Annotated in this window: 40 protein-coding genes (2 of these 40 cut by a window edge); 13 read left to right on the top strand and 27 right to left on the bottom strand. The window is 73.2% G+C overall.

Features of this window, described 5'->3' with window-relative positions; translation table 11 throughout:
- Both Sri02f_RS09305 and Sri02f_RS09300 read right to left on the bottom strand, forming a co-directional pair.
- Positions 1–1612 carry the 5' portion of an ABC transporter ATP-binding protein gene (locus Sri02f_RS09305; protein WP_109000620.1) on the bottom strand. The gene continues 206 nt to the left of window position 1, outside the view, so the window shows 1612 of its 1818 coding nt (coding positions 1–1612); it begins with the start codon at positions 1610–1612; its stop codon lies off the left edge, out of view.
- Positions 1609–3546: an ABC transporter transmembrane domain-containing protein gene (locus Sri02f_RS09300; protein WP_109000619.1), complete on the bottom strand. Its 1938-nt coding sequence runs from the start codon at positions 3544–3546 to the stop codon at positions 1609–1611. The genes Sri02f_RS09305 and Sri02f_RS09300 overlap by 4 nt, the downstream gene beginning before the upstream one ends.
- Before the next feature lie 301 nt (positions 3547–3847).
- Here Sri02f_RS09300 and Sri02f_RS09295 point away from each other — a divergent pair, with 301 nt between their 5' ends.
- The 3 genes from Sri02f_RS09295 (at position 3848) to Sri02f_RS09285 (ending at position 7988) form a co-directional block, all read left to right on the top strand.
- Positions 3848–4591, top strand: a complete 744-nt coding sequence (locus tag Sri02f_RS09295) for a L,D-transpeptidase family protein (protein ID WP_167467515.1) — start codon at positions 3848–3850, stop codon at positions 4589–4591.
- Positions 4592–4667: 76 nt separating this feature from the next.
- Complete coding sequence (locus Sri02f_RS09290) at positions 4668–6293, top strand: peptide-N4-asparagine amidase (RefSeq protein WP_305793847.1); 1626 nt, start codon at positions 4668–4670, stop codon at positions 6291–6293.
- A gap of 189 nt (positions 6294–6482) precedes the next feature.
- Positions 6483–7988, top strand: a complete 1506-nt coding sequence (locus Sri02f_RS09285; RefSeq protein WP_245970569.1) for a cation:dicarboxylate symporter family transporter — start codon at positions 6483–6485, stop codon at positions 7986–7988.
- Positions 7989–8056: 68 nt separating this feature from the next.
- Here Sri02f_RS09285 and Sri02f_RS09280 read toward each other — a convergent pair whose 3' ends face one another.
- A complete protein-coding gene (locus Sri02f_RS09280) occupies positions 8057–8575 on the bottom strand; it encodes a MarR family winged helix-turn-helix transcriptional regulator (protein ID WP_109000617.1) in 519 nt (172 codons plus the stop codon).
- A 93-nt stretch (positions 8576–8668) separates the two neighbouring features.
- On the opposite strand from Sri02f_RS09280, the gene Sri02f_RS09275 reads away from it, so the two are divergent.
- Together Sri02f_RS09275 and mltG are read left to right on the top strand one after the other, a co-directional pair.
- Entirely contained in the window at positions 8669–10540 is a 1872-nt protein-coding gene (locus tag Sri02f_RS09275; RefSeq protein ID WP_109000616.1) for an ABC transporter ATP-binding protein, read from the top strand.
- A gap of 53 nt (positions 10541–10593) precedes the next feature.
- On the top strand, positions 10594–11448 hold the full coding sequence (mltG, locus tag Sri02f_RS09270) for an endolytic transglycosylase MltG (protein ID WP_109000615.1): 855 nt from the start codon (positions 10594–10596) through the stop codon (positions 11446–11448).
- Positions 11449–11460: 12 nt separating this feature from the next.
- Here the strand turns inward: mltG and Sri02f_RS09265 are convergent, their stop codons facing one another.
- Complete coding sequence (locus tag Sri02f_RS09265; protein ID WP_109000614.1) at positions 11461–12537, bottom strand: NAD(P)-binding domain-containing protein; 1077 nt, start codon at positions 12535–12537, stop codon at positions 11461–11463.
- 205 nt (positions 12538–12742) lie between these two features.
- Here Sri02f_RS09265 and Sri02f_RS09260 point away from each other — a divergent pair, with 205 nt between their 5' ends.
- Complete coding sequence (locus Sri02f_RS09260) at positions 12743–13165, top strand: secondary thiamine-phosphate synthase enzyme YjbQ (protein WP_109000613.1); 423 nt, start codon at positions 12743–12745, stop codon at positions 13163–13165.
- Positions 13166–13229: 64 nt separating this feature from the next.
- Here the strand turns inward: Sri02f_RS09260 and Sri02f_RS09255 are convergent, their stop codons facing one another.
- A complete protein-coding gene (locus tag Sri02f_RS09255) occupies positions 13230–13445 on the bottom strand; it encodes a DUF4177 domain-containing protein (protein WP_109000612.1) in 216 nt (71 codons plus the stop codon).
- 189 nt (positions 13446–13634) lie between these two features.
- On the opposite strand from Sri02f_RS09255, the gene Sri02f_RS09250 reads away from it, so the two are divergent.
- A complete protein-coding gene (locus tag Sri02f_RS09250; protein WP_109000611.1) occupies positions 13635–15044 on the top strand; it encodes a cytochrome P450 family protein in 1410 nt (469 codons plus the stop codon).
- Positions 15045–15077: 33 nt separating this feature from the next.
- On the opposite strand, the gene Sri02f_RS09245 is transcribed toward Sri02f_RS09250, so the two are convergent.
- The 10 genes from Sri02f_RS09245 to Sri02f_RS09200 form a co-directional block, all read right to left on the bottom strand.
- Entirely contained in the window at positions 15078–17552 is a 2475-nt protein-coding gene (locus tag Sri02f_RS09245; protein WP_109000610.1) for a carbohydrate-binding protein, read from the bottom strand.
- Positions 17553–17697: 145 nt separating this feature from the next.
- Positions 17698–18735, bottom strand: a complete 1038-nt coding sequence (locus Sri02f_RS09240) for a LacI family DNA-binding transcriptional regulator (protein ID WP_109000609.1) — start codon at positions 18733–18735, stop codon at positions 17698–17700.
- A gap of 156 nt (positions 18736–18891) precedes the next feature.
- Complete coding sequence (locus Sri02f_RS09235; protein WP_109000608.1) at positions 18892–19431, bottom strand: DinB family protein; 540 nt, start codon at positions 19429–19431, stop codon at positions 18892–18894.
- Positions 19432–19503: 72 nt separating this feature from the next.
- Positions 19504–21312, bottom strand: coding sequence for an SWIM zinc finger family protein (locus tag Sri02f_RS09230; RefSeq protein WP_109000607.1), 1809 nt, complete (start codon positions 21310–21312; stop codon positions 19504–19506).
- Complete coding sequence (locus Sri02f_RS09225; protein WP_109000606.1) at positions 21309–25205, bottom strand: vWA domain-containing protein; 3897 nt, start codon at positions 25203–25205, stop codon at positions 21309–21311. Before Sri02f_RS09225 ends, Sri02f_RS09230 begins: the two co-directional genes overlap by 4 nt.
- A 5-nt stretch (positions 25206–25210) precedes the next feature.
- Entirely contained in the window at positions 25211–26383 is a 1173-nt protein-coding gene (locus Sri02f_RS09220; protein WP_109000605.1) for an ATP-binding protein, read from the bottom strand.
- Positions 26384–26418: 35 nt separating this feature from the next.
- The gene (locus tag Sri02f_RS09215; RefSeq protein ID WP_109000604.1) at positions 26419–31428 is read right to left on the bottom strand and encodes a hypothetical protein; all 5010 of its coding nucleotides are present in this window, start codon (positions 31426–31428) and stop codon (positions 26419–26421) included.
- Positions 31425–32279 (bottom strand): DUF4132 domain-containing protein, encoded by an 855-nt coding sequence (locus tag Sri02f_RS09210; protein ID WP_109000603.1) that lies wholly within the window; start codon positions 32277–32279, stop codon positions 31425–31427. Before Sri02f_RS09210 ends, Sri02f_RS09215 begins: the two co-directional genes overlap by 4 nt.
- A 214-nt stretch (positions 32280–32493) precedes the next feature.
- The gene (locus Sri02f_RS09205) at positions 32494–32883 is read right to left on the bottom strand and encodes a cold-shock protein (RefSeq protein WP_069772334.1); all 390 of its coding nucleotides are present in this window, start codon (positions 32881–32883) and stop codon (positions 32494–32496) included.
- Positions 32884–33044: 161 nt separating this feature from the next.
- Positions 33045–33431 carry a DUF5997 family protein gene (locus Sri02f_RS09200; protein ID WP_109000993.1) on the bottom strand — a complete coding sequence of 129 codons (387 nt, stop codon included), beginning with the start codon at positions 33429–33431 and terminating at the stop codon, positions 33045–33047.
- A gap of 58 nt (positions 33432–33489) precedes the next feature.
- On the opposite strand from Sri02f_RS09200, the gene Sri02f_RS09195 reads away from it, so the two are divergent.
- Positions 33490–34287 (top strand): LysR family substrate-binding domain-containing protein, encoded by a 798-nt coding sequence (locus Sri02f_RS09195; RefSeq protein ID WP_109000602.1) that lies wholly within the window; start codon positions 33490–33492, stop codon positions 34285–34287.
- 38 nt (positions 34288–34325) lie between these two features.
- On the opposite strand, the gene Sri02f_RS09190 is transcribed toward Sri02f_RS09195, so the two are convergent.
- Both Sri02f_RS09190 and Sri02f_RS09185 read right to left on the bottom strand, forming a co-directional pair.
- On the bottom strand, positions 34326–37112 hold the full coding sequence (locus Sri02f_RS09190; RefSeq protein ID WP_109000601.1) for a beta-L-arabinofuranosidase domain-containing protein: 2787 nt from the start codon (positions 37110–37112) through the stop codon (positions 34326–34328).
- Between the two features lie 209 nt (positions 37113–37321).
- Positions 37322–37798 (bottom strand): Lrp/AsnC family transcriptional regulator, encoded by a 477-nt coding sequence (locus Sri02f_RS09185; RefSeq protein ID WP_109000600.1) that lies wholly within the window; start codon positions 37796–37798, stop codon positions 37322–37324.
- Between the two features lie 433 nt (positions 37799–38231).
- On the opposite strand from Sri02f_RS09185, the gene Sri02f_RS09180 reads away from it, so the two are divergent.
- The gene (locus Sri02f_RS09180) at positions 38232–39743 is read left to right on the top strand and encodes an FUSC family protein (RefSeq protein ID WP_109000599.1); all 1512 of its coding nucleotides are present in this window, start codon (positions 38232–38234) and stop codon (positions 39741–39743) included.
- A 117-nt stretch (positions 39744–39860) separates the two neighbouring features.
- A complete protein-coding gene (locus tag Sri02f_RS09175; protein ID WP_109000598.1) occupies positions 39861–40901 on the top strand; it encodes a lactonase family protein in 1041 nt (346 codons plus the stop codon).
- Positions 40902–41053: 152 nt separating this feature from the next.
- On the opposite strand, the gene Sri02f_RS09170 is transcribed toward Sri02f_RS09175, so the two are convergent.
- A complete protein-coding gene (locus tag Sri02f_RS09170) occupies positions 41054–41977 on the bottom strand; it encodes a sirohydrochlorin chelatase (RefSeq protein WP_109000597.1) in 924 nt (307 codons plus the stop codon).
- A gap of 188 nt (positions 41978–42165) precedes the next feature.
- Positions 42166–43167, bottom strand: coding sequence for an N-acetylglucosamine kinase (locus tag Sri02f_RS09165; RefSeq protein ID WP_109000596.1), 1002 nt, complete (start codon positions 43165–43167; stop codon positions 42166–42168).
- Positions 43168–43265: 98 nt separating this feature from the next.
- Here Sri02f_RS09165 and Sri02f_RS41115 point away from each other — a divergent pair, with 98 nt between their 5' ends.
- Positions 43266–43421: a hypothetical protein gene (locus Sri02f_RS41115; RefSeq protein WP_159106685.1), complete on the top strand. Its 156-nt coding sequence runs from the start codon at positions 43266–43268 to the stop codon at positions 43419–43421.
- A gap of 76 nt (positions 43422–43497) precedes the next feature.
- On the top strand, positions 43498–44175 hold the full coding sequence (locus tag Sri02f_RS09160) for a uracil-DNA glycosylase (protein ID WP_109000595.1): 678 nt from the start codon (positions 43498–43500) through the stop codon (positions 44173–44175).
- Positions 44176–44347: 172 nt separating this feature from the next.
- Here Sri02f_RS09160 and Sri02f_RS09155 read toward each other — a convergent pair whose 3' ends face one another.
- The 7 genes from Sri02f_RS09155 to Sri02f_RS09125 form a co-directional block, all read right to left on the bottom strand.
- Positions 44348–47542, bottom strand: a complete 3195-nt coding sequence (locus Sri02f_RS09155; protein ID WP_109000594.1) for an RICIN domain-containing protein — start codon at positions 47540–47542, stop codon at positions 44348–44350.
- An 84-nt stretch (positions 47543–47626) separates the two neighbouring features.
- Positions 47627–49387, bottom strand: coding sequence for an amylo-alpha-1,6-glucosidase (locus tag Sri02f_RS09150; protein ID WP_109000593.1), 1761 nt, complete (start codon positions 49385–49387; stop codon positions 47627–47629).
- Between the two features lie 149 nt (positions 49388–49536).
- Entirely contained in the window at positions 49537–50379 is an 843-nt protein-coding gene (locus tag Sri02f_RS09145; RefSeq protein WP_109000592.1) for a carbohydrate ABC transporter permease, read from the bottom strand.
- Positions 50376–51461: a carbohydrate ABC transporter permease gene (locus Sri02f_RS09140; RefSeq protein WP_245970568.1), complete on the bottom strand. Its 1086-nt coding sequence runs from the start codon at positions 51459–51461 to the stop codon at positions 50376–50378. Before Sri02f_RS09140 ends, Sri02f_RS09145 begins: the two co-directional genes overlap by 4 nt.
- The gene (locus Sri02f_RS09135; protein WP_109000591.1) at positions 51380–52624 is read right to left on the bottom strand and encodes a sugar ABC transporter substrate-binding protein; all 1245 of its coding nucleotides are present in this window, start codon (positions 52622–52624) and stop codon (positions 51380–51382) included. Before Sri02f_RS09135 ends, Sri02f_RS09140 begins: the two co-directional genes overlap by 82 nt.
- Before the next feature lie 230 nt (positions 52625–52854).
- Positions 52855–53874, bottom strand: coding sequence for a LacI family DNA-binding transcriptional regulator (locus Sri02f_RS09130; RefSeq protein ID WP_109000590.1), 1020 nt, complete (start codon positions 53872–53874; stop codon positions 52855–52857).
- Between the two features lie 686 nt (positions 53875–54560).
- Positions 54561–55712 (bottom strand): WD40/YVTN/BNR-like repeat-containing protein, encoded by a 1152-nt coding sequence (locus Sri02f_RS09125; RefSeq protein WP_109000589.1) that lies wholly within the window; start codon positions 55710–55712, stop codon positions 54561–54563.
- 213 nt (positions 55713–55925) lie between these two features.
- Between Sri02f_RS09125 and Sri02f_RS09120 the strand changes: the two genes are divergently transcribed.
- Positions 55926–56507, top strand: a complete 582-nt coding sequence (locus tag Sri02f_RS09120) for an Rv1733c family protein (protein ID WP_109000588.1) — start codon at positions 55926–55928, stop codon at positions 56505–56507.
- A gap of 276 nt (positions 56508–56783) precedes the next feature.
- Here Sri02f_RS09120 and Sri02f_RS09115 read toward each other — a convergent pair whose 3' ends face one another.
- Positions 56784–57671, bottom strand: partial view of an acyl-CoA dehydrogenase family protein gene (locus Sri02f_RS09115; protein ID WP_174855614.1) — the 3' end only. Its footprint extends 906 nt past the window's final position; 888 of the gene's 1794 nt are visible here — the last part of the coding sequence; its start codon lies beyond the right edge, outside the window; it ends in the stop codon at positions 56784–56786.

Below are 57671 nucleotides of genomic sequence, written 5' to 3'. Positions count from 1 at the left end.
GGGGGTCGAGCAGCGAGGTCGCCTCGTCCAGGACCAGCGTGTGCGGGTCGGCCAGCACCAGACGGGCCAGCGCGATCTGCTGGGCCTGGGCCGGGGTGAGCGGGACGCCGCCGGAGCCGACCTCGGTGTCGAGGCCGTCGTCCAGGGCCCGTGTCCATCCGTCGGCGTCGACCGCGCCCAGGGCGGCCCACAGCTCGGCGTCCTCCGCAGCCCTCGAGGTCTCCTCGCTCGGGTGGAGCCGGGAGTGGGGGAGGGCGAGCCGGAGGTTGTCGCGCAGGGAGCCCACGAAGACGTGATGCTCCTGGTTGACGAGGGCCACATGGGAGCGGACGCGTTCGGCGGTCATCCGCGAGAGCTCCGCGCCGCCGAGGGTGATCCGGCCGTCGCGGGGCGCGTAGATCCCGGCGAGCAGCCGACCCAGGGTGGACTTGCCCGCGCCCGAAGGGCCGACCAGGGCCAGCCGGGTGCCCGGGGAGACCTCCAGGGAGACCTTGCGCAGCACGTCGACGCCCTCGCGGTAGCCGAAGTGGACCTGGTCGGCGAGCACGTCGCGTCCGTCCGGAGCCAGCCCGGAGTCCCCTGCGTCCGGCTCGATGTCCCGTACACCGACCAGCCGGGCCAGCGACACCTGGGCGACCTGCAACTCGTCGTACCAGCGCAGCACGAGGTTCACGGGGTCGACGAGCATCTGCGCGAGCAGCGCCGCCGTCGTCAGCTGGCCGACGCCGATCCAGCCGTGCAGCACGAACGCACCGCCGAGCATGAGGACCGAGCCGAGCACCGTCACATGCACGAGGTTGATCACCGGGAAGAGGACGGACCGCAGCCACAGGGTGTAGCGCTCCCAGGCCGTCCACTGCTGGATGCGCTCCTCCGAGAGCGCGATGCGGCGGCCGCCCAGGCGGTGCGCCTCCACGGTACGGCCGGCGTCGACGGTCTCGGCGAGGGCGGCCGCCACGGCCGCGTAGCCGGCTGCCTCGGAGCGGTAGCCGGCCGGCGCCCGCTTGAAGTACCAGCGGCATCCGACGACCAGCAACGGCGCCGCGATCAGCACGGCCGGCGCGAGCGGCGGCGCCGTGACGACCAGTCCGCCGAGCAGCAGCAGGGCCCACATCACGCCGATGGTCAGCTGGGGCACGGCCTCGCGCATGGCGTTGGCCAGCCGGTCGACGTCCGTGGTGATCCGGGAGAGCAGGTCGCCCGTGCCGGCCCGCTCCAGCACGCCGGGCGGCAGGCGAACCGACCGGACGAGGAAGTCCTCCCGCAGGTCGGCGAGCATCCGTTCGCCGAGCATCGCACCGCGCAGCCTCACCTGGCGCACGAAGGCGGCCTGGACGACCAGGGCGAGCACGAACAGCGCGCCGGTGAGCCCCAGATGGAGTTCGCGAGCTCCGTCCGACAACCGCTCCACGAGGTCGCCCAGCAACCAGGGCCCGACCATCGACGCGATCGTGGCGACCGTGTTGACGAGGAGGAGCAGGAGGAAGGCGCGGCGGTGCCGGCGCAGAAGTTCGGCCACGTAGGCGCGCACGGTCGCGGGGGCTCCGACGGGCAGAGTGTTCGCCGTCCTCGGTGCCGCCGGGTCGTACGCGGGTGGCGCCACGCCGATCATGCCCTCTCCTCGATCTCTTCGCGGATCTCTTCGCGGATCTCTTGGTGCTCGGTGCGTGCGACGCCGGATTCGGGCCCTGCGAAGCCGGGCTCGGTGGCTGCCATGTCGTCCTCGATGTGTTCGAGTTCGTTGTTCTCCAGGTCCTTCAGCACACCGCTCAGCGAGGTCCCCTCGACCTGGAGGGCAGCGCCCAAGGCGCTCTCGTCCTCGGTCTCCCGGGTCACCACGGCCCGGTACCGGGGTTCGCTGTGCAGCAGTTCGCGGTGCACGCCGGCCGCGACGGCCGCGCCCTCGTACACGAGCACGACCCGGTCGGCCCGGTCGAGCAGCAGGGGGGACGAGGTGAACACGACCGTCGTGCGCCCCGCCCTCAGCTCGCGCAGTCCCTCGGCGATCCGGGCCTCGGTGTGGGAGTCGACGGCCGAGGTGGGCTCGTCCAGGACGAGGACCTCGGGGTCGGTGTACAGGGAGCGGGCCAGTGCGAGCCGCTGCCGCTGGCCCCCGGAGAGGGACCGGCCGCGTTCGGTGATGCGGGCGTCCATCGGGTCGACGGCGTCCAACGACCCCTGCACGAGCGCTTCCAGGACGTCCTCGCACTGGGCGGCGGTCAGCGCCGCAGCCGCGTCGACCTTCCCCGAGGCGGGCACGTCGAGCAGGTCGCGCAGGGCGCCGGACAGCAGCACGGGGTCCTTGTCCTGGACGAGGACGGCCGTGCGCGCGCAGTCCAGCGGCAGTTCGTCCAGGGGGACGCCGCCGAGCAGGACCGAGGGGCCGTCCTCCGTGGGGTGGCCGCCGAGCCGTTCGGCCAGTCGCCCGGCCGCGTCGGGGTCGCCGCACACCACCGCGGTGAACCGGGCGGCCGGGGCGAGCAGACCGGTGGCGGGATCGTACAGGTCGCCCGACGGTGCTTCGGCCGCGCGCGACCCGCCGACGTCGGTCACCCGTTCCAGGGACAGCACGGCTGCGGCACGTTTTGCCGACGGGCGGGAGAAGGAGTAGGCCATCGCGATCTCCTCGAAGTGCCTGAGGGGATAGGTCAGAACCATCACGGAGCTGTAGACCGTGACCAGTTCGCCCACCGTGATGCGCCCTTCGCGGGCCAGACGGACGCCGTACCAGACCACGGCGATCAGCAGCAGGCCCGGCAGGAGCACCTGGATGGCGCTGATCAGGGACCACATGCGGGCGCTGCGCACCGCCGCGTGCCGCACTTCCTGCGAGGCGCTGCGGTAACGGTCGAGGAAGAGTTCCTCGCCGCCGATCCCGCGCAGCACCCGCAGGCCCGCCACGGTGTCCGAGGCGAGTTCGGTGGCGCGTCCGGCCTTTTCGCGCTGGAAGTCGGCCCGGCGGGTGGCCCGCGGCAGCAGAGGCAGCACCGCGAGCGCGAGGACGGGCAGACCCACCGCGACCACGACGCCGAGCGCGGGCTGGTACACGACCAGGCCCGCGCAGACCAGGAGGATGGTGACCGCCGCGGCGGTGAAGCGGGAAACCGCCTCGACGAACCAGCCGATCTTCTCGACGTCGCCCGTGGAGACGGCCACGACCTCGCCCGCCGCGACCCGGCGATTCAGCGCGGAGCCGAGCTGCGAGGCCTGACGGGCGAGCAGTTGCTGGACCCGGGCGGCGGCGGTGATCCAGTTGGTGACCGCGGCCCGGTGCAGGAAGGTGTCCCCGAGAGCGGTGGCGGCGCCGCACAGGGCCATCGCCACACCGGTGAGGGCGAGTCGGACGCCGGAGCGGTCCACGACGGCCTCGATCGCGAAGCCCACGCAGAACGGCAGCGCCGAGACGGCGACGAAGTGCAGCAGTCCCCAGGCCAGGGCCTTGAGTTGACCGCCCAGCTGGTTGCGGCCCAGCCACCACAGGAAGCGGGGGCCCGAGCGTGCGTCCGGCACACCCGGGTCGGGGTACGGAAGGTCTTGGATCTGCATGACGTCCCAGGGGCTCGAGTCAGGGGAGGCGGAGGGGCTGGAGAGGAAGCGGGAGAGGAACGGGCGGGGGAGCGAGGGGGAGTGGCAGAGAAGGAGGCGCATTGGGGGAGGGGGAGGGGAGGGGGAATGCGCGGACGGGAAGGTCCGCGGAGTGCGGTAGCAAACCGTGCAAGGTTCGCGTCGCGCAGTGGTCGGAATCAACCGGTTTTCCATGGCGACGGCGGGATCCGGCTACCGTCCGACGCGGCCGGACGTCCGCAACCTGCCGCAAAAGTCCGGAAAGTGATGCGAGCATGGCCGCATGGGACTCGGCGATGGGCGGCGCGCAGGAGCCGCGACAGTGACCTCCGTTCTTCTGTTCGCGGCCCTGGCCGCGTGCGGCGGAGCAAGCGCGGAGCGCGGAGGCGCAGGCATGGCCGGGGCAGGCGCGCAGACCGGCGGTCACGCGCCGAGAGCGGCCGCGGCGACCCGTGTCCCAGGTGTCGGCGACCGGATGCGGCGACGGATTCCCCTGGCCTCGCGCCAGATCGTGGCGGTGTACGGCGACGGAAAGGACTCCGCGCAGGCCACCGTCGCGCTCTACGCCAAACGTGGTCCGAACTGGGAGCGCGTCCGCAGCTGGCCGGGGCACAACGGCAAGAGGGGCTGGACGGCCGAGCACCGGGCCGGCGACAACCGCAGCCCCGTCGGCGTGTTCTCGCTCACCGATGCGGGAGGGGTGCTCGCCGACCCCGGGACCAGGCTGCCGTACACGAGGTCTGCCTCCTTCGCGGCGCCGCGCTGGTGGGCGAAGTCCCATTGGCACGACTTCGACTACGTCATCGCCATCGACTACAACCGCGTCAAGGGCGTCCCGCCCGACGATCCGACGCGGCCCGAGGGCGAGGAGAGGGGCGGCGGGATCTGGCTGCACATGGACCACGGCAGCGGCACGTCGGCCTGCGTCAGTGTGTCCAGGGCGGCGATGGAAGACCTGCTGCGCATGCTCGACCCGGACGGGCATCCCGTGGTCGTCATGGGGGACAGGGCCGCGCTGAAGGCCTGAAGGCCCCCTCACGGCCTCACGGCAGCGACGCGGGCGTCATTGCGGGGACTTGCCGGCACCCCGTAGAACACGGGCCATGAGATGTCGGATTATCATGTCCATGCTCACCGGAGCGACTCTCCTGGCGAGCGCCCTGATCGGGGCCGGAGCGGCCCAAGCGGCCGTGGTCGCGCCCCCGCCGACCGAGGCTCCCGCGGAGTTCGGCGCCGACTGGCACGATCCCCTCACCGCCGCGCCGGCCGTGACCGCACCGCACACCACGTCGTGCCGGGTCACCCTCGCCGAGGCGCAGTTCCGCGACTTCACGCCGTATCGCGGCTCCTACCTCCCGCCGGACGGCTGCGGCGACCGCTGGAGCAAGGTGGTGCTGCGACTCGACGGCAAGGTCAAGGGGCGGCAGTTCGACCGGCTCGGCTATCTGCACGTCGGAGGGGTGGAGGTCCTGCGCACCTCGACGCCCGAGCCGTCGCCCGAGGGCGTCGAGTGGTCTGTCGAGAAGGACGTCACCCGTTACAGCGACACTTTCCGTACCGCCCAGGACGTGGAGATGCTCATCGGCAACGTCGTCGACGACACCTACACGGGCGTGATCGATGTGAAGGCGACCCTCACGTTCTACGAGGGCGGGCCGGCGGCCGCCGCCCCCGACCGCGTCCTCACCCTGGCCGACGGCCCTGACGGGCCGACGCTCACCACGCCGCGCAACAGCGAACGCCTCGTGGCCGAGGTGTACGCCACGGGCTCGGGCGGCGGATGCGAGGAGTACTGGTATCTGGCCGTGCCCGCTACGGCCCCCTACTCCTGCCGGGCCGAAGGCGGTCCCTACCGCGAGGTGCAGGTCGAGGTCGACGGGAGACTGGCCGGAATCGCCACCCCCTTCCCGACGGTCTGGACCGGCGGCTGGTCCAATCCCTTCCTCTGGTACGTGATCCCGGGGCCCCGCGCCTTCGACGTCAAGCCGATCGAATACGACCTGACCCCCTTCGCCGGGATCCTCAACGACGGCCGCCCGCACCGGGTCGAGGTGTCGGTCGTCGGCGTGCCCCAGGGGCAGAGCGGCTGGAGCACCCCCGTCAACGTCCTCGTCTGGCAGGACCCGGGCAAGGCCGTCGTCGGCGGGAGACTCGTCACGCACGAAGCGGGTGGGCTCACCGACTCCAGCGTCCACACACCCGGCACGGAGCACCGGGTCGACACCAGGGCCGCACACCGACTGACGGTCTCCGGCTACCTCGACACCTCGCACGGCAGAGTGCGGACGACCGTCACCCGCGCCGTCGCGAACACCTCCGCGCACCGCTGGAGCGACGGCGAGACCGTGGACGGCCTGGACGCCGGATGGACGGACGACGAGTCGGTCACCGTCGACGGCCGCGGGCCGGCCCGGACCACCCGGACGCACCGGACGTACACGATGAACGGCGTCACCACCCTCGGCGCCGACGCCCGGCTGCGCACCCGGCTGACCCTGGGCGACCTGGCCGAGGTCGTGACGACCCGCGCGGGGCGACGCGTCGCGTGGTCGCGGCTCGACGACACCTACCGCGGTGACGCCGCGTACACCGTCGACGTGCCGCGCGACCAGCGCCACGCCGTCGGCACGACGAGCGAGCGCTACCGGCTGTACGGCTCCGACGGCTGCCACGACCGACGACTGACCACCGTTCAGGGGGTGTTGACCGAGGACCGCCGCGGCTGCTGAGCCCCCCCCCCCCAGGCGTGCGACGCGTCACTCGGGGCGGGATTTACGCGACGGAAACACCGCGGTTTCGCGCGCGATCAACGGCGCCTTCACAGTGATCGTCACGGAAACCGCTTTCCGTATCGCAGAAGTCTCCCCCGGCTTCTCCACGCCGCCGTGCCCCGTGCCGCCGTCCCCCTAGGAGTGCCCGTGCCGCCGTCCGTCCCGTCCCCGTCGCGACGCGTCGCACGCATACTGCGTACCTCGCTCTTCGCCCAGGTCGCCATCGCGCTGGTCCTCGGCGTGGTCGTCGGGAAACTGTGGCCCGGCGTCGCCACCGATCTCCAGCCGCTCGGCGACGGCTTCACCCGGCTCATCAAGACGATCATCTCGCCGCTGGTGTTCTGCGTGGTCGTCGTCGGCATCGCCAAGGCCGGCGACCTGAAGGCCTTCGGCCGGATCGGGCTCAAGGCCCTGGTCTGGTTCGAGGTCGCGAGCACCTTCGCGCTGGTCATCGGGCTGCTGGCCGCCAACATCGTCCAGCCGGGCTCGGGCATGAACGTCGATCCCGCCACGCTCGACGCCTCGGCGGTCGACACGAAGACGGGCGGCGGTTCGCTGCCGTCGACGACCGAGTTCGTCGTGAACGCGCTGCCCACCAGTTTCGTCGGCGCCTTCGCGGAGAACTCGCTCCTCCAGGTGCTCGTCCTGGCCTGCCTGGTGGGCGCCGCGCTGCTGCATCTGGGCCACACCAAGGTGCCGAAGGTGCTGCCGGCCGTCGAGCAGGCCCAGGAGATCATCTTCGCCGTCGTCGGGTTCGTCATGCGGCTGGCGCCGATCGCGGTGTTCGGCGCGATGGCCGTCCTGATCGGCAACTACGGCCTCGGCGTGATCGAGACCTACGGCAAACTGATCGCCCTGTGCTACGCGGCGGCGGCCCTGTTCGTCACGCTGCTCGCCGTCGCGCTGCGCATGGTCACCGGGCTGAGCCTGTGGAAGTTCCTGCGCTACATCCGCGAGGAGATGCTGCTCGCGCTCGGCACCGCGTCCACCGAGTCCGTCATGCCCCGCGTGATGCAGAAACTGCGCAGGGCCGGCGCACGCGAGGACGCGGTGGGCCTGGTGCTGCCGACGGGCTATTCCTTCAACCTGGACGGCGCCTCGCTCTACCTGTCCATCGGCACCCTGTTCATCGCCCAGGCGGTGGGCGTGGATCTCAGCCTGAGTCAGCAGATCACGGTGATCCTGGTGCTGATGCTCACCAGCAAGGGCATGGCCGGCATCCCCGGCTCGGCCTTCCTCGCGCTGTCCGCGACCGCCTCCTCCCTAGGAGCCGTCCCCGCAGGCGCCGTGGCCCTGCTGCTGGGCGTGGACCGCATCATGGACTCGATGCGCGTCGTCACCAACCTGCTCGGCAACTGCGTGGCGGTCTTCGCCGTCTCCCGCTGGGAGGGCGCGCTCGATCTGGAGCAGGCCAGGAGGGTTCTGGACGGCGCTGCCCCGCAGGAGAACGGGGACGAGCCTCAGGGTTCCCGGGAGCCGTCGACCGCCGGTCCGGCCGAGGGCTCCGAGGGTCTGCATCGTTCCGGGGGATCCGAGGGATCCGAGGGGTCCGAGGGGTCCGGTGGATCCGAGGCATCCGAGGGTGCTGAGGGTTCCCAAGGGGCCGTCGCAGCGATCGGAACCGCAGGCGGGGACCCGGCTCGACCGCTGTGAGGTGGCGGGCCGCGCTCGCCCCTCCGGCAAGGATGCGGAGGGGCGAGCGCGGCCCGTTCGCGCGCCCTTCAGCAGGTTCGTCCCCGCTCCCGGCCCGGCTCTCCCTGCCGTTCCGGGTCCCCCTGCCGCCCGCGCCCCGGCTCGTGGTCCGCCGTCTCGCCGCCCACCAGCGCGTCCAGCAAGCCGCTCAGCACCTCGCGCTCCAGGGTCGTCAGAGGGTCGAGAATCTCCTCGGCGGCCGACACGCGAGCGCCGCGCAGTTCGCGCAACGCCTTGCGGCCGTCCTCGGTGAGCTCGATCCGGATGACCCGCCGGTTGACGGGGTCGGGCACCCGCCGCGCCATGCCGCTCGCCTCCAGCCCGTCGACCAGGGTCGTCACGGCCCTGGGCACCACCTCGAGCCGCGCCGCCAGATCGGCCATGCGGGGCGGTGCGTCGCAATGCGCCAGCGTGCGCAGCAGCCGGGCCTGTGCCGGTGTGACACCGAGCCCGCTCTGCTGCAGATGGCGCCTCTGGATCCGGTGCACCCTGCGCGTGAGGCGCAGTAGTTGCTCGGCGAGCAGGCTGTCGGAATCGGGGGTGGTCATGAGGGAACAATATCAGGACGTCGTTCATTGTGAGTATAGGTAACAATGAGCTATGCTCCGTCAGTCCTCATCGTCACACCCTCCGTAGGAGCCATGCCCCGAGATCACATCGAGTGGACCCCCGCCCCCGGCGCGTCGACCGACGAACCCCGTCAGGTGCGCCGCATCCTTGCCCTCTTCAAGCCCTACCGTGCCCGGCTCGCGGTCGTCGGCCTGCTGGTCGCCGCCTCGTCGCTGGTCGCGGTGGCCACCCCGTTCCTGCTCAAGGAGACGCTGGACGTCGCGATCCCGCAGGGGCGCACCGGCCTGCTGAGCCTGCTCGCCCTGGGCATGATCCTCAGCGCCGTGCTCAGCGGCGTCTTCGGCGTCCTGCAGACGCTCATCTCCACGACGGTCGGCCAGCGCGTCATGCACGACCTGCGGACGGCCGTCTACGGACGCCTGCAGCGCATGTCCCTCGCCTTCTTCACGCGCACGCGCACCGGTGAGGTGCAGTCCCGTATCGCCAACGACATCGGCGGCATGCAGGCCACCGTCACCTCCACCGCCACCTCCCTGGTCTCCAACTTCACCAGCGTGGTCGCCACGATCATCGCGATGGTCGCCCTGGACTGGCGGCTGACGGTCGTCTCGCTCCTGCTGTTGCCGGTGTTCGTGTGGATCAGCCGCCGCGTCGGCAACGAACGCAAGAAGATCACCACCCAGCGTCAGAAGCAGATGGCCGCGATGGCGGCCACGGTCACCGAGTCGCTGTCGGTCAGCGGCATCCTGCTCGGCCGCACCATGGGCCGGGCCGACTCCCTCACGCAGGCCTTCTCGGAGGAGTCCGAGCAACTGGTCGACCTCGAGGTGCGGTCGAGCATGGCCGGACGCTGGCGCATGGCCGTGATCGGGATCGTCATGGCGGCCATGCCCGCCGTCATCTACTGGACGGCCGGCATGGCCCTCCAGTTCGGCGGCCCCGACGTCTCCCTCGGCACGATCGTCGCCTTCGTCTCGCTGCAACAGGGGCTCTTCCGCCCTGCCGTCAGCCTGCTGTCGACCGGCGTGCAGATCCAGACCTCGCTCGCGCTCTTCCAGCGCATCTTCGAGTACCTCGACCTCCCCATCGACATCACCGAGCGCGAGAACCCGGTCCACCTCGACCAGATCAAGGGCGAGGTGCGCTTCGAGGACGTCGTCTTCCGTTACGACAACGGCGGCGAGGCCGACGGCATCCACGGCGACGGCAAGGGCGACCGCAAGGGCGACGGCAAGGACGGAGAGGCGGTCAGGGCCGTCCTCGACGGCATCGACGTGACGGTCCCCGCCGGCGGCAGTCTCGCGGTCGTCGGCCCGACCGGCGCCGGCAAGTCCACGCTGGGCTACCTGGTGCCGCGGCTGTACGACGTGACGGGCGGCCGGGTCACCCTCGACGGCGTCGATGTGCGCGACCTCGACTTCGACACCCTCGCCCGCGCGGTCGGCGTCGTCTCGCAGGAGACGTACCTCTTCCACGCCACGGTCGCCGACAACCTGCGCTTCGCCAAGCCGGACGCCACCGACGAGGAGCTGTACGCGGCGGCGCGGGCGGCGCAGATCCACGACCACATCGCCGGGCTGCCCGACGGGTACGACACGGTGGTCGGCGAACGAGGCCACCGCTTCTCGGGCGGCGAGAAGCAGCGCCTGGCCATCGCCCGCACCATCCTGCGCGACCCGCCCGTGCTCATCCTCGACGAGGCGACCAGCGCCCTGGACACCCGCACGGAACAGGCCGTCCAGGACGCGATCGACGCACTCTCGGCGAACCGCACGACCCTCACGATCGCCCACCGGCTGTCCACCGTTCGGGACTCCGACCAGATCGTGGTCCTCGACTCCGGCGCCGTGGCCGAACGGGGCACGCACGAGGAGCTGTTGCGGCAGGACGGCCGGTACGCGGCCCTGGTGCGGCGGGACGCCCGACTGGAGCCGACAAGATGACAGTATGGCAAGTTATGCCGGGTTTGTGACGATATGAGGGTTACCGTGCCCGCATGCAGATGAACACTCCGCCTCGGAGCACGATTCGACTGACGCGTCGGGGCCGTCTCGTCCTCGTCGCGACCGGAGCCGTCGTGGCCGGCGCCGCCGTGGCGGTGCCGCTGCTGATCCTGGAGAACGCCAAGGAGGAGCCGAAGCCGAAGACCCTGGTCGTCCCCGAGGGCTGGCGCGCGAGCCAGGTCTACGAGGCGATCGACAAGGCGCTCGCCCTGCCGTCGGGCACCACCAGGAAGGCGATGCCGACGGCCGGCCTGAAGCTGCCGAACGACGCCAAGGGCAACCCGGAGGGATACCTCTTCCCGGCGACCTATCCGCTGGACAAGAAGGCCACGCCGCAGTCTTTGCTGGCGTACATGGTCGACACGGCCGACAAGCGGTTCAACGGCGCGCCGATCGCGGCCGGCGCCCAGCGCAACGCCATGAACGTGTATCAGGCGGTCACCGTCGCCAGTCTCGTCCAGGCCGAGGCCGCCACCAAGGCGGACATGGGCAAGGTGGCCCGGGTCGTGTTCAACCGCCTGGAGCGCGGGATGCCCCTGCAGATGGACTCCACCATCAACTACGCGTTGAACCGCTCCACGCTGAAGACGACGGAGAGCGACACCCGCGTGCAGAGCCCCTACAACTCCTACGAGCGCATGGGGCTGCCCCCGACGCCCATCGACAACCCCGGCGAGGAGGCGATGCGCGCCGTCATCAGCCCCACCCCGGGCGACTGGCTGTACTTCGTCACCGTCAAGCCGGGCGACACGCGCTTCACGGCGAGCCTCGCGGAGCATCAGCGCAACGTCGCGGAGTTCAACCGCAACCAGAAGGCCCCCAGGAGCACGTCCGCGGCGGCCGGGTGAGGCGGCGGGACGTCAGGCGGCGACCGTCTCCTGCGCGAGCAGCCGCCCGATGTCCCGAACGGCCGCGCGTCCGGCCCGGTTGGCGCCGACGGTGCTGGCCGACGGCCCGTAGCCGACCAGGTGGATGCGCGGATCGGCGACCACGCGCGTGCCCTCGACCCGGATCCCGCCGCCCGGCTCACGCAGCCGCAGCGGCGCGAGATGGTCGACGGCGGCACGGAAACCGGTCGCCCACAGGATGACGTCGGCGGGGACCCGCCGACCGTCGCTCCACTCCACGCCCTCCGGGGTGATGCGGTCGAACATGGGCAGCCGGTCCAGCACCCCGTCGGCCAGTCCCTGGCGGATCGCGTCGTCGAGCGGCAGACCGGTCACGGAGACCACGCTCCTGGGCGGCAGTCCCTGGCGCACGCGTTCCTCCACGAGCGCGACCGCGGCGCGCCCCGCCTCCTCGTCGAAGGGACCCTCGCGGAAGACGGGAGGCCGGCGGGTGACCCAGGTGGTGCCGGCCGCGTAGGGCGCGATCTCCAGCAGATGCTGGGTGCCGGACGCACCGCCGCCCACCACGATCACCCGCAGTCCGGCGAACGCCTCGGGCCCCGGGTACTGGGCGGTGTGCAGCTGTCGTCCGCGGAAGGTCTCCTGGCCGGGATAGCGCGGCCAGAACGGCCGGCCCCAGGTGCCGGTCGCGTTGATCAGGGCCCTCGCGGACCACGTGCCGTCGGAGGTCTCCACCAGCAGGCGGCCGCCGGGGCCTTCCCGGACGGCCCGCACCTCGACCGGCCGCCGCACGCGCAGATCGAACCTGCGCTCGTAGGCGGCGAAGTACTCGCCGATGACCTCGGACGACGGCCGGGCGGGATCCGCGTCCGTCAGCTCCATCCCGGGCAGCGCGTGCATCCCGTGGACCTTGCCGTACGTCAACGAGGGCCAGCGGAACTGCCAGGCGCCGCCCGGGGCGGCCGCACGGTCGAGCACCACGAAGTCGCGCTCCGGCTCGAAACCGGTGCGCCGCAGGTGATAGGCGCCCGCCAGACCCGCCTGACCGGCGCCTATGACGACCACCTCGACCTCACGCACGCTGTTCACGCTCCCACCAACGCCGCGAGGGGCGTGGATCTTCCCGAGCCCGACCCCACGAGGTGGTGAACTCGTCCGACGAGGAGGGCGACGGCTCCGGCCGCCTCTACGGCCGCCGGCTCCGGCCGCCTCTACAGCCGTCGGCTCCGCGCCGATCGGCTCGTCCGACGGGCCGAGCGGGTGTGGAACCCGGCATATGGGTCAGGATGGTGGCATGTCAGATGCGTTCACCACTCGAGTTCTGTCCGTCGCCTCCGGGTCCCGGGAGCGGGTCGTCGACCTCACCGGCGAATGCGAGACGTTCCTGCGCGACGTGGCCGGCGGCCGCGACGGCCTCCTGAACGTCTTCGTCCCGCACGCCACGGCCGGCATCGCGATCATCGAGACGGGCGCGGGCAGCGACGACGACCTGCTCGCCGCGCTGCACACGCTCCTGCCCGCGGACGACCGCTGGCAGCACCGGCACGGCAGCCCCGGTCACGGCCGTGACCACGTCCTCCCGGCGTTCGTCCCGCCCCACGCGACCCTGCCCGTCGTGGACGGGAGGCTGGAACTGGGAACGTGGCAGTCGGTCTGTCTGGTGGACACCAACAAGGACAACCCCGACCGCCAGGTCCGGCTGAGCTTCCTGGGATGAGCCAGGAGCCCATCCTGCGCCTGACGGCAGCGCCTGACGGTCGCGGCCGGGGGAGCCGGGGCCGTCAGCGGCGCGGACGCTCCAGGGTGATGAGCAGGCCCTCGACCGCGCCGGGCCCGATACGGCCCTTGACGTCGGCGGAGGTGATGGCTTTGAGGGCCCAGCCGTCCTCGGCGTGCTTGTTCAGAACCTTCTCCAGCTTGTCGCTGTCGAGCGCGTCTCCGACCAGTGATTCGCGGAACGTGACGACCTTGTATTCGAGTGCCTGGGGGTTGCTCATGTCTGGGGCCTTCCCGTGCATGGACTGGCTGACGAACCGGTACCAGCCAATCACCGATCGCCGTCGTCGCGCGCGGCGGGGTCGAACCCCCGCAGTTCACCGTGGGCCGGGCCTGGGATAGGGTCCCCCCGGTTCCGGCTACCGATCGAAGACGCGCCGGTACGGGGAGTGTCGGAGGGGCGGCGAGCGATGGAATCCCAGGCGGACGACGGTGGATCCGTGGACCTGGACGGTGCGACGGCTGAGCGGTTGGAGACGTTGACGCTCGAACCGCTGCTGACCCGGGACTACGAGACCCGCCCGGCGCTCGTGTACGAGCGGTTGCGCCGGCGTCACGGCCCGGTCGCGCCGGTCGACCTGCTCGGCGTGCCCGCCTGGCTCGTGCTGGGCTACCGCGAGGCGCTCGACGTGCTCCAGGACGACGCCGGATGGCCGAAGGGCCTGGAGAACTGGCGGGCCCGCACGGACGGCGAAGTGCCGGCCGACTGGCCGCTCGGACCGTCCCTGGAGGTCAACCATGTGCTGATCCAGGGCGGTCCCGGCTACCGTCCGTTGCGGCAGGCGTGGGACGCGGCTCTCAAGCCGTTCCAGGATCCGCGTCACGCGCAGGCCAAGCGGCTGAAGGCCGCCGTCACCGCCTACGCCGACGAACTCATCAGCCTCGTGGGGCAGGCGGGCGGCACGGGTCTGGCCGACCTGTCCGCGCAGTTCTCCCGCCCGCTGCCGCTGATGGTGGCCAGTCATCTGCTCGGCTTCCCCGGTTCGCAGGGCGACGACGCGCTGATGGACATGTGGCGGGTGCTGGACGCCGGTCCCGACGCCGAGCCCGCACTGGAGAGGCTGCTCGCGACACTCGCGGAGCTGGCGGCGGTGAAGCTCGAGAAGCCGGGGGACGACTTCCCCTCCTACCTGCTGGCGGCGCACCCCGAGCTCTCCCTGGACGAGCTGGCCCGTGAGCTGTTCATGCTGCTGGGCATGACCTCCGACCACGTGGGGATCCTCATCTCCAACACGGTCGTCGAGGTCCTCTCCGGCGAGGGCGGGGTGCGGGCCAGTCTGTCCGCCGGGATGGTCAGGGAGAGCATGAACCGGGTGGTCATGCGCAAGCCGCCGCTGGTGAACTTCGTGCCGCGCTTCGCGGCGAAGGACACTCCGCTCGGCAACTACACGATCCGGGCGGGCGATCCCGTCTGGGTCTCCGCCGCCGCAGCGCACGCCGACCCGCTCTTCGCAGGCAACGTGTGCCCGAGCACCACGGTCAGCACCCGGGCCCACCTGTCATGGGGCGCAGGCCTTCGTCAGTGTCCCGCGCGCGAACTCGCCTCGACGGTCGCGGCGGTCGGCGTGGGTCGGCTCTTCGAGCGGTTCTCCCATCTGGAGCTCGCCCTGCCGGCCGACCAACTGCCCTGGCGTTCCTCGCCGTTCATGCGGGGCCTGCGCTCACTTCCGGTGCGCTACGAACTCGCGGCGACGCCGGCCCAGCCGTCGGCGCCCGCCCGGACCGCGGAGTCGGACGCGACGGTGCTGCCGGACCCGGCCGTCCGGCAGCGCTCCTCGTTGTGGCGCTATCTGACGGGTCTGATCGGCGTAGGCCGCTGACCCGGTCCACGTCTGCCGTAGCGCTGCCGCCTGCTACGGCTGCCGGACGACCCGGCCCACCTCGACGCGGGCGATGTTCGGGGCCCAGGAGTTCGCGTTGGCGAAGGTCACGCTGTTGGCGCCCTGCGCCAGGTCGACGGGAACGCCCAGCGTCCAGAAGTCGTGCGCGCTCCACGTGTTCTTGAAGACGACCCTGCGCGGGGCCGCGGCTCCGACGGTGATGTCCGCCGTACGGGACATGATGTCCGTGTTGTAGGCGTGGCCGTTGTCGCGGCGTTCGTCGTGCGCGTAGTGCACGACCAGCACATAGCGTCCTGCGCTGGGGGCCTGCACCGTGAACCCGGCCGTGCTGGAAGGGCTCCCGCCGAGTTCGCCGACGCAGAACCCTCCGGGGGCGTGGGCGGAGGCGACGAGCTTCGCGCCGCCGGTCAGCGCGGCGGAGGCGGCCCCGTAGGACAGGACGCCGGTGGTGGAGCCCGTGCCCGACACGTCGAGCGAGCGCACCGCCGCGTGCGTGGCGGTCACGGCGACGCGGTTGTTGCCGGCCACCAGGTAGAGCCGCAGCGGCCGGCCCGGGGCCGCCGTCGCCGTCGCGCCGTGCAGGGTGAGCTGCACGGCCGCGGAGGTCTGCGCGGTCACCGTGTAGTAGCCGTCGCGCGGGGCGTACACGTCGAAGACCGCCTTGTCGCCCGTGCGCAGGACGAGCGCGCCGGTGCCCACGCCCTCCGACGAGGAGTAGTCGTACGACGGCTGCCCGGTGATGTCCGCGAGCGTGGCCTCGTATGACGTGGACGGGACGCCGGTGTGCGCGGTCAGGTCGACGCGGTCCAGGGTGACCTCGGCGTCGCCCTTGGCGAGCGTCAGCACATGGGCGCCGGCGGCCAGCTCCAGACCGAGATCCTTCCTGGCGCGGTAGGCCCAGTTCTGCGTGGACGGATACGTCACCGTGACGGGGGCGGCGCCGTCGACGAGCAGCCGCTGCGTGGCGGGGGCGCCGGACTGGTTGCCGTACAGGATCGCCAGGTCGTACGGGCCGTCCGCCGGGACCGTCACCGTGAAGTCGACCTTGCTGGAGGGGGTGTTGAGGGAGCCGACGTCCTTGGCGCCGGAGGCCGCGTAGCCGTTGGCGTCGCTCACCGTGCCCAGGGTGCGGACCTCGCCGCCGGTCACGGCCGCCTCCTCGGCCTCGTACGACGCCGACCAGGGCACGCGGGCCGCGGCCGGGGCGCCCGTGCCGCCCGGGGTGAGGACGATCCGGTACGCGGACATCCTGCGCAGGCCCCGCAGCGGCACGGTCACCGAGCCGTCGTCCGCCACCTCGAGCTTCGTGCGGGCGACGACCCGCGGAGCGGCGTGCTGACCCTCGTAGCCGGACCAGGCCGCCTCGGCGACGGCAGCGGTGACCGTGTGCCCGAAGACGGACCGGGAGACGTCGCGCAGCACGACCTCCGAGTCGCCGTCCGAGCCGCCGAGCAGGACCTGGGCCTGGCGGCGCGAGACGTCGAGGGAGGCGAGTCCCTGGAGGGTGTCGACGGCGTCGGCCCGCGGCGGGGTGACCTGCACGGTGTCCCCGGTCAGCCCGGCGTACCAACGGAAGAACCACCAGCCGCCGTTGGGGATGTTGGTGCGCACCACGTTGCCGTCCAGGTTGCCCGCCGCGTCCCAGTAGGCCTGGTTGGCGTAGACCTTGTTCCTCTCGAACATCGCGACCCACTGCACCAGTTGGCCCGGCACGGACAGGTCCCGCCGGTTGGCGTACTCGTCGATGCTGATCCTCAGCGGTGCGATGCCCAACCGGCGCTCGAGGGAACGGCAGTCGTCGTAGTGGCCCTGGAAGTCCCGCAGCGAGCCGGAGCCCAACTCGTGCCAGGTCAGGATCTGCGGCAGGACGTTCTCCCGCTGGGCGAAGGCGAGGAAGTCGGCCATCAGCCGGTGGTGGTAGCCCGTCTCGTTGGGGCCGGCGATCCTCGCGGCGGGATCGATGGCACGGATGCGCCGGTAGACCGTCTTCCAGTCCCTGAAGAACCGGTCGCGGTTCACCTCGTACTGCGCCTGGTCGGCGACGCCGATGTCGTACCAGATCTGGTCCGGCTCGTTGAACGGGATGTAGACGAAGCGGTCGCCGTTCGGGTCCGCCGACACCTTCGTGACGATGTCCTCGACCCTGGGGAGGTAGTCGTCGAGGCCGAGGTCCTCGTACGGCCATTGCGCGTAGACGTCCTGCATCAGCACGTTGATCTCGCCGCCGCCGTTGCGGAAGAACGCCCGGGAGACCGAGAGCGCGTCCCCGTTGGGATGCTGGGCGCCGCCCTCCGGCTTCTGCGAGATGCTGGTGATCTTCAGGGGCTCCAGCGCGGCGTCGCTGGGCACGCCGTCGTCGCTGAGGCCGTACAGGGCCCCGTTCGCGCCCAGCGTCACCGGGCCTTCGGAGACGGCGAGGTCGACGATGAGGCGTTGCGGGACGGCCGGGGCCGCCACGGTTCCTGCTGCGGGGAGGGTGCCTGCCATGGCGTTGACTCCAAGTGCGGCGGTGACATGGGGGCGGTGACATGAGCGGTTCTCGTGCGGGTGCGGGTGCGGGTGCGGGTGCGGGTGTGGGTCCGGTCCCTCGTCGCGTGTGCGTGTGCGTGTGCCTGGGCACCGTGGCGGGCGCTCAGTCCCGGGCCGGCGCGACCCCCGAGCTCTCCCGCACCACCAGTTCCGGCGCGGCGACGGGGTACGGGGCGGACTGCGCCGATTCCTCCAGCATCCCGTGCAACAAGGCGAAGGCGGACCGGCCGAGGCCGGTGAAGTCCAGACGCACGGTCGTCAGGGACGGCGTGAGATGGGCGGCGTGCGGGGCGTCGTCGAAACCGGTGACGCTGACCTCGCCCGGCACGGACCGGCCGGCCTCGTGCAGGGCGCGCAGCACGCCGAGAGCGAGGTCGTCGTTGCCGCACAGGATCGCGGTGACGACCGGGTCCGCGGCGAGCCTGCGGCCCGCCGCATGACCGTCCGCCGGGCTCCAGCCGCCCCGCAGCGCTCGCGGTTGCGGTGCTCCCGCCTCACGGAGGGCCTCGCGCCAGCCGGCGCTGCGGGCCCCGGTGCGCCGGGCGCCGGACGGGATCGCCACGTAATGCACGGTCTCGTGGCCCAGGGAGAGCAGATACCGGGTCGCCTCGTAGGCGGCCTCGCGGTCGTCGGTCCACACCCAGGGGCGGTCACCGGTCGGCGGGCCCGCGGGGGTCTCGACCACGCCGACGACGGGCAGTCCGGCGGGGACCGCGTTCAGCGCCCGGACTCCGGCCGGGTCGTAGGCGATCACGATCACCCCGCCGCCCGTGTCCGCCGCGCGCTGGACCACGGCGGCGACCGCGGTCTCCGCCGCCGACTCCAGGACGCCGATCCCCACCGTGTGGGATGCGGCGCGGGCGGCCTCCTCGATGCCCTGGAGGATGGAGGCGTATCCGTAGTGGGTGGTGTCGGCGGTGAGCACGGTCACGGCCCGGCTGCGCCCCCGGGCCAGGGCGAGCGCGGTGGCGCTGCGCCGGAAGCCGAGCTCGTCGATGGCGGCGAGCACGCGCTCACGAGTCGCCGCCTTGACGCTGGGATGGTCGTTGATCACCCGGGAGACGGTCTGGTAGGAGACCCCGGCCGCTGTCGCCACGTCCCGGATGCTGGCGGGACGCCGCTGGTGACCGGTCACGTTCATGAGCAGAAGTGTGACCGGTCACACTAGGGGCGTCAAGGGGACGGAAACGGGGCGGAAAAAGGGGGCCGTGCGGGGCCCGGGCGCATCGCGCCCGGACACACACGGTGAGCCGGTGCTCGGCCCGCGTGTGCCCGGACGCGCACGGTCAGCCGGTGCTCAGCCCATGCTCTTCGCGCCGTCCAGGGCCTCGCGGATGATGTCGGCGTGTCCGGCGTGCTGGGCCGTCTCGGCGATGATGCCCAGCAGGACCCGGCGGGCGGACCGCCGCGCGCCCGGCTCGAACCAGGGCGCCGACGGCAGCGGATGGTCGACGTCCAGGTCGGGGAGGGTGGCGACCAGTTCGTCCGTACGGCGCGCCACCTCGGCGTAGTCCTTGAGCAGGCCGTCCAGCGTCTCGCCGGGCAGCATCCGGAACTCGTCGGCCCGCGCGGCGAAGTCGGCCTCGGTCATGGCGCTGAAGTCGCCCAGGGCCGAGGGGCCTTCGAGGATGAAGTCCACCCAGCCTCGTTCGGTCGCGCTCACGTGCTTGATCAGGCCGCCGAGACACAGTTCGCTGACCGTGGTCCGCTGCCCGGCCTGCTCGTCGCTCAGGTCGCGGGTGGTGAGACGCAGGAAGTGGCGGTGCTGGGCCAGCGTCGCCAGCAGGTCGGCACGCTCACCGGTGACGGTCGGGCCGGGGGTGGCGAAGTCGCTCATGGGGGTTCCTCTCCCGTGTTCGTGTTCCGCGGTCGAGGACCAGGTTAGGAGCGATAGAGGTCAGATCCTGGCCTAAAGGCCCGACAGAACGGTCGCTGCTTTCGCCCGCGCTCCCCACGCCGCCGCACACAGCTGCCGTTCCACCTCGCCGGTATAGAGGGCGGCCGCCAGCCAGGCCCGGGCGAAGCGGTCCGTGTCGGCCGGGAGCAGACGTCCGAAGGCGTCGCGGGAACGGTCCGCCGCGGCCGCGAGCAACTCGTCGAGAAGGTCGGCCGCGGTGCCCAGGCCGACGCGCCGCAGACGCGCCCCGTCGCCGGTCGCGCCGCCCGGGAAGGCCAGCACACGACGGCCCCCGGAGACCGCCTGGTGCACCCGGCGGCGCAGAAGGTGCAGCGGCGCCTCGTCCACCGTGTGGGCCGTGACGGGCGCGCCCGCCGTCGGGGGGAGGTCCGCGTGCCGGAGACGGTCCAGGCCCAGGTCGACCCGGGCGGCGGGGTCGGCCGGGTGTTCGGCGGCGAGCAGCAGCGCGCGCGGCAGCGGCCCCGGAGCGAGCCGGGCCACGATCCGCAGCCGGCTGCCCCGGGCGGCGGCCAGCAGACGGAGGTTGTCGCGATACGGGAGCGCCGGGTCCTGGTGAGCCGTCGCGAGTCGCAGCGCGAGACCGGCGCAGTCGGCCAGCAGACAGTCGCCCGTCGCCTCACGGACCGTGCCCGTCAGGGTGACGTCCAGGAACAGCAGGTCATGGCCGCCTTGGCCGCCTTGGAGAGCGCGGGCGACCTGCTCGGCGACGGGTGCCGCCCACAGCCGGTCGAGCGGCTCGGCGCTCCAGGCGGCGCCGGCGGCGCGCACCGCCCGCACCCCGGCCCCCGCACCGAGCCGACCGGTCGGGGAGACGGTCGCACCGGAGACCGCGAGCCCGGCACGCGACAGCTCACGGTGGGTCAGAGCGGTGTCGCCGATGCGGACGGCGCGGTCGGCCGCCCCCGTCGCCCGGCCGGGGCCGCCCGGCGCCACGTCGGAGACCGTGTAGAGGCGGCCCTCGGCGTCCGCGGTCCAGGTGACCGCTCCCGCGTACCCGGTCGCCGTGAGGACGGGCTCCGAGAAGAGCCCGTACAGGCGCAGGGAGCCGTCCGGCGTGTAGGGCTGCCGTACCGTGCCGCGCAGTTCGGCCAGCTCCGGGCCGCGCGCCGCCGGCAGCCGGTGGGCCACGCCGAGGACGGCGCGCAGGGCTTCGACCAGGTCGGGCAGCCGGTGCGCGGGGTCGGCGGAGCGGGCCGCGCGCACCCCGTTGACCACGGAGACCGCCGACGCAGCGGCCCGGGGGAGTCCCGCGAGCCGGGCGGTGTGCGCGGCGCGCAGGAGTTCCGCCTGGAGCACGGCGCCCGACCCGTCCGCGCCGGCGTCGAGCACGGCGGCGGTCGCGTCGAACACGGTCCGAGCGGCAACGAGTTGGCCGGGAAGGGCGGTCTCGTCCTCCGCCGGCTCCCGCACGCCTTCGCCCGCGGAACCCCCCTCCTGCGCAGATCCAGATCCAGATCCAGAGGCAGATCCAGAGGTGGGGACGGGGGCGGGGACGGCAGGAGAGGCGGACGCCGCGACCGGCGCGGCCGAGGCCGCCGCCGCTCGGTGCAGACAGTCCGGGGCGAGCAGGCACCCGCAGCGGATCGCGTCCGCACGGGTCACCGTGCCGCCCACGACATGCAGTTGGAGCTCGGTGTCGTCATCGACGGCGATCCGTACCGTGTCACCCTCGCGCACCACCGGACGAGCCGCCAGCTTGGCGACGCCCGCGTCCAGCCGCTTGCGCAGCCGGGGCGAGAGCGCCTCGACGAGTTCTGCGGTGACGGACGGCGCGACCGGCGGCAACAGGTCCTGGCTCATGAGATCTTCTCCCCTACCCAGCGGGCGAGTTCGAGCGGACTGAGAGCGGCGACGGGCATGCCGGCGGCGACGAGCCGACCTGCGACGCCCGTGGAATAGCGCGGCCGGCCGGAGTCGTCGAGACTCGCGCAGCCCAGCACGTGGCAGCCCGCCCCTACCAGCGCACGCACCTCGGCGAGAAGCCCGCCGAGCGGGTAGCCCTCCTCGAAGTCGCTGACGACCACCACCAGGGTGCGCGACGGCACGGTGACCAGCTCGCGGGCGTGCCGCAGGCCCGCGGCGATGTGCGTGCCTCCGCCCACGCTGACCTCCAGCAGCAACGACAACGGGTCCTCGACGTGGCCGGTGAGGTCGATGACCTCGGTGGAGAAGGCCAGGAAATGGGTGGACAGGGTCGGCACCCCGGCGAGCACCGAGGCCGTGAGCGCCGCCCACACGGTGGACGCCTCCATGGACCCCGACACGTCCGTCACCAGGATCAGCCGCCAGTCGGCCGACCGCCGGGCCCGCGCACGGAACACCGGGTGCTCGGGGACGACCCGGACCGTGCCGTCCGGACCGCGCCGCGCGGTCGCCAGGTTGGCGCGCAGGGTACGGGGCAGATCCAGTCCGCCGCCCGGACGGCGGCTGGGCCGTGGCAGCGCCGTGCCGTGCAGGGCGGGACGCAGCCGGGTGGCCAGCTGCCGGGTCAGCGCCTCCACCAGCCGGCGCACGAGCGGGCGCAGCGCGGCCAGCCGTGCCTCGGGCAGCCCGCCCGCGTGCCGCAGCACCGTGCGCAGCAGATCGACCGAGGGACGCACGCTCTCGGCGTCCAGCTCGGCGAGCACGTCGTCGCGGCCCGCCGCCGCGGCCGCCGCCAGCACCTCCTCCCGGATGCCCGGCCCGAAGAGCGCGGCCAGCTCCTGCGACCATTCGCGCACCCCCGGATAGGGCACGTCCCGGCCGCCGACGCCGCCCCGGCCCGTGAGGTCTCCCCTGCTGCCCTCGCCGCGCCCGCTGCCGTACAGCTCGTCCAAGGCCGTGGCCAACGGGCGCGCGTCGGGCGGGAGCCGGTCCCCGCGCCGCCCGAGGAGCAGCCGCCAGCGGTCGACGGGCGCGAGACGGCGGTCCTCACCCGCGGTCTCTGCGGGGACCGCTCCCGGGATCCGTCCCGTGCTCGCCGCCGCGCTCCCTCCCGGCCTCGGCCGCTGCCCGACGCCGAAGCCCTCCGCAGGTGCGCCGACCGCATGCGGCGCGGCGGGTGCTGGGGGTGCGGGGGCGGCGGGCATGGGGGCGACCGGGGGACCGGCGGACGAGGGTCCCGCGGACGCGGGTCGGGTGGCCGCGGATTCCGTGCGCCCGGGTCCGGTGGGCGCGGGTTCCGTGCGCCCGGGTCCGGTGGGCGCGGGTTCCGTGCGCCCGGGTCCGGTGGGCGCGGGCGCGTCCGCGCTCCGCGGGGGCAGCAGTCCCAGCGACCGCAGGGCGGCGCGGGCCGCCAGGTCCGCCCCCGCCCAGACGGCGAGGGCGGCCGGGTCGAGGCCGTCGGTGTCGGCCACGCGCCCGGCGCCCAGACGCTCCTCCACGGACGCCAGCAGGCGGTCGCGTGCCGCAGGGCTGAGGGTGTCGAACCCGCCCCGCAGCGCCGGCAGCCGGTCCAGGAACTGCCGGTCGGGCAGCTCCGACACACGGTCGAGCAGCGGGTCCAGGGCGGGCGCCGCCGCCTCCAGCAGCGGGCCGGCGGCGGTCAGCAGGCCGCTCAGCCGGGCCGTCAGACCCGACCGGGACTCGGCGTCGACCGCGCCGTCGACCCAGGACGCCACCCGGTCGCCGAAGAGCCGGGCGTCCTCCTGACCCAGCAGCACCCGGACGGCTCCGGCGGCGCCGCGCATCAGCGGGGAGCCGTCGGCCGCCAGCCGGGCGAGGGCGTCGGCGAGCCGGATGCCGCCGGCGAGGTCGGCGCGGTGGGCGAGTTCGAGCAGGGCGTGCGCGTCGGCCGGATCCTCGGAACCGGTCAGGCCGTCCACCTGGCGCACCGCCGCCGCGGTGAGCAGTTCGGCGACGGCCGTCGCCCGGGCCGTACGGCCGGCGTCGTGGCCCAGTCCTGCCACGTGACCGGCGCTCAGCCGGTCCGACAGGGAGAGCGCGGCGAGCAGTTCGGGCAGCGTGCCGGCTTGCGGCACCACCTCGGCGACGTCGTCCAGCCGCTCGTCGGTGAGCACGTCGAGCCCGCACTCCGCGGCCTGGGCGAGTCCCAGCAGAATCTGCGCGGCCGTGGAACCGCCCTCCTCCAGCTCCGCGCGTCGCCGCTCCCGCAGCACGCCCTCGGCCGCCTGGGCGGGGGTGACGCCACGTACCCCGGCGGCGGTCAGCACGGCCGACGTGGCGGGCGTCCAGCGCGCCTCCCAGCGGGAGGTGAGGGCCTGGGCGCCGCCCGCGCCGACGACCTCCTTGGCCTCCCCGTACGGCACCCCGCACACCGTCAGCCTGCGCAGCAACAGCTCACGGCGCCGGTCGAGGTCGGAGCGCAGAGGGTCGAGCCGGAGCTCCCGGGCGGCGCCCGAGGAACTCTCCGGTCCCGGCAGACCCAGCGCGGCGACCTCGGCCTCGACCGCCGGGGCGAGCCCGCTGCGCGGCGTGTCCGGCGCCGGCCGTCCGGTGCGCGTGCCGATCAGCACCCGTTCCATCGCCCGCGCGACGGCCCTGCCCCGCCCGTACGGCTCGCCCTGCGCGAGGACCGTCTGCACCGCCTCGACCAACTCGCCCCGGCCCGCCGCGGGGAGCCCGCGCAGCCGGGCCAGGTCCGAGGCGAGCCGGCAGATCTCGCGCGCGTCGGCGGGCCCGGAGGGATGCCCCAGACCGCGCAGTTCGGCGCACACCCCCACGGCCGCCCGCGTCAGCGCCTCCTCCAGGGCAGTGGGGTCACCGGCGGCCCGGAGCACCATGTCCTGCCACTCCGGGTCCCGGATGCCGGCCGGGTACCCGGAACGTTCGTCCAACAAGTTGTAGGCGTACGGGATCAGCGAGGTGACCCAGGAGACCCCTCGTGTCCCGGCGTCGTCGTGCCGCGCGCCGGCCGGGGCGTGGATCTCGGCGTCGACCTCGGCACAGGCGTCGACCTCGGCACGGGCGTCCGCATGGACGCCGGCGCGGGCGCGGGCGCCGGGATTGCCGGCCGGGGCGGGCGTCGCGAGCCGGTCCGCGCCCGCACCCGTCAACGCCGGCGCGTGGAAGGCGCCGACCAGCACGGCGGCCCGCTCGCCGCCTGCGGTGGCCTCGGCGATCCGGGACCGCATCCACCGCTCCCGCCGCAGGTCCAGTTCCGCCACCCCGCCCGAGGCCGCCGCGTCCTCGCGCAGCGCCCACCCCGTCAGCAGCGCGGCCCGGCGCAGCGCCTCGGGGGGCGAGCCAGGCGCGGCCGCCTCCACGAGCCGGTCCCACAGGTCGTCCCCCGGGCGGCCCGTGAGGCGCGCCCGCAACGCCCCGGCGAGCCCGGGGGACGCTCCCGACGCCGCGCCCTCGCGCCCCTCGCCCCACGCCCGGTCGGCGAGGGGCAGGTCGCAGGCGATCACCGGCACGCCGTGCCGGGCGGCCCAGCGCACGGCGGCCAGCTCGGGCGAGAAGTCGGCGAACGGATAGAACGCCGGGCTCCCGCCGTTTCCGGCCTCACCGGGAGCGGCGGCGAGTGCGACCGGGGCCCGGGTCCGCGCATGCCCGAGCCACGGCAGCCATTCCTGCATCTCGGCCGGCAGTTCGACGAGCAGCACGCCGGGTTCGGCCGCGTCCAGCAGCGCGGGCACGGCGGCGGCCAGCGAGGGCGCGTGGTGCCGTACGCCGATGAGGTAGGGCGCGGCCGGGTCGGTGAGCGCGGCGAGCGCCTCGCCCGGAGCGCCCGTCGGGGTGGGGTGCGGGGACACGGCCGTCAGCCCTCCAGCACCGTGCGCAGCTCCCACAGGGTGCGCCAGGTGGCGGAGCCCTGCTCGGCGCGGCGGCGGACGGGACCGTCCCAGTAGCCGCGCAGCCGGGCCGCGTCCGCGGGGTCGTCCTTGCGGACCACGCCGAGCAGATGGCCGGGCAGCAGCCCCAGGACGTCTCGGTCCCCGGGGAAGTAGGCCGCCGCGAGAGCCAGCGCGCCCGCCACGGACACGGCTTCGGCGGTGCTCATCACCGTGGACGGCCGCTCCACCTCCCAGCCCTCCGCCGAGCGTCCCTCCCGCAGATCGCGGAAGGCGGTGACCAGGGCCTCCAGCACGGCGTCGTCGACCTGGAAGGGCGCTCCGGCCCGTTCCACCGAGGCGCGGGCCTGACCGCGCACCAGCGCGGTCTCCGCGTCCAGGTCCGGAATCGGGCCGACGGTCTCGAAGTTGAAGCGGCGCTTGAGGGCCGCGGACATCTCCGAGACGCCCCTGTCGCGCAGGTTGGCCGTGGCGATCAGGTTGAACCCGGGCGCCGCGTGCGCCAACGCATCGGGAGTGCCGGTGAGTTCGGGCACGGCGATGCGCCGCTCCGACAGCAGCGACACCAGGGAGTCCTGCACCTCGGGCAGACAGCGGGTGACCTCCTCGACCCGGGCGACGGCGCCCCGGGACATGGCGGCCAGCACCGGCGAGGGCACCAACGCCTGCCGGCTCGGTCCCTGGGACAGCAACAGGGCGTAGTTCCAGCCGTACTTGAGCTGGTCCTCGGTGGTGCCCGCCGTGCCCTGCACGACCAGGCCGCTGGTGCCGCACACGGCGGCGGACAGCAGCTCGGACAGCATCGACTTGGCGGTGCCGGGTTCGCCGACCAGCAGCAGTCCGCGCTCCCCGGCGAGGGTGACCACACACCGCTCCACCAGCGCCCGGTCGCCGACGAACTTGCCCTCGACCACCAGCCGGCGCGGCGCCCCGTCCGGCGTCCCGACGCCCTCGGGCAGCTTCAGCGCCCGGCCGCCGCTGCCCATCACGAACGTGACGACCGCGCGCGGGGTGAGCCGCCAGGCCGGCGGTCGCGGCCCGTCGTCGTACGCGGCGAGGAAGGCCAGTTCGGCGGCGTACCGGTCCTCGGGCGGTTCGATTTGGCGCTCGGGGGAGGGGGACAGGGCGGTGGCGGTCATCGGCGCGGGTTCTTCCAGGTGAGAGGGGACGGTGGTCATCGGCGCCGGCCCTTGCGGGTGGCCCGGGTGGTGAGCTCCTCGTAGGCGGGGACGTCACCGGAGCGGACGCGGCCCCACGCGCGGGCGAACAGCTCGGGCACCGGGGCCAGGGGCACGGCGCGGGCGTGGGCGCGCACCGGGTAGAGGCCCTCCTTCCAGATCTCCACCGGCAGCGCCGGAGACTTCAGGTCCAGCCAGCCGCAGGGCAGGAACAGGGTGCGGCCCGCGCGCGCCCGCTTCGCCTCCACCACCAGGTCGCTCGCCGCGAGTTCGGCGCGGGCCTTCTTCATCCGGGCGGGCCGCCAGCCGGTCCAGCGCACACAGTTGCGGTCCGTGGGGTCCGGGAGGGCGAGCAGCTGGAGATAGAGCGCTGCCGCGTCCGCTCCCAGACCGAGCTGCGCGGCGGCCTCCGCGACCAGCTCCGGCACGCTGAGGGCCGGGTCCTGCGCATGGCCGGACGGTCCCTGCGGATCGGTCCCCGCCGCCACCGCGGCGGCGAGGTCCTCGCCCAGGAGCGTCCTCAGGGCCTGCATGCCCTGACCCCGTCCGGGCCCCACGAGCCCCTCGACCAGCCCGAACACGGGGTCGTCGGGGCCGTCGAGCGCGCCGGGCCGCACCAGGACGGTCTCCTGCTCGCCGTACCACGGCCGCAGCACCAGCGCCTCGCCCACGGCAGTCAGCCCGTGCGCGTCGGCACCGCCGGTCGCGGGCAACCCGTACGCCTTGCGCAGCTCGACGGCGGTCGAGGTGCCCTTCTCCGTCCAGGCGACGTCCAGATCGACCAGCAGCCCCGGATCGGCCACACGGCGGCGCACCGCGGCCAGGCCCTGCGGCAAGGCGGCCCGCAGCGGGTGGGCGTACGGCAGGGAGTAGGCGAGCCCGGCCAGGGCGGCCACGGCTCGCGTCAGGTCGTACCGGCCGGGCAGCGCCGCGGGGTCCTCCGCGACGAGGTTGCCGTCCTTGTCCGGCCGCTGAACGGTGGTGCGGTGGATCCAGGGGGTGAGCCCGGGGTTGAGGACCTCCTCCGCGGCGCCGGTCGGCAGTCCGTCGAGGGCGAGTTCCCCGGCGAGCTCCTCGGGCAGCCGGACGACTCCGGGGAGCCGCTCGGCCCACACCCTTCCCGCCGCCTGCGTGTCCGGCCCGGCCGTCCACAGAGCACCGGGGGCCTGCGGCAGCAGCGCGCCCACGAGCGCCGCCCGGTCGCCGGGGCGCACCGACGTCAGCAGGGCGTCCCCGAGCTGCTTCTGACGGGGCTTCAGCCCGGTGGCGGCGATCACCTCGGCGGTGAGCTGCGGCGGGTTGCCGGCGAGCAGCAGCGCGGCCTGGACGGGTCCCAGCCGCCCGTGCGTCGCGGCGGCCAGGGCGTCGGGCGCCTCCGGCTGCCAGGGCGCGGGGCCCTTGTCCCGGACGAGTCCGGTGACGGCCGCCAGGGCGTCGGCCGGGTACACCGCAGGGTGCGCGCTCTCCCGCACCAGGGTGAAGTGGGCTATCGCGCCGAACCGGCCGGCCGGATCGTGTTCGAGGGCCAGCCAGTTCACCCGCCCGGTCTGCCGGTCGACGCTCTGGCAGCCGAGGACGACGACGGTACGGCCGTCCCGGCGCAGCACCTGACCGACACGTTCCTGCTTCTCGTGCGGCTCGCTCAGCACGACCTCCCGCAGCAGGCCCGCGGGCACGGCCAGCGGCCCGTCGGCGATCGCCTCCAGCAGCAGGAGCAGCGCCTCACGGTGCTGCACGGTCGTCGTCGGGCAGGCGGCCCGGTACGCGAGCGGGCGCAGCACGTCCAGCACGGGCGTCCACACCGGGCCGATGCCGGGGACGGTGAACTCGTCGCTGCGCCAGCCGTCGGGGACGCCGGCGGTCCGGGAGGCCCCGGGCAGGGGCTTGCCGTCGGCCGGCTTCCCGGACAGCACATGGTTCACGGAGCGGATCTGCCGCAGTGTGGCCCAGCGCGTCTCGCCGCCCCACCACCCCTGCATCGGGGTGATGCCGGTGACGGCCTCGCGCAGCGTCTGGTCGTCGCCGTGCTCGGGCTTCAGGTCCGCGAACATGCCGTCGACCCGGTTGCTCTGTGCAGTGGGCCGTGCGACCGGAGGCGCCACGAACGCGGCGGTCGACTCCGCGAGCCGCAGCACCGCGCGCACGAGCGCGCCGACCCCGGTGACCAGCCTGCGGTCGCCCAGCGCCGGCAGGAGACGGGACACGATCTCCTGCACGACCTCGTCCGCCGTGGGGACGACCGACCGGCCCTCCGAGGCGGCGTCGACCGGCCCGGCCGCGGCCAGCACGGCCTGCCGCTCGGCCAGCGCCCGCGCCGCGGCCCGCACGATCTCGGCCGCCTGCTCGTCGGTCAGCGCGCGCAGCGCGGCCGACGCCCGCTCGTCGCGCGGACGCAGCGCGTGCCAGTACTCGACCGGCGGGACGAAACGGGTGCCCGCGGCGAACTCGCCGCCGCGCTCCATCGGCGTCAGCCGGCCGAGTTCACCGGCGGCGGAGGTGTCGTCGCCCGCGTACAGGGCGATCTGCCGGTGGAGGCGGACGGCGACGGGCTCGGCCCCGCCGGGCAGCCGCAGCGCGCCGAGCGGCACGCCCGGCGCCCGGCCGCCCGCCCAGGGCAGGGTGACGGTCCGGCCGTCCGGCGTGCCGGCGACCGTACGCGCCTCGGCGCCCTCGCCCTGGGTGCGCACCCAGCGGCCGAGAACCGTGCCGTCGGTTCCGAACGGGGTCTGCTCCAGGCCCGGTTGGAGCGGCAGCAGCTCGCAGTTCTCCTGCAGCAGCGTCGCGTCCTCCCGGATGCCGGACCGCAGGAACGCGGGCAGTGAGGCACGCCCGTGCGTGCCGGTGGCCGGGTCGTACTCGAGCCAGACCTGCTGCCGGCCCTGTCGGCCCTGCCGCCAGTACGAGGCGCCGTCGCCGAGGACGCGGCGGCCGGCGGGCAGGACGGTGTCGCCGGCGTGCAGCGTGCGCCCGCCGCCCGCGCGCCCGCCACCGGGCAAGGGGAGGGACGGGGTCCCTGCCTCGCTGCCGCCGTACCAGTAGGCGGGGATCTGCTCGCCGCCGAGCGGGAACACCTCGGCCGGGCGGGCGGACCAGTAGCCGAACTGCTTGCCGTCCTGCCGCCACATCACCAGCAGTTCGCCGTCCGTGTAGCGGAACGACGGACGCTGCCAGCGGTTCGGGGGCACGGGCAGCCGCAGGTCGTGCTCCAGCCAGATCTCCTGCGGGCCGACGACGAACACTTTGTGCTCACGGGAGACGATCAGCGCGGGCCACGCCTCCTGGACGGTCATCGGGTTCTCGTGATCACGGCCGGGCTTGGTCTCGGCGTCGATCCGGCGCAGCGCCTCGTCGAGCGCGGGCCAGCCCAGTTCGTCCAGGACGCCCGCCCGCAGCGTGTGCCCGAGCAGCGGCGCGACCTCGCGCGCGGCGACCCGGACCACGGCCGCCGGGCTGACCCGGGCGGCCACCGTGCGGAAGGGACGCAGCCGTTCCAGCGCCGCGCGCGCGGCGGGCAGGCCGACCGCCGAGGACAGGTCCCCGGCCGCGTCGTCCAGCCACTCCCGCAGGACGTCGCCGAGCACGGGGTGCGCGGCCAGGCCCTCCAGCACCTCGGAATCGGGACGGATGCCGCTGACGGCGCCGACGCCGGCGTACAGCAGGCGACGCAGACGCGGAACGGCCGCGACGGCGGTCAGGTCGCGTCGTCCGCCGCGGGGATCGCGCAGCCAGCGGTCCAGGGACAGATGCACGACCTTGTCGGCGTTCGGCAGGGCCAGCGGCACGCCCTGCGCCACGCACAGGTCCAGCAGGTCCAGGTCGGCGCCGGGGTGCCAGCGCCCCGAGCACAGGTCGACGGGCCGGCCCAGCTCGCGCAGCCGGGGGGCCATGCGTTCCGCGAGGGCGAGAGTGGCCGGGGAGCGGCCGCTGACGGTGCCGCCGTGCTTGCGGTGCAGCGCCCAGCGGCCGAGCCATTCGGCCGCGTCGACGTCGGATGCCGTCCCACCGGTGAGGAGCCGGTCCGCGCCGCACTCGGCGAGCAGCGCGAGCCAGAACTCGTCGTCCTCGACGGAACGCCCCAGACCTGCGGGCATGATCTCCAGCAGCCGGACCCGCACCTGCGGCCGCTGCCCGGCGAGGACGGCGAGGGTGGACCGGTAGGCGTTCCAGAAGGACGCGGGGGCCCGGACCGCGGCGGGCGAGGCGAGCAGGTCGGCGAGCAGGGCGCACTCCTCGGCGACCCGGTCGAGACCCGCCGCTTTGATCAACCCGCGCGCGTCCTGCGGCAGCGACGCGTACGGCGGCATGCCGGCCGCGCAGCGCTCCACGGTCAGCTGCCGGAACTGCGCCCAGGCGGTGGCCGGGTCGAGCCGGGCGGCGAGGGCCCTGACGTGCTCCTTGAGCGCCTTGACCGTCAGCGCGCCGGCGAAGGCGAACTCCAGGAACACCGCCCGCTGCCGCTCCTCGTCGACCGTCAGCGCGTGCACCCGCTCGGCCTCACGGGCCTTGCCGAAGAGGGCGGAGGCGTACGTGGTGTTCTCGTGCCGGAGGAAGACGCGCGCCGCGTGCTCGTAATAGGTGGGCAGGAAGTGCGGCACGGCCCGGCCGAGCCGGGCGCCGAGCTCCTCGAAGCCGTCCTTGGCGTTGCCCGGGCGGGACTTGGCCTGCCGGGCGAGGCGCTCGATGTCCTTGACCAGGGCCAGTGCGTGATGGCCGTTCGCCGGGTCGTTGACCAGCGCCCAGGCGGGGAACCCGAGCGTCTCCCGGCGCACCTGGCCGACCTCGGGGGTCCGCGCCTCGCGGGTCAGTCCGAGGAAGTCCAGGGCGAGGTCCTCGACCTCGCCGAGGGTGCCCGGCACGAGGCGTACGATCCTGCGGTCGTCGAGCGCGGGATGACCGTAGGTGCGCACGGTGAGCGTGTCGGCGTCCTCGCGGGTCGTGCTGCCCGGGGGCAGGACGGCGCCCGCGTCGAGCAGGACGGCGGCGGTGTTCTCGTCGTGGGTCGTCATGCCGCCCGCTCCTCGTCCTCGATGTCGCGCCCGGAGTACAGCGAAGCCGCCATGCGCATGCCCTCCGACCACGCCACCGCGCCGACCTGGCCGAGCTTCAGCGCCCGGCCCGCGGCGTCGGTGAACGTCAGAGGGCCGGTCTCGGCCTCCTCGTAGCCCTCGTGATCGCCCACCCACACGCGGGCTTCGACGCTGCGGCCGTCCTCCAGGACGGACGTCACGGCGTTGCCGCCGCGCACCCGGTATCCGAGCTGGGTGACCCGGCCGTGCAGGAACCGCTGCTCCTTGAAGGCGCCGCCCGCGAACTCCTCGACGGACGTGCCCTCCGCGTCGAGCGAGGCGGGCCGTCGCCACACCTCGCGGAAGAGCTGCTGGGCGCGCTGCTGGACGCCGAGTTCCACGGCGAACTCCCGCAGCTCCTCCAGGTCGTCCAGGAGCACGGGGTGCGGAAGCCGCACGAGGTCCGGGGCGATGCGGACGGTGTCGCCGTCGAGGTCGACCAGACCGAGGCCCCGCTCGGGGTCGGCGTCCCGCAGGAATCCCGCCACCTCGCCGTCGTCCCCGGTGACCACGAGGTCGCGCAGGGCGGCCTGCCAGGCGGGGTCGGGCCACACGTGGGCGACGACGGCGAACGGCACCGGCAGCGAGCGCACCATCCACCGCTCGACGTCCGCCAGGCACCGCTGTTCGTGCCGCTCCAGCCACTCGACGAGCCGGCGCAGCCCCACCACCGCCGGCTCGTCGGCGATCTTGGGCGGCACGGACTTCAACCGCCGCCCGGCCGCGTTGCGGCACACCACCTTGCCGTCATCCAGAGCGACTTCGTAGTCGCCGGCCGACACCCACCCCATGCGTGCCTCCCGCACCCGCTGTGATCAAGTGTCGGGAACTGTAGGTCAGGCCACTGACACCGGGGCTCCAGAGGCGGCCGGAGCCCGCGTCCTGCCGACCGGCGCGACGAAGTCCGCAGGTCGGCGCAGGGTGGGCGGCGTCATCGGGCCGTGCGGCCGACGTCCGATCCGGGGACGGTTCGGACGGTTCCGGTCACACGGGAGGCGGGGCGGATCAGCCTTCGACCCAGCCGTGGTTCTTCGCGAACTGCGCGAGCCCGGCGCGCACCTGGAGGATCTGCTCGCCGGTGAGCGAGGGCGCCGCGGTCAGCAGCGCCTCGGTGACGTCCCGGGTGAACTCGTCCGTGCTGAGCACGTCGCACAGGACGTCGTCGTCGGCGGTGAGGGGCTTGCCGTCCTCGCCCCGCGCGAGCCGCACCCCGGACGCCTTCGGACCGCGTTCGCCGTCCTCGATCTCGAACTCCACCACGATGCCCCGGCGGACCTGGGACTCGGGCATGAGCATGTCGTTCACGTGCAGGAAGACGTCCTCCCCGCCGTCGTCGGGCGCGATGAACCCGTAACCGCGCTGACTGTCGAAGCGCACCACACGACCAGCAACCATCCCAACCCCCAGCAACCTCGAAACACCCACGTCGGTGAACCTGCCCAGATCGTAGTCACAGCGAGGGCCCCCGGGCGAGCCCGGAAACGTTCACCGAGCCCGGCACGGCGGGGCGGGCGGCTCCACGGCAGGTCCGGCAGAGCCTCGCGCCGGCCGTCCGGTCAGTCCTGCGCGCGCTCCGCGTTGCGCTTCTTGATCCGCACCGTCTCCTTGCGGACCTCGGCCTGCGTGGCGCGCTCCTTCGCCAGCCATTCCGGCTCGGCGTCCTTGATCGCCTCGATCTCCTCGGTGGTGAGCGCCTCGGTCACCCCGCCGCGGGCCAGGCCCGCGATGGAGACGCCCAGCTTCGCCGCGACCACCGGGCGGGGGTGCGGTCCGCTCTCGCGCAGCGTGACCAGCCACTCGGGCGGGTTCGCCTGGAGCTCGTTCAGCTCGGCGCGCGTGACGACGCCCTCCTGGAACTCGGCGGGCGTGGCGGGGAGGTGCACACCCAGCTTCTTCGCCGCGGTGGCGGGCTTCATCGTCTGGGTGTTCGCTTGCGACTTCATGCAGTCCAGGGTATCGGCCGCGGCGGGGAGCCCCGACCACAGCCGGTAACCTGGCGGGATGACCGACTCCGCGGACACCCCCTCGTTCCGGCTCGCGTACGTCCCCGGAGTGACGCCCGCCAAATGGGCGCGGATCTGGGCGGAGCGCCTGCCCGACACCCGCCTCGTCCTCCTGCAGACGTCTCCCGCCGAGGCCGCCGGCCTCCTGCGCGAGGGCGCCGCCGACGCCGCCTTCGTGCGCCTGCCCGTCGACCGCACGGTGTTCAGCGCCATCCCCCTGTACACCGAGACGACGGTCGTCGTGGTCCCCAAGGACCATGTGATCACCGCGGCCGAGGAGATCACCCTGGACGACCTCGCCGACGAGGTGGTCCTGCACCCCCTCGACGACGTCATCGGCTGGGAGCAGCCGCCGGGCGAGCCCGCCTTCGAGCGCCCCGCGACCACCGAGGACGCGATCGATCTGGTCGCGGCCGGCATCGGCGTCCTGGTCGTTCCGCAGTCCCTGGCCCGTCTGCACCACCGCCGCGACCTGACCTACCGCACACTCGTCGACGCCCCGCAGTCGGAGGTCGCCCTCTCCTGGCCGCAGGACGTGACCACCGACCTGGTCGAGGACTTCATCGGCATCGTCCGGGGCCGCACGGTCAACAGCACGCGGGGCCGCGCCCAGCAGACCCCCGCCGCGGAGCAGAAGAAGGACGAGCGCCGTAAGCCGCAGCAGAGCGGCGCCCCGCGCCGCGGCACGGCCGCCGGGACCCGCGGCCGCGGCGGCGGGACGAAGAGCGGCGGCGGGACGAAGAGCGGCGGGAGCCGGCGCGGCGCCGGGGGCGGCAAGCCCCGCCGCCGCTCGTAGCGCCGCGTCGACCTGTCCGTGGGCCTGTCGTGCGGGCGTCAGCGCACGTAGGTCGCTCGGCGCGCGGTGTCCACCGCCCGCTCCCCGTCCGCCGCGTCCAGCAGCCCGTCGGCCACCCACGCGTCCACCGTCCCGCGCACCCGTGCCACCAGCGCCGGCTTCCCGCTGAACGGAGCCGCCGCCCACACCTCGTCGAGCAGGGTGACGCCGTCCGCCTTCGCCGGGTTGGCCACGCCGGAGTCGAGGTTCCCGAAGACGATCCGGGGCTCGACCCGGCGCACGTAGGCGTGCGTCGGATCCTCGGAGCCCTCGAAGAAGGGGGCGAACCCGGTGCCGTCGAGCGTGAAGTGCAGCGGCTCGCCGCTCACCGGCGCGAGGGACGGCAGCAGGTCTCCGGAGAGGGCCGCGTTGCGGTAGAGGCCGAACTCCAGGTATGCGGTGGCCGAGTCGCGGGCGACGAGGTGGAACGGCCCGTAGAACAGGGTCTGCAGGGACGGATCGTCGAGCGCCTTCTCCACCCGCAGCCGGAACGGCGTCGCCACCCGGACCACGTCCCCGTCGCGCCAGGTCCGCACCACCGTGAGGTAGCTGCCGGGCGTGGGCGTTCCCTCGACCCTCCGCCCGTTGACGGTGACCCGGAAGCCCGACGTCGCCCAGGCCGGCACGCGCAGCCGCAGCGCGAAGGCCGCGGTGCGTCCGCGGACGGTGAGCGTGCTGCCCTGCTCGCGTGCGAAGTCCGTGCGCTGTGCGACGGTGACGCCCTTCTCCGCCCAGGTCAGCGTCGAGGGGCTGTAGAGGTTGACGTACAGCGCGCTGCCGTCGGCCGCCTTGAAGTACACCGAGTCCTGGTACTTGGTGGCGCTCTCCATCCCGGTGCCCTCGCAGCAGGTCGTGCCCTGCTTGGGCGTGTAGTCGCGCACATGGCCCGGTTCGAGCCCGATGAAGTACGTGACCAGCGGTTTCTCCGAGTCCGCGGTGTCCTTCTTGGAGCCGAGCACCTGGTTGTACAGAGCGCGCTCGTAGTAGTCCATGTAGGCCGGGTCCTGCTCGTGGAAGAACAGCGTCCGGCTCAGTTTCAGCATGTTGTACGCACAGCAGGTCTCGGCCGTGCTCGCGCCGATGGTCCCCGCGACGACGTCCCGTGCCTTCCAGAACTCCCCGGTGCTGGTGCCGCCGATGCCGTACATGCGGTGCGGTACGACCATGCCCCAGAAGTTCTTCGCGGCGGTGAGGTAGCGCTCCTCGCCCGTCGCGTCGTACAGCCGCACGAGCCCGGTGAAGATCGGGATGTGCTGGTTGGCGTGCAGCCCGTCGAGGACGTCGGTGTTCGCGGCGCACGCGTCGATGAGCCGGTCGAGGTCGAACAGCCGGGCCAGCGCGAGGTGTTCGGGCTTGGCGGAGATCGCGTGCAGATCGCAGACCGCCTCGACGATGCCGCCGAACTCGCCGCTGGAGAAGAGGCCCCACATGCGCTGGAGCGTCGCCTCGGGCAGCTTGGACAGCCGGGAGTGCATCCAGTCGCCCATCCCGGACGCCAGGTCCAGCGCCCGGTCGTCGCCGGTGGCGAGGTGGGCGTCCAGCAGCCCCCTGAGGATCTTGTGGGCGGTGTAGTAGGGCGCCCACACCTTGGTGTAGTCGCTGCCGGTCATCGACTCCAGCCGGATGAACTGGGTCTCGGGGTAGGCCGCGAGGAACCCGGGATGGCTGGGGGCTCCCCAGGCGCGCCGCAGGGCGGCCGTCAGGGCGCGGCCCGAGGCGTCGGCGAACGTGCTTCCCGAGGTCTCGTCGAAGCCGTAGGAGACCAGGTCACCGGTGGTCCGGCGGTCCTGCAACGCCGCTATCTCGTCGGCGGTCAGCGCGCGCGACCAGGCGTCGAAGCCGCCGAAGGCCCCCGCGAAGACCGGGTCGGAGGCGTAGTGCGACCGGCCCAGCCAGTGGTCGGCGAGGGGGCCGAGGGCGGCCGGGGTGAGCGACATGGCGGTGTTGCGTGCCACGGCCGTGCCGTCGACGTACAGGGTCCCGACGCCGCCCGCGAGGGTCACCGCCAGATGACTCCACCGGCCGAGGGGCAGAGCTGCCGTGCCGTCGAGTCCCTGCTCCCCGCCCGCCCCGCTGCCGGTGATGGCGAACCGGGGCGCCCCGTTCGCGTTGCGGGCGGCCAGGTACAGGTAGCGGGTCGTGTCGTCGCCGAAGTCGAGGATCCGGGTCCAGGCGGCGTCGTGCGTGGGCTTCACCCAGGCGGCGAGGGTGACCTCGGCGGCCCCGCCGAGGACGCCGGACGGCAGGTCGACGTACCGGTAGGAGCCGCGGACGTTCTCCGCGGCCGCGCCGAACGGGCCGTCGGTGCTCAGGACCGCGGGGTCGTGGCGCAGGGCCTCGCGGACCTCTGTCAGGGCGTCGATCGCGGTACGGATCCGGGCCGCGAACACCTGGTCGCCGGTGCTCGCGTACGCCTGGGCGAGCATGGTCAGGAAGTGGCCGGTGTAGTGGCCGCGCAGGTTGCCGTTGGCCTCCCCGTCCAGGCCCTCCCAGCCGCCGGGGGCGACCGCGCCGAGGGTGGACAGACCGGCGTTGGCGCGGAACACCTGCAGCAGCCGGTTCACGTCGTAGCCGCGGGCGTGGTCCAGCATCAGCTGTCGCTTGGCGGCGAAGACGCCGGGCCCGAGGGCGACGGCTTCGAGGGGGAAGGGCTGAAGGGACCATGCCTGAGGGGGAGGGAGGGCGCTCGCCGAGGCGCCGCCGGCCGTCGTCGCGCAGAGCGCGGGGGCGGCCGTCGCGAGCAGCGCGCTCCGCAGCAGGGTGCGTCGGGTGAGGGGCGGTGCCATGTGCTTGCTCCTCCGGTCCACGGTGATCCGGCTCGTCCGGTCCACGGGTGATCGAGCGCGCCGGCGGACGCCATCCCGCCGCCGTCCCGGCCGTGTTCGGTATCACGAACGCCGTGCGGATGGTCGACCGGACCGGTCGACCAGACGTTAGAGGGGGGACGCAGAGGCGTCAACGGTGGTGACGCGAGCGAAAGTTGCGGAGGGGACCGCTACTTCGCAACCGCCCGCCCGATCGACTCCACCAGGGGCAGCAGCCGGTGCGGCACGCGCTCGCGCAGCGCCACCTCGGTGCGGGTGCGCACCACGCCGGGCAGACCGATGAGCTTCTGGATCACGTCCTCCAGATGCTCGTTGTCGCGCGCCACGACCCGGGTGACGAGGTCGCCGCCGCCGGTGATGGAGAACGCCTCGACGATCTCCGGCACGGAGGCCAGCGCGTCGCCGACGTCGTCGAGGTGGCCCTGGGTGACCTCGATGTGCACGAACGCGAGCACCGGGTGGCCCAGTGCGGCGGGGGAGAGCGACGGTCCCGTGCCGGTGATCACGCCGTCGCGCTCCAGCCGGTCGAGGCGGGCCTGCAGGGTGCCGCGCGCGATGCCGAGGAGCCGGGCGTACTCGCGCACGCTGGTGCGCGGCTGCTCCAGCAACAGGCGCAGGATGCGGGTGTCCAGCTCGTCCACCGCCATGTCGTCGCCCGTCCCCTCGCTCGCTCGCGCGTGATCAGCGCGACAGTACCAACGCACCGGCGGAGCGCGAGCGGGCCGACGGGTGGAGACGGTTAGGCGGTGGAGCGGTGGAGCGGTCGAGGGAGGCGAGGGGGTCGGGCGGGGTGGTCCGGTGGGCGGGTCCGGGTCGATCGGGGCGCAGGGCGAGAGGGCCGAGATCCGGTGGGCCGTTGGCCGTCCCCCGGCCGGGCCTGAACGGTCCTGACCGGGCCAATGGCACAGCTCCGGCGGCCTCGGTTGAACCACTCGCCCATCAGATGCTGAGATGGGCGGGTCGATGGCGCTGCGGACTCCGCGGCGCCTTTCTCATGTCGTTCCGCGGGCCGTGTCGCAGAACGTGTCGCAGGACGCGTGGACGCGATGGTGCATCAGGGTGGGGAAAGGGCGGGGCAGCTTGCTGAAGAGGGCGTTCGTGGCACCGGATCCGGGGCTGGTACGGCTGAGGTTCGCCACCCGGGCCGTGCTCGGCATCGGGCTGGCCGTCGCGCTGTGCGGAGCGGCCGGACACAGTCTGACGGCGGCCGTCACCGGTGGGCTGGCCGCGCTGCTCGCGCTGTTCACGGTGACCGACGCGACGGTGCGCGGGCAGGCCGTGACGACCGCGCTGCTGCCCGTCGTCGGGCTGCCGGTGCTCACGCTCGCGGCCTTCCTGCACGACGTCCCCGTCGCCCGCGACCTCGCCTTCCTCGCCGTGGTCGGCGCGGGAGGCTACGCACGCCGGTGGGGTCCGCGCGGTCACTCGCTCGGCGTGTTCGCCTTCATGACCTTCTTCGCCGCGCAGTTCCTGCACACCGTCCCCGCCCGGCTGCCGGAGCTCTACGCGGCCGTGGCGCTCTCGTTGGCGGCGTCGTCGGCGGTGCGGTTCGGGGCGTGGTGCTACGAGCGGCGCATGCCGGCCCCGGCGGCCCTCGCCCCGCCGGCCGGCGGCACCGGGCTCGCGCGCGTCACGACCCGGCAGGCCGTGCAGGCCACCGTGGGCGCGGGGATCGCCCTCGTCGTCGGACAGGCGCTCTCCGACCAGCGCTGGTACTGGGCCGTGGGCGCGACCTGGTGGGTGTTCGTGAACACGGCCTCACGCGGTGAGACGCTGGTCCGCGGGTTCCGGCGGTTCCTGGGAACCGTCCTCGGGATCGCCCTGGGACTCGTGGTGGCCGTGCCCCTGCACGGTGAGCCGGCGGCGTCCGCCGTGGTCGTCGCGGTCGCCGTCTTCGGGATCTTCTACACGGCCGCCGTCTCCTACACCTGGATGATGCTCGCCGTGACCGTCATGGCCAGCGCCCTGTACGGCCTGCTCGGCCTGCTGGACCCCGCCCTGCTCGCCCTGCGGGCGGCGGAGACGGCCGTGGGGGCCCTGGGCGCCGTGCTGGCCGTGCTGCTGGTGCTCCCGGTCACCACGCACTCCGTGACGGACGCCTGGGTGGAGCGCGCGCTGCGCTGCGTGCACGTGTGCACCGCCGAGGCCGCGGCGCGGCTCGCCGGCTCCCCGACGGCGGACCCGGCACTGCGCGTGGCCGAGCTGGAGCAGATCCTCGCCCGGGTCCGGCTGTCGCTGGCTCCGCTCGTGCATCCCCTCAGCCCCCTGCGGGCGCGCAAGGGGCGGGCGCGGCACGTGCTCGCCCTGCTCGACGACTGCGCCCGCGAGGTGCGGGGGCTGGCCGCGGTCGCCGCGGATCCGGAGGCCTCGCACGACGCCCGGCTCGTCGCCGCCTGCTGGCGGGTGGAGAGCGCGGTCGAGGCGCTCACCACCCCCTCGGCCGAGGGTGGAAGCAGTCCCGCACGGGCCGCCGCCGCACCGCACGGCGCGCCCGCCGAGCCGGTCCTGGCTCATCTGCACGCCCTGGAACAGGCGCTCCTCGAACTCGCCGGGCCCCTTCGCGGCTCGGGCCGCGTCTCCGTCGGGGCCTGAGCGTCCCGGCTCCGGGGCAGGCGAGCGCGCCTGGTCTAGACCGCTGGTGATCGACTGCTACCGTCACCCCGAGCAGCAGCGTCAGCAGCGGCAGCGGCGACCCGGGAGGGGACAGCGGTGGCAGACCTCGGCGGAAGGCGACGGCGCGCGTTCATCGGCTCGTTCACGGCGGCTGGAGGGCCCGGCATCGTGGCCGCCGCCGTCGATCCGGCCAGTGGGGCGCTGACCGTCCTGAGCAGGGTGAACGGCGTCCCGGACCCGTCCTATCTGGCCCTGTCCGCCACCGGTGAGACGCTGTACGCGGTCAGCGAGACCGCGGACGGCGCGGTGGCCGCCTACCGGGTGAGCGGCGACGTGCCGGAGCCCGCGGGCCCGCCGGTGCCGGTCAACGGCAGCGGTCCCACCCACCTCAGCGTGTTCGACGGCCACGTCCTCACCGCCAACTACGGCTCCGGCAGCGTCACCGCCGTCCCGGTCCGCGCCGACGGCTCCCTCGCCCGCGTCGCCTCCGGCGTCCTGCGGCACACCGGGTCCGGCCCCCACACGCGGCGCCAGCAGGGGCCGCACGCCCACCAGGTGCAGCCCGACCCGAGCGGTCGCTGGGCGGTCAGCGTGGACCTCGGGACGGACTCGGTGCGGGTGTGCGCCCTGCGCGACGGCAGCCCCGTCCTGCACCGCGAGCACGCGCTGCGCCCCGGCTCCGGACCGCGCCACCTGGCCTTCCACCCCGAGGGCCGGTACGCCTACGTCGTCAACGAACTCACCCCGACCGTGACCGTGTGCCGCTGGGACGCCGCGGACGGCTCCCTGAAGCCGCTGGCCGAGGCCGCGGTACTGCCCGGCGCGCCCGCCGGGGACGCCTACCCCTCCGGCCTCGTCGTCTCGCCCGACGGCCGGTTCGTCTGGACGGCGACCCGCGGCGAGGACGTCCTCTCGGTGTTCGCCGTGGAGGGCGGCGGGGAGGCGCTGCGGCTGGTCGGAACGGTGCCCTGCGCCGGGCACTGGCCCCGGGCCGTCGCCGAGTCCGGCGGCTTCCTCTACGTCGCGAACGAGCGCTCGGGCGACGTCACCTGGTTCAGCCCGGACCCGTCGACCGGTCTGCCCCGCCGCGGCGGTTCGATCGTCGTCCCCGCGGCGGCCTGCGTCGTCCTCGGCTGAGCTCCGGCTCGGCTGAACTCCGGGCGCTGACGTCCCCGGAACCCCACCGCCGAGCCGCCGCGTGAGGAGCCCACCGCCCGGTCACATACGCGTAGGGCCCGCTCCTCACCCGGAGCGGGCCCTACGCGTCTGATGGCGTCCTAACGGCTGTCTCAACGGACCGGCGCGCCCTGCGACTGCGGCGGCGCGATGCCGAGGGCGGTCGTGTACTTGCCCAGCGCGAGCTTGCCGATGGCCGGGTAGGGGCCGAGCGCCTCGGCGGCGGGGCAGCCGGCTTCCTTGGCCGCTTCCTCGATCAGCGTGGCGTCGATCTCCGGGCCGATCAGGTACGGCGCCAGCGCCAGCTGCTGCGAGCCGGAGGAGCGCAGCTGCTCCGCGACGGAGGCGATGGAACCCTCCTGGTCGAGAGCCGCGGCCATGACCGGAACGGCGAGACGCGCGGCCAGCAGCATGCCGGTGATCCCGGCGGCCTGCACGGCCTCCTCGCCGCCCACGGAGGCCAGGATGATGCCGTCGGCGGCCGTCGCCACGGTGAACAGCCGGGCGCGGTCCGCGCGAGCCAGACCCGCCTCGGACAGCCGCACGTGCAGCGCCTCGGCGAGCAGCGGGTGCGGGCCGAGCACGTCGGTCAGCTCGGCCGCGATGCGGCTCTCCATGACGGCCTGGCGGACCTGGCGCAGCAGCGAGCTGTCGGGACCGGCCAGCAGCGGCACGACCACGGCGACCGGGCCGTCGGGCTCCTTGACGTCCAGACCGGCGGCGCGCGCCTGCTCGAAGCGGGCCGTGCGCTCGTCGGCGGCGTGCACCAGCACCGACTGCAGGGAGGGGAACTGGGCGTCGTCCCCGTCGAGGTAGCCGATGCGCGCGTCGAGGCCGGGGAGCTCGGAGCGGGCGATGCTCACGATCTCCTCGGCGAGGCCGCGCGTGGCCGCGCCGGGCGTGCCCGGTACCGCGAGGACGAGCGCCGGCGCGCCCTCGGGAGCCGCCAGAGGCTCGGGTCGGCGGTGCCGCCCGGGCTGGCGAGGTCGCGGCATTCGTACTGGCAGGCCGGACGCGGGCCCAGTGGGGGAGCTCATGGCGAGGCATGTTACTGGCTTCTTGGGCTCCCCTGTTCGGGGAGGGTGCACGTGAGCGGTATCCGTCCGCTTTTGTCTGATGAGTTACGTACGGATCAGAAGTGATCAGCGTGTTTTCCGGGCGACTTGCCCCCAGAGGGAGTAATCCACCTTATATGCGGTGATGTACGTTCCCTGCGCATGACGCACTACGGGTGGTGCGCCACCGAGAGCAGCGTGTCCTCGTACGGCCAGACGAACGTGTCCGTCGCCAGCGCCACGGCGATGCGCAGCGCGCCGTCCAGCGGGTCGCCCTGGGCGGGCGTCCGCCGGGCGTGCGGCAGCGCTCTCGCCAGCTCCTCCTCCACGGGGACGAGGAGGGGCGCGCCGATCTCGAACAGGCCCCCGGTGAGAGCGATCAGGGGCTCCCCGCCGGGCGGGCACACCGTGGCGGCCGACTCGGCCATGTGCCGGGCAGCCGCACGCAGGACGGCCGCGGCGACCGGGTCGTCCTGGGCGCAGGAGGCCACGCACGGAGCGAAGGAGGCGAGGACGGCCGGGCGGTCGGAGCGCGGATAGAGCAGTCCCGGCAGCCCCGGGAGCGGGCCGAACCGCTCCTTCGCGCGGGCCAGCAGCGCGACCGAGCCGCCGGGACGCCCGTCGTACGCGCGCAGGGCGGCCTCCAGCCCGGCGCGTCCGATCCAGGCGCCGCTCCCGCAGTCGCCCAGCAGATGCCCCCAGCCGTCCGCCCGCTGCCATGCCGTCAGGTCCGTGCCGATCGCGATCAGACCGGTGCCCGCGGCCACCACGGCCCCCGGCCGCGAACCGAGCGCGCCGACGTAGGCGGTGACGGCGTCGGCGACGAGCGCGGTCGTACGGACCCCGAACTCGCGCGCCAGGGCGGCCGGGAGTTCGGCTCGCAGCGCCTCGCCCAGCGTGCTGAGCCCGGCCGCGCCCACGACGGCCGTGGTCGGCGGCGGCGCGCCGGTCTCGGCCGCCAAAGCCCTGGCCAGGGGCGCCAGCCGGGCCAGCAGGTCATCGGGGTCGAGGCCCCGCGCCCCGATGCGCACGGGCCCCGGCGACGAGCGTCGGCCCAAGGCGCCCCGCTCCGCGGTCCCCAGGGCGACCCGCAGCCCGGAACCGCCCGAGTCGACGGCCAGGACGCCGACGCCGACCGCGCCGTGGTCGCCCGGACCGGTGCCGGCGCTCACGGCAGACGCCGGTCCACCGGTCGGCCGCCCTGCCGGGGCGGCGGTTCGTGGGTCCCGTCGAGGTCGGTGGCCGAAGAGGGACGACCATGTGGGCGGCCGTGGGGACGACCGTGGCGGAGTGGCTCGCGCACTGGACGGAACAAGCTCTTCTCCTTCCCGGCGGCCTTGCCTGCGGCCTGCTCGACGGCCTGCTGGACGCCCTGCGGGGCGACCTGCTCGACCGGCCCGGAGCTCTCGACGCGCAGGAAGAGTAGCGTCCGGGAGCCGGCCCCGTGCGGAGGCTTCCCCGCGTATGCAGGGAGTCTGTGCGTGCCAGTAGAGTGACGCGCCGTGGCACCACGACCCTTGCACGAACTTGTCGAAGCAGGCTGGGCGAAGGCCCTTGACCCTGCGGCCGAACGCATCGCGTCCATGGGGGACTTCCTCCGCGCCGAGCTAGCGGCCGGCCGGACCTATCTTCCGTCCGGGGCGAACGTCCTGCGAGCCTTCCAGCAGCCTTTCGACGACGTCCGCGTCCTGATCGTCGGCCAGGATCCCTACCCCACGCCGGGGATGGCGATCGGGTTGAGCTTCGCGGTCTCGCCGGAGGTGCGTTCGCTGCCGGGCAGCCTGGAGAACATCTTCCGCGAGATGCACTCCGACCTCGGGCTGCCCAGGCCGTCGAACGGGGATCTGACGCCGTGGACGCAGCAGGGTGTGCTGCTGCTCAACAGGGCGCTCACCACCGCGCCGCGCAGCCCGGGGGCACACCGGGGCAAGGGCTGGGAGGAGGTCACGGAGCAGGCGATCAGGGCGCTGGCCGGGCGCGGCAAGCCGCTGGTGTCGATCCTGTGGGGGCGTGACGCCCGTAATCTGCGGCCGCTGCTCGGGGATCTGCCCGCGATCGAGTCCGCGCACCCGTCCCCGATGTCGGCGGACCGTGGCTTCTTCGGCTCGCGCCCGTTCAGCAGGGCGAACGACCTGCTGGTCGGGCAGGGGGCCGCGCCGGTGGACTGGCGCCTGCCGTAGCCCACGGACCCGCCGCGGACCCGCCGAGATCCGGCGCGGATCCCGGCGGTGCGGCTGGCCGGCCGGCCGACTGTGCGACGAGCCCCCCCCAGACGCGTAGGGCGTCGGCCCGCCGGATCGTACCGGCGGGCCGACGCCCCGTCGTCTGCCGTTCGCGGTGGTGCGCGTCGGGTCAGTCCTTGCCGCTGAGCCGCCAGATCTGGTTCTTCTTGGTGGTCAGGGCGCTTGCCACGTCGCATGTCCATTGGTGGACGAGGGCGCCGGGGGCGGTGGAGACGGTGCTGACGTCGACGCACTTGCCGCTGTGCGCGGCGACGAGCTGGTAGTCGTGGCTGTTGCCGAGCGCGGTCACCGCCCTGAGCGTGAAGCGCTGGTTGGCGCCGTTGAGGCACGTCCACTGCTGGACGGCGGCGCCGTCGGCCGTCGACAGGGCCGAGACGTCCAGGCACTTGCCGCTGGAGTGGTTGACGACGGTGTAGGCGTCGGTCGTGCCGGTGACGGGGTGGAAGTCGAAGATCTGCTCCTGTCCGCTTGTGCAGGTGTTCTGCTGGTACTGGGTGCCGTTGGCGGTGGACCGGCCGGGATCCACGAGGCAGAGCCCGCTGTGCTGCGCGACGGCCGTGGAGGAGAAGCCGGCAGGGGCGCCGATGTGCAGTGTCGTCGGCGCGAAGGAGACCTGGTCGAGGTGGGGCGCGGAGCTGGACCGCAGGGGCTGGCCGATGTCGCTGCCGCCGCCGGAGTAGACCACGCCGATGGTGGTGCCGTCCCAGTTGTAGAGCTGCGAGGCGGTGAACTTGACGGCGTTGGCGCCCTTGGTGAGGGGGACGGGGACGGTGTAGTCCTGGAACTGGTTCCCGTGCAGGGTGCTGGCGAAGTTGACGCGGGTGGACGCGCCGCCGTTGACGCTGACGTCGGCGTGCTCGGCGTACAGGTCGGGGTTGTAGTGGTTGGAGGGCAGTTCCTCTGCGTTGGCGTAGCGCATGGTCATGGCGTAGGCGCCGGCCGAGGGCGCGTTGACGTTGAGGGTGAGGGAGTTGGCGGTTCCGTTGCCGATGCCGGTGACGACACCGCCGTCGGCCTGGCTGTAGGCGGTGTCGACGGCCGCGGTGCCGGTGAGGGTGCCGTTCTCCGCCTGGTAGGTGACCACGTTGCCGGTGGTGACGGCGGAGGTGGCGCTGAACGGGGTGACGGCCAGGTCGTCCAGGGCGAGGGTGCCGCTGGTGCCGGTCACCTTGACCTTGTTGATGCCACCGTCGAGGTACACCCGGTTGGTGGAGGTGGACCAGGCGCCGGTCGTCGCGCCGGAGAGGGTCTGGTCGTCGACGGCCTTGCCGTTGACGGTGAGGTCGGCCTGGCCGGTGTTGCGGTAGCGGGCGGTCAGGTCCGCGTAGCCGTCCCGTGCGGAGTAGACCCAGAACGTCGCGGACTTGCCGGAGGCGAGGTTCACCGCGCCCGCGCCGGACTGGCCCTGCGAGGTGTAGGCGGCGGCGCCGCTGTCGGAGAGCGTGGCCTGCTCGGCCTCGTAGAGCGTGGTGCCCTGGACGGAGGGGTCCTCGTACTGGAGGTCGATCTTGTCGACGAGGGCGTCGCCGACGGTCTTCGCGCCGTTGTCCCCGGTGGTGGCCAGGGTGATGGTGTGGCTGCCCGCGGTGAGGTGCACGGTGGCGTCGCTGTGTCCCCAGACCACCCACTGGAAGCCCACCGGTAGGTCGATCCCGGTCGAGGCGCCGCCGTCGACCCGCGCGTACACGTTCGTCGGTCCCTTGACGTCGGCGTCCTTGGCGTAGCTGTTGCCGAACACCGACAGGTTGTAGTCGCCGGTGGTGGGGACGGAGACGGGGAAGGAGATCACCGTGGTCGAGCCGGTGCGCAGACCGCCGACGTCCTTGGTGCCGGAGGTGGCGAACTTGTCGATGTGTCCGGTGGTGCCCTCGGTGTTGATGTTGTAGCCGCTGCCGCTGAGCGTGGCGTTCTCTGCCTCGTACGTGCCCGTCCAGGTGGTGTCCGAGGCGGTGGCGCTGCCGGTGCCGCCGGGGGAGACGATCACCTGGTACGCGGACATCGCGTCGAGGGTGATGGGGACGGTGATCGAACCGTCCGAGCCCACGGCGACGTCGGCGTCGGAGAGCCGGGTCGGGGCGGCCGCCGCGCCCAGGTAGCCGCTGTAGCGGTCCTGGAACACGCTGACGTGCACGGTGCCGCCGAAGACCGCGGGGTCGATGTTCTTGACGACGGTGCTGGACGCGCCGCTGGTGCCGCCCCCGGCGAGGATGACGCGGGCCTGCCTCCTGGCCGTGTCCAGGCTCGCCAGGCCCTGGAGGGTGTACGCGGCGTCGGCCCCGGTGCTCGTGACCTTGACGGTGTTGCCGCCCTTCATGGAGCTGTACCAGTTGTACAGCCACCACTGGGCGTTGGGCGTGTTCTGGGCGGCGGCGGAGTCGCCGAGGTTGCCGTTGACGTTCCAGTACGGCAGGTTGCCGTCGACCTTCTCGTCCTCGATGCCCGCGATCCACTGGACCATCTGGCCCGGGTCGGTCAGGTGGTAGCGGTGCGCGTACTCGTTGAGATTGACGGGGATCGGGGAGGTGATTCCCGCGGCGGTCTCCACCGCGCGGTAGGCGTCGACGGTGCTGCGGACGTCGGCCGGGCTGCCCAGGGTGTGCCAGGTCACCACATCCGGCAGGCAGTCGTTGGCCTTGCAGTAGGTGAGGAATCCCCTGAGGGAGGAGTCGCTGTAGCCGGCGCTGTTGGGCCCCGCCAGCCGGGCCTGGGGCCAGATGCCCTTGATGAAGTCGTAGGTCTGGCGCCACTCGGAGTTGAAGGCGGCCAGCGCCGTCGAGTTGGTGCGCATGCCGTTGAACCAGCCGATGTCGGGCTCGTTGTAGGGCACGAAGACGATGTGGCTCGCGTACGGGCCGGCCATCGCCTGCTCGACCTGCTTCTTCATGTTCGCCTGGTACTCCGCGTAGCTCGCGCGCTCGTACGTGGTGCGGTACACGTCCGTCATGTAGATGAAGACGTCGTCGCCGCCGCTGTCGACGAAGGGCTCGGCGATCTCCAGGGCGTCCGAGCCGGGGTGCTGCTGGCCGTCCTGGTACTTGGTGTTGGTGGTCTTCAGCCCCATCCCCTCGATGAGGTTGCCGGTCGGCACGTCCGGGCCGTACAGGCCGTACAGCGCCCCGGAGGCGCCGCCGCGGAAGGCTCCGGTGGCGGCGCCCAGGTCCACGGTGAGGGTGGGGGTGGCAGCAGCGGCCGGCGGCGCCGTCAGGACGGTGACGCCGGCTACGACGGTCAGCGGGAGGAGCGTTCTGGTGATGCCGTGGAGAAGTCGTCTGGTGGCCGAGCGTCTTTGCCCGATTCGTACCATGCTCGTGCGTCCCTTCAGGGATGGGGCTGATGGCTGCTGCGCCGGCCCCCGTGCCGGACGTGTGGGTGGGGCGTCGCTCGCGGTTCAGGCGAGGGTGGCGTCGGACGCGGCGTCCGCACGGCGGTGGTGGTGGTCGCGGGCCAGCATCAGGTAGCTGCTGGCCGTCCAGGTGTAGGCGCGGTCGCGCAGTCCCCGACCGGTCAGCGCGTCGAAGTTCTCGGCGAAGCCGGACGTCTCGCACAGGGCGCGGAAGCGGGCGCTGATCTCGTCCGCCAGGTGGTCGTGACCGGCGCGGCGCAGCCCGTCCTCGATGAGGACGGTGGCGGGAGCCCAGATCGGGCCGCGCCAGTAGCCGTCGGGCTCGTAGTGGGGGGAGCCGGGGTGTTCGGTCGCCAGGCCGAACGCGGTGAGGTGGGCTTCGATCCGTTCGGCCAGCCGGTCACGGACCTCGGGCGGCAGACGATCGCCCAGCACGATCGGCATCAGGTCGAGCAGGCTCGTGCTCCGGGTGGGGGTTCCGCCGTGGGCCGGCCGGCTCAGGAACCGCTCGCCGTCCCACAGTTCGTCCAGCAGGGCGGCCTGGAGGGCGTCGGCCGTCCCGGCGCGGCGCCGGGCGTCGTCCGGGAAGCCCAGCTCGGCGGCCAGCCGGGCCAGTTCGTCGAGCTGGAGGATCAGCACGGCGGCGAGGTCGGCGGTGACGGCCACGCGTGCCGGGTCGAAGGTGGTGGCGTTGTCCCAGCCGCTGTCGTTCCCGTGCTGGTAGTGGGGCAGGACCGAGGCGGGCGCGCGCCGGGCGGTGAGCCAGAAGTCGGTCCAGCGGGTCAACCGGGCGTAGGCCTCGTCCAGTTCGGGCCGGCCGAGGGGCGCGGGGAGCCGGTCGCGCAGGTGACGCAGGGCCCAGCCGTGGATGGGCGGCTTGACGAAGTTGTACAGGACCTCGGAGTGGGTGACGGAGTCGGGCAGCGCACCCGACTCGTCCTGGTGGTCGAAGGGCAGGGAGAACTGGTCCCACGCGACGCCGGGAGACCCGGGGGCCAGCGCGAGGGCGTTGAAGCAGTGGTCCCAGCTCCAGACCTTGTCCATCCAGTGTTTGGACATCAGCACCGCGGGCCGGGTGACCAGGCCCGCCGGGAGCACGGTGGCGGACCACACCACGTACGCGGCGAGTTCGGCTGCCGGAGTGCCGGCCGAGCGCCAGGGGGCGACCGTGTCGACGAACTCGGCGAACGAGCGCCGCGCGGCGTCCGTCACCTCGCCGAAGGCCGCCGACGGGCGGTAGGGCCGTCGCGCGCTGTCGAGTTCCTCGACAGCGACCTCCCACGATCCGCCGGCCCCGGCGGTGACCGTGAGACCGCGTTCACCGGCGCCCAGGGCCTGGGAACCGGCCACTTCGGCGACCGTGCCGGACAGCACGGTGATCCGGTACCGGCGGCCGGTCTCGTAGGAGCTGAACGTGTGCGCGTCGTCCACCGGGTCGCGGTAGAAATAGGTTCCGCTGAAGGGGGTCAGGGCGTTCGCCGCCGCGGTCACGCGCAGGCCCAGCCCGGTGCCGTGCACGCGCACCGTGTCCGGCGACGCGTAGGCGAGGTCGACGCGGCCGTCCGCAGCGGTCCAGCTGAGCAGGGCCGGCGTCGCCCGCACGGCGGTCTCCGCCCGCTCGCCCGTCGCCGCGTCGAGGGGGACGAGGCGCAGGACGGCGTGCATGCCGTTCTGGTGCGAGACGAGGTGGAGGTCCTCGGCGCGCGTCTTCTCCGCCAGCACGGGAGAGATGCCGAACCAGGATCCGTAGGTGCTGAAAGGTATGTCGTGGACGGAGAAGGCCGTGCCAGGCGGGTCGGCGGTCATGGAGAAGGTACTCATTTCTCGGGCGGGATGGTCGACGGCCGGGATGGTCGACGGTCTGCCGGTCTGCCGGTCTGCCGGTCTGCCGGTCGGCGCGCGAGTGCTCGCGCGGCGGCCCGTGGGGAGCTCCGCCGCGTGCGCGCGCTCCGGTGTCAGTCCTTGACGGCTCCGGCGGACACACCGGCGGCGATGTAGCGCTGGGCGAGGACGAGGATGACCGCGGCGGGCAGCGAGGCCACGACGGCGGTGGCCATGATGGCGTTCCACTCCTGGTTGTTGTTGCCGATGTAGTGGTAGATGCCGAGGGTGATCGGCTCGTGGGCGCCGCCGTTGACCAGGGTGCCGGCGAAGACGAAGTCGGACCACGACCACAGGAACGCGAACAGGGACACCGTGACGACGGCGTTGCGGCTCATCGGCAGCACGATCGACCGGAAGGTCCGCCAGGTTCCGGCGCCGTCCATGGTCGCGGCCTGGAGCAGTTCGCCGGGGATGCCGGACATGAACGCGGTGAAGATCAGCACGGCGAAGGGGACGGCGAGGGTGGAGTCGGCGACGATCAGGCCGGGCACGGACTGGAGCAGGCCGAGGCTGAGGTAGATGGCGTATAAGCCCATCGCCATGATGATGCCGGGGATCATCTGGGCGGCCAGCAGGACGAAGCCGAGCACGCCGCCGCCGCGCGGACGGAGCTGGGCCAGGGCGTATCCGGCGGGTGCGGACAGGGCGACGGTCAGCACGACGGTGCCCAGGGCGACGACGAGACTGGTGCCGAGGTAGGGCAACTGCTCGTCGAGGACGGTGCGGTAGCCGGTCAGGGTGCCGTGGAGCGGGAACAGGCCGGGTGGGCTCTTGCGCATGTCCTGGTCGCGGGTGAACGACACGTTGATCATCCAGTAGACGGGGAACAGCATGACCGCCGTCAGCACGACGCCTGCGGCCGTCTTTCCCCGGGTGCCGCGACGCCGGTTCGTGATCAGGGGGGCGGTCGTCATGACAGTGCCTGCTTTCGCTGGACCCTCAGGTACACCAGGCCGAAGGCGAGGGCGGCGACGACGAGCAGGTTGCCGACGGCCGCGCCGGGGCCGAAGGCGGGCAGCAGGTTGCCGAAGCCGAGCTGGTAGGACCAGGTGGCGAAGGTGGTGGAGGAGCCCGCCGGACCGCCCTTGGTCATGATCCAGATGATGTCGAAGACCTTGAGCGTGTAGACCAGGCCCAGCAGCAGGGTGATCGCGGACACCGGGCGCAGGAGCGGGAAGGTGATGCTCCAGAAACGCCGCCAGGCGCCCGCCCCGTCGAGGGCGGCGGCTTCGTACAGGCTGCCGGGGATGGATTGCAGGCCGCTGTGGAGCACGACCAGATTGAACGGGACGCCGATCCAGATGTTGGCGATGATCACCGAGGTCAGCGACCAGTCCGGTGAGGTGAGCCAGTTCACCGGCCCGATCCCCACCGCGTGCAGGACGGAGTTGACGATGCCCGAGTCGCTGTCGAGCATCCACGACCAGGTGGAGGCGGACACGATGAGAGGCAGCAGCCAGGGCACCAGGAACAGGGCGCGCAGGGTGGCGGAGAGGCGGAAGTTCTGGTGGAAGAAGACCGCGAGGGCCAGGCCGACGGCGTACTGGAAGAAGAGGCAGACGGCGGTGAACACCACCGTGTGCACCAGGGCCGGCCCGAACGTCGGGTCGTCGAAGACGGTGCGGTAGTTCTTCAGGCCCGTGAAGGGCGCGTTGCCCTGGACGAAGGAGCGGACGGTGTAGTTGCGCAGGCTCAGATCGACGTTGCGGTAGAGGGGATAGGCGTAGAAGACCAGGAGGTAGAGGACGACCGGGGCGAGGAACGCCCAGGCGGCCCACTGCGGGGAGGTCGGACGGCGCCGTGCTCGCGCGGGGGCCGGGGGCGGGGCGGGGCTGGCCGCCCCGTTCCGGGCAGGCGCGGACCGGCGGTCCGGCCGCTGCTTCGTAGGTTCATCTGCGGACCGCGAATCTCTCGCTACTTGACTGCGGACTGGGCCTTGGCCAGCGCGTCCTTGGGTGACTCGGCCCCGCTGAGGGCGGACTGGACGGCCTTCCACATCTGCTCGGAGATCTTGGGGTACTTGGTGCCGAGGTCGTCGCTGGTGCGTCCCTTGGCGGCCCTGACCGCGTCGATCCAGGGCTTCAGTGCGGGTTTCGCCGCGACCTGCTTGTTCTGGACGTCGGCGGTGGGGGCCACGTAGGACAGTGCGGTGTCGGTGGCGTTGAGGTTCTCGGTGCTGGTCAGGCAGGTCACCAGCTTCTGCGAGGTGGCGTAGCGGCCGGAGTCGCCCTGGACGGGAAGGGTCACGAACTCGCCGCCGGCCGGGGCCGAGGCGTTGCCGCCGGCGGAGGCCGGGATGGGCAGGACGCCGTAGTCGAAGCCGGCCTTGTCGGCGTTGGCGAGCTGCCAGGTGCCGTTCTCGGCGAAGGCGTAGTCGCCGCTCGCGAACTCCTGCCAGCTGGTGGTCTGGGTGTTGTTGATGACCGAGTTCGGGGCGTACCCCTTCTTCACCCAGTCCGTCCACAGCGCCAGCGCCGACTCGCCCTGGGTGGAGTCGAGTTCGGTGAGCTTCGCGCCCGATCCCCAGAACCAGGGCAGGAACTGGAAGCTGCCTTCCTCGGTGCCGATCGCTGAGAAGGTGATGCCCTTCTTGCCGGCGCTCTTGACCCTTTCCAGCGCGGCCGTCAGGGACGTCCAGTCCTTGACGGCCGCGACGTCGACGCCCGCGCCCTTCAGCACGGCCTTGTTGTAGTAGAGGGCGAGGGTGTTGGCGCCGATCGGCGTGCCGTACGTCTTGCCCCCCGACTGCCCGGCCGCGAGCAGGTTGGGATCCACCTTGGAGGTGTCCAGCTTGTTGTCGGCGGTCGTGGTGAGCACTCCGGCCTCGGCCAGCGTGGACACCACCGGGTTGTCGACGATGAGCACGTCCGGCGCGTTGTCCTGCTGCGCCGCCAGCAGCGTCTTGTTCGTCAGGTCGCCGGTGTCGAAGGCGGTCCGCTTGATCTTCACCCCGGCCTTCGTGCCGCAGTCGTCGAGCAGCTTCGCCCAGGCCGAGGTCTTGTCGAACTGGGGGTACGGGTCCCAGACGGTGTAGCTGCCGCCGCCGGCGCCCTTGGTGTCGGCGGCGCCCGAACCGGAGGAGCAGGCGGTGCCGACGACGGCGGTGACGGTCGACAGGGCTATCGCCGCGACGAGACGGCGCCGGGAGGATCTGTGCATTGCGGATTCCTTAGTTCTCGGGTTCCAGGTGCGGGTGTGCCGTGGGCCGTGGAAGGGACCGGGGAGGCGTGCGGGCACGCCGAACGGCGGCGGGTGGGAAACAGAGGGTTCGTTTGCCTGTCCCTCGGGCTCCGCGTCAGGGGCGCGGACGACTGCCGGAGCCCCGATCGTCAGGCGGAGAAGCCGATCGTCAGGCGGAGGAGCTGATCGTGAGGCGAAGGAGCTGAGCGTCAAGCGGAGGACGCGCCGGCGGGTCCGGTGCTGGCGCGCAGGGAGATGGGCGGTGCGAGGAGGTGGTGCCGGGGCGGGGCGTCGGGGTGGTCGAGGCGCTCGACGAGGAGGTCGACGGCCAGTCGGCCCATCTCCTCGGCGGGCACGTCGGCGGCGGTGAGCTGCGGGGTCACCGTCTCCGCCCACCGGCCGGCCACGACTCCGGTGACGGAGAAGTCGCGCGGCACATGGCGGCCCGCGTGCGCGAGGCCCCGGTACAGGCCGCCCAGCGCCGCCTCGTTCAGGGTGACCAGGGCCGTGGTGGCCGGGTCGTCGTGCAGGATCCGCTCCATGCACGCCTGGCCCGAGGGAGCGTCGTCCCCGCAGCTGTACGTCCGCACCGTGAGCCCGCGCTCGGCGGCGGCCTTGGTGAAGCCGTCCAGACCGCGGTGCGCCGACTCGTACCCGGCCCGCAGCAGGCGTTCGGGCCGGTTGACGAAGGCGACTCGGTGGTGGCCGAGATCCGACAGGTGGTGGACGCACGCCGCCGCCAGCGCGGTGTGGTCCAGGCCCACCCACCGGCCGCCGTCCGCACTGGCGGTGCGGCCGATGGCCACGGAGGGAAGATCCAGGGCGGCCAGGTGGTCGACGCGGTCGTCCTGGAGCCTGATCTCCATCAGGATCGCGCCGTCGACCCGCCGCTCGGCCAGCAGCCGCTGGAACGAACGGTCGCTGTCCACGCCGCTCGGGGAGAGCAGCACGTCGTAGTCGTAGGCCGCCGCGGCCTCCACCACGCTGCCGATGAAGTCGAGCTGCATGCCGGTGTAGTGGTTCCCGGCCGGCGGGAAGACCAGCCCGATGGTGCTGGTCCGCCCGTTGGCCAGAGCCCGCGCGCTGGCGTTGGGACGGTAGCCCAGCTCGTCGATCACCTGCTGGATCCTCCGGCGGGTGTCGTCCGAGACGGGCCGCTTGCCGCTCAGGGCGTACGACACGGTGCTCCGCGAGACACCGGCCCGCTTGGCGATCTCACCGATGTTCACGGGTGCTCCTCACGGCGACTGGTCGAACCGGTTCGAGATTCCCGGAGGAGCATGCAGCTACATCTCGTCGAACCGGTTCGCGTGAAGTGAAGTTAGGAGCAACCGAGACGGGTGTCAACGCCTCGCACCGAATTTTTCGTCACGCCCGGGAAACGTCGGGGAGCGGTCGCGCGGGACCTGACCGCCCGGGTTCGCCCCTGTACACCGGTGCCTGCGCCCCCGGCCACCTCGTCCAGGAAAGGCATCTGCGGGTCGCCGTAGGGAAGCCGACCGGGTCTTCTTCCGGTGGTTGCATTTGTCGACGAACCGGTCACATCGACGAACATGCCACGTCTAAGAGACACGAGAGGTCGGCGTCCATCTGTGGGGGACGGGGGCTGTACGAGAGGGCGCTGTACTGGGGACCGCCGATCAGGGCCCTCGCTGGACTGCTCAAGACTTGAGTGGGCGGCCGGGTGGAAGCGGCTGCCCACATCGGTGCTCTCGTCAGGGCGCGCCGGCCGACTCGCGCGCCGGCCGACTCGCCGTCGGCCCCCAGGGAACGACAGGCCGTCCGGCGACTTGCCTTCATGGGGCGGAAAGCGCCCGCCGGCACGCACGCGATGCGTGCACCACCGCCCCGTACGGCGCCCCCGACCGTCGGAGCCGGGCCGCGCCGGACCGCCTTCCGGCGTGCCCGGTGCGGGTCATCCGACCACCGCGGCCCTTACGCACAGCACGTCCGGCAGGTGCGAGGCCAGCTGGCGCCAGCTGTCGCCGTCGTCGGCGGAGGCGAAGACCTCGCCGTTGCGGTTGCCGAAGTACACGCCCGCCGGGTCCGCGTCGTCCGTGCACATCGCGTCGCGCAGGACCGTGCCGTAGTGGTCCTCCGGCGGCAGCCCCGCGGTGAGCGGCTCCCAGCTCTTCCCGGCGTCCGCCGTACGGAAGACCCGGCATCGGCGGCCGGCGGGCACCCGGTCCGCGTCGGCGTTGATCGGGAACACGTACGCCGTGTCCCCGCGCGTCGGATGCGCCGCGACGGCGAAACCGAAGGTGGAGGGGAGCCCCTCGCCGATGTCGGTCCACCGCGCGCCCGCGTCGTCGCTGCGATAGACCCCCCAGTGGTTCTGGAGGTAGAGGCGGTCCGGGTTCGCCGCGTCCCTGGCGACCTTGTGCACGCACTGCCCGAACTCCGGGTTCGGATCCGGCAGGAAGACGGCCGACACACCGGAGTTGGACGGCGACCAGCTCGCCCCGCCGTCCGTCGTGCGGAACACTCCTGCGGTCGACACCGCCACCGTCACGGCCCGTGGGTCGCGCTCGTCGGTGAGGATCGTGTGCAGGCCTTCCCCGCCGCCGCCCGGCACCCACCGGGAGCGGGTGGGGTGCTCCCACAGCGGGCGGACCAGTTCGAAGCTCTCGCCGCGGTCCTCCGAGCGGTACAGCGCGGCCGGCTCCGTGCCCGCGTACACCACGTCCGCCTCGGCCGCCGCCGGGTGCAGCTGCCACACCCGCTCCAGCGAGGCGTCCGTGTCCTGCGGGAACTTGACGGCCGGGCTGGCCGGCTCGGTCCAGGTGCGGCCGAGGTCGTCGGAGTGGAACACCGACGGGCCCCAGTGCGCGCTGTCGCCGCCGGCCAGCAGCCGCGGACGCTCGCCGCGGGTGTCGACGGCGACCGAGTAGATCGCCTGTGCGTTGAAGTAGGGGGTCTCGTCGAACTCCCAGACGCCGCCGCGCCGCCGCCCGATGAACAGGCCCTTGCGCGTGCCCACGGCGAGCAGTACCTCGGTCATGCCGATCACCTCCGCAGTGTCCTCGACATCGTCGTCTCGGACACCGGCCAGTCTGCACCCAGCCACTGACAGTCACCTCTGGACACACCGTCGCCGCAGGTCACGGCGGGCATGGCGGGTCGGCGCCGCTTGACTTCGGCCACTTTCCCGGGGACGCCTGCGCGGGCCGCCGGGTCCATGGAACCGTCAGGAGGGGAGACCGGCCTGAGCAACAGGGCCGCCCGCCGCGTATGGGAGGGCGGCCGGGATGTTCATGTGCTCATGAGGAGGCAGCCTTCGATGGCGTTCCGTGGTCCGAAGGTGTGGCTGTGGCGCTGGCGGCGCAACCCGCTCAAGCGTCGTGCGGACGTGGTGGAGTCATGGGTCGTGCTCGGCGTGTGGGCGCTGACCGTCCTCGCCGGGGTGCTGGCGGGGTCGGCGACCGCGGGGTCCGTCGAGAACGGTCTGGCGCAAGAACGCGTCGAATGGCGGCCCCTCGTGGGGCGGCTGACCGAGCAGGCCCCGGGCAGGGCCGCCGCGAGCGGCTCCTCCAGCGGCGAGCAGGTATGGGCGAAGGTGGGCTGGACCGGGCCGGACGGCTCCCCGCACACGGGCCAGGTCCGCGTGGGGCCGGGCAGCGCAGCAGGCACCCCGGTCGAGGTCTGGACGGACCCGCAGGGCCGCCTGGTGACCCGGCCGGCCAGCGCGTCGCAGGCCAGGCTGCGCGCCTCCCTCGTCGGCGGCCTGGCCGGAGTCGGGATGGCGACCCTGCCCCTCGCGGGCGGGCGCGTTCTGCGGAGCCGTCTGGAACGCCGGCGCGAGGATCAGTGGGACGCCGAGTGGGCCCGTTTCGCCGTGCTCTGGGGCCGCCCGACGAGCTGACCGACCAGCACGGGCGCGGCACTCCCCGCCACCCGGGTGCGCGAGGACGTCGACCATGAGGGTGCGCGAGGACGTCGACCTGCGCGGTGTGCGGGGTGGCAGAGGTCCGAGCCCTACGTGGCGTGCACGGGCGGTCCGTCGGACGACCGACCGCCCGTGCGGGGCGAACCTCCCCCTGTGCGGTGGGCCCGACCGCCCGAAGTGCCGACTGATCACGTCGGCACCACGCCACGGGCAACGAAGCGGAATCGAACCGTGACTCACAGGTGAGAGAGGTCAGTTCGCGGCGGGTAGGCGCCGCTCGGGAAGGCCGCGCTCCAGGATCGCGTCCAGGTCCGCGGCGTCCGGGAGGGTGCCGAAGGAGTGACCCCAGTCGCCGTCCAGCCGGGTGGCGCAGAAGGCGTCGGCGACGGCGGGCGGCGCGTGCCGCACCAGCAGGGAGGCCTGCAGCGCGAGCGCCATCTGCTCCACCAGCCGACGCGCGCCGGACGCGGTGGCCGTCGTCAGCCCGGACCTCAGCCGTGCGACGGCCGTGTCGAGCCGGGCGTCCGCACCGCGCGCCAGGGCGAGTTCGGCGAAGTACGCTTCCGCGGTCGACGGTTCCCGTGTCAACGCCCGCAGCACGTCGAGGGCGTTGACGTTGCCCGAGCCCTCCCAGATCGACAGCAGCGGGGCCTCGCGGTAGTGGCGGGGCATGCCGGAGTCCTCGACGTAGCCGTTGCCGCCGAGGCACTCCAGAGCCTCCGCGGTGAAGGCCGGCCCCCGCTTGGTCACCCAGTACTTGCCGATCGCGGTGGCGATCCGCCGGAAGGCCCGCTCGTCCCCCTGACCGGCGTCCCCCTGGCCGTCGTCCCCGCGCACCGCGCGGTCCGCGGCCCCGGCCAGTCGCAGCGTGAGCGTGGTGGCGGCCTCCGACTCCAGCGCCAGGTCGGCCAGGACGTTGCGCATCAGCGGCTGGTGGAGCAGTCGCGCCCCGAACGCACTGCGGTGGCGCACATGATGTCCGGCCTCGACGAGTGTCTTGCGCATCAGCGCCGCCGACATCATCACGCAGTCCAGCCGCGTGCAGTTGACCATCTCGATGATGGTCTTGACGCCCTGTCCCTCGGGTCCGACCAGCCAGGCCACGGTCCCGTCGAACTCCGGCTCGGAGGACGCGTTCGA

The organism is Streptomyces rishiriensis, assembly GCF_003112535.1.
Taxonomy (GTDB): domain Bacteria; phylum Actinomycetota; class Actinomycetes; order Streptomycetales; family Streptomycetaceae; genus Streptomyces; species Streptomyces rishiriensis.
This window is presented reverse-complemented; position numbering and strand designations above follow the sequence as displayed.

Coding starts and splice junctions, on each gene's coding strand:
- Sri02f_RS09215 (WP_109000604.1), bottom strand. CDS start 31,428: ATGACGACCCACGACGAGAACACCGCCGCCGTCCTGCTCGACGCGGGC.
- Sri02f_RS09295 (WP_167467515.1), top strand. CDS start 3,848: ATGGGACTCGGCGATGGGCGGCGCGCAGGAGCCGCGACAGTGACCTCC.
- Sri02f_RS09190 (WP_109000601.1), bottom strand. CDS start 37,112: ATGGCACCGCCCCTCACCCGACGCACCCTGCTGCGGAGCGCGCTGCTC.
- Sri02f_RS09170 (WP_109000597.1), bottom strand. CDS start 41,977: ATGAGCTCCCCCACTGGGCCCGCGTCCGGCCTGCCAGTACGAATGCCG.
- Sri02f_RS09220 (WP_109000605.1), bottom strand. CDS start 26,383: ATGACCGCCACCGCCCTGTCCCCCTCCCCCGAGCGCCAAATCGAACCG.
- Sri02f_RS09230 (WP_109000607.1), bottom strand. CDS start 21,312: ATGAGCCAGGACCTGTTGCCGCCGGTCGCGCCGTCCGTCACCGCAGAA.
- Sri02f_RS09200 (WP_109000993.1), bottom strand. CDS start 33,431: ATGAAGTCGCAAGCGAACACCCAGACGATGAAGCCCGCCACCGCGGCG.
- Sri02f_RS09155 (WP_109000594.1), bottom strand. CDS start 47,542: ATGGTACGAATCGGGCAAAGACGCTCGGCCACCAGACGACTTCTCCAC.
- Sri02f_RS09195 (WP_109000602.1), top strand. CDS start 33,490: ATGACCGACTCCGCGGACACCCCCTCGTTCCGGCTCGCGTACGTCCCC.
- Sri02f_RS09135 (WP_109000591.1), bottom strand. CDS start 52,624: ATGCACAGATCCTCCCGGCGCCGTCTCGTCGCGGCGATAGCCCTGTCG.
- mltG (WP_109000615.1), top strand. CDS start 10,594: ATGCAGATGAACACTCCGCCTCGGAGCACGATTCGACTGACGCGTCGG.
- Sri02f_RS09260 (WP_109000613.1), top strand. CDS start 12,743: ATGTCAGATGCGTTCACCACTCGAGTTCTGTCCGTCGCCTCCGGGTCC.
- Sri02f_RS09275 (WP_109000616.1), top strand. CDS start 8,669: ATGCCCCGAGATCACATCGAGTGGACCCCCGCCCCCGGCGCGTCGACC.
- Sri02f_RS09235 (WP_109000608.1), bottom strand. CDS start 19,431: ATGAGCGACTTCGCCACCCCCGGCCCGACCGTCACCGGTGAGCGTGCC.
- Sri02f_RS09250 (WP_109000611.1), top strand. CDS start 13,635: ATGGAATCCCAGGCGGACGACGGTGGATCCGTGGACCTGGACGGTGCG.
- Sri02f_RS09280 (WP_109000617.1), bottom strand. CDS start 8,575: ATGACCACCCCCGATTCCGACAGCCTGCTCGCCGAGCAACTACTGCGC.
- Sri02f_RS09300 (WP_109000619.1), bottom strand. CDS start 3,546: ATGCAGATCCAAGACCTTCCGTACCCCGACCCGGGTGTGCCGGACGCA.
- Sri02f_RS09145 (WP_109000592.1), bottom strand. CDS start 50,379: ATGACGACCGCCCCCCTGATCACGAACCGGCGTCGCGGCACCCGGGGA.
- Sri02f_RS09120 (WP_109000588.1), top strand. CDS start 55,926: ATGGCGTTCCGTGGTCCGAAGGTGTGGCTGTGGCGCTGGCGGCGCAAC.
- Sri02f_RS09290 (WP_305793847.1), top strand. CDS start 4,668: ATGAGATGTCGGATTATCATGTCCATGCTCACCGGAGCGACTCTCCTG.
- Sri02f_RS09245 (WP_109000610.1), bottom strand. CDS start 17,552: ATGGCAGGCACCCTCCCCGCAGCAGGAACCGTGGCGGCCCCGGCCGTC.
- Sri02f_RS09240 (WP_109000609.1), bottom strand. CDS start 18,735: ATGAACGTGACCGGTCACCAGCGGCGTCCCGCCAGCATCCGGGACGTG.
- Sri02f_RS09210 (WP_109000603.1), bottom strand. CDS start 32,279: ATGGGGTGGGTGTCGGCCGGCGACTACGAAGTCGCTCTGGATGACGGC.
- Sri02f_RS09255 (WP_109000612.1), bottom strand. CDS start 13,445: ATGAGCAACCCCCAGGCACTCGAATACAAGGTCGTCACGTTCCGCGAA.
- Sri02f_RS09205 (WP_069772334.1), bottom strand. CDS start 32,883: ATGGTTGCTGGTCGTGTGGTGCGCTTCGACAGTCAGCGCGGTTACGGG.
- Sri02f_RS09185 (WP_109000600.1), bottom strand. CDS start 37,798: ATGGCGGTGGACGAGCTGGACACCCGCATCCTGCGCCTGTTGCTGGAG.
- Sri02f_RS09150 (WP_109000593.1), bottom strand. CDS start 49,387: ATGACCGCCGACCCGCCTGGCACGGCCTTCTCCGTCCACGACATACCT.